A 57,671-nucleotide genomic window follows, 5' to 3' on the forward strand; every position below is an offset into this window, starting at 1 on the left:
TCCGTTTTGATGGGGTAACTATATAAAACCTCACTTTTAATCATCATTCTTTCTCTCACTCATTTTCTGTCAGATTCTTTTAAGGAGAGTCAGTTAAAATACACGAGAGTTCGGCAGGCCTACAAGGATAAAGAAAACAGTATGCTTACACTTCTTGAAAGTAAAACATTGGATAAGAATTCATTGAAAATTTATATTCGAGCTTTTAAAAAAGAAGGTCTCATTGAATTGTGGGGGAAGGATAAGCATCAATCAAAATACACTTTAATAAAGTCTTATGACGTATGTAGTTCTTCGGGAGAAATAGGCCCCAAACGTCAGCAAGGTGATTTACAAGTGCCTGAAGGATATTATCATATTGATCGTTTTAATCCCAACAGCAATTTTTATTTATCATTAGGCATTAATTATCCCAATAGATCAGATGAGATCCTAGGTGTAAAAAATAGACTTGGAGGTGATATTTTTATTCACGGAAATTGTGTGACAATCGGATGCTTACCCATAACGGATGATCAAATTAAAGAATTATATATCTTTTGTATTGAAGCTAAAAATAGTGGGCAATCAACCATTCCTGTTACAATCTTCCCAACAAAGCTTACTGATGAAAATTATAAACAATTGATGGATCAATATAAAGGGAGTAGTGATAAAGTTGGATTGTGGGAAGACCTCAAAAAAGGGTATGATATTTTTAATAAATCGAAATCTCTACCTTCGATTGCATTTTTAAGCTCTGGAAGGCATAAAGTATATGAATAAACTACCCTTGATATCGGTTTTCATTATTATCATCTTTTCATGCTCTAATAAGCAAAAAATTCTAAATCATTTCTTAGAGATAAAACAGTTGAATACTCTTTTACTTACCCATCAAGAGCAATTGTTAGACACGCTAAGTCTTGAACTTCTTTCGGAACGTGTAGAGAACAGCAGGAATCTTATTCAAAATTTGAGCTCAAATGTAAATCTTACTGATATTGAATATTACCAAAATATTCAGACTCAGAAAGAGATTCAAGGGAGAGGCTTAGTATATTATTTTGGAGATAAAAATTCTCAAAGAGAAAGCTACTCTATTTTGATTTTTGGTGAGGATAAAGAGACATTAAGTGTTCTCCAATGTTATGAACAATTTCGTAATTGCGGTAAAAAAGAACAGATAAATGATAATTGGCTATTTGTTTTAATAGAGCCTGATTGCATGGACTAAAATCGAATTGGATTTTCTAGAAATGATGTAAATTCTGTCTTTGAGAATAAGATTTTAATCTTTAATTTGCTTCTCGAAAAAGCATTCAGACTCTCTTTTACAAAAGCAAATAACAATTTGTAGTACTGATTGTGTAACTGGAGAAAAAGGCTGAAATTTTTTCAGGTAAGTGCTAAGTCAAAAAATGAATTAGCATTCAATAAATTTGTCATAGTACTCAAGTATTAAATATTAATACTCTTTTAAATCAAACAAGCTATTTTAAATAACGGGCATGACCAACTTCGCTCTATCTACAATCTTCGCTTTATTCATCTAAATCTATGTTATAAATCAAGTGTAAGTTATAATCTTAAAAGTGAGATTGTAAGATACTAAAACTTGAAAATTCATAATGGAGTAGTGTGCACTCTAAAATGTTTCAAGTTTAAAGGCGTAAAACAGCCCCCCTTAATCCTTAAAAATGAAAAGTTTACTTTTAACAATTACTCTTATTTTAACAGCATTGACGTTTAGTCATGCGCAACGCATTGAAGCCGAGAAAAAATTTGGCGGTTACAAATTCACTCAAAATGGCGAATACGTTACAATGAAGGCACTTGTGCAAACAATGGAGTCCAATAAAGAAGCCTACACACTCATGAAGCAAGCAAGGTCAAATAATATTCTAGCAGGAATCCTTGGTGGTGCTGGTGGATTTATGGTAGGTTGGACCTTAGGCGGTGCCGTAGGTGGAGGAGAACCTACTTGGGCATTAGCTGGAGTGGGTGCTGGTCTTATTGTGACCTCTATTCCTATAGCAACAAGTGCCGGTAAAAAAGCAAAAAAAGCTGTGGACTTGTACAACGCTGATTTTGACTCTGCTCCAAGGCTTGAAAAAACGTCTCAATACAAGTTCAAACCTGAGTTTGAAATTAAGTCAAAAGGAACTGGTATTGCATTGTCAATGGCATTCTAATTGATATTGAAAGGTCAAGGCTTAGTTTTAATCAGTACAAATTAAGCCTTGATGTTATAATATGTGTTGAGAAATTAGACAGAAGAACCTAAATTTTATAACTTTTCAAAAGTTTCTATTTAAAGCAAAACAAGCAAATTATTGTGTCATAAAGCTTCATTCCTTTCGGGAATTATGTAAGCTTTGACTGATTTTAAAAACTCATTAAAGTGAAATTAAATATTGTAACATATAGAAGAAGTAGATGGATCAATTTCTTATTCATCTCATTTATAGCATTATTTATTGTGGGTATTTTGATTGCATTATTTGTTTTCAAAATCGATTTAATGGACGAGTTCTTTTCAGAAGATAAAGTGTTTTTTTCCTTTACATTTATCTATTTCATTTTTTTAAATATTCTGAGAGTTCTAAATACAAAAAAGGTTTTCTTCTTGGGGAAAGTGATGATAACCAAAGACCATATTTCAATTCAATATCTAGATAAAGAGTATCACTTTAATTTATACGAACTGGAAAGTTTCAAAATAATAATCTTGGGTCATTTCGGACAGACAGAATTCGGTGGAGATAAGCCAGTAGCAGGTGAATTGGGAAGTTCTGCAAGCCATCAATTTAGAGGATGTGAAAACACCATACGAATTAAAACACTTGAGGGAGATAGATTGAAATATAATTTTTATTTATCGAATGCAAAAGAGTCTGAAGTATTAAAAGAACAGATGCAAGAGATGGAAAGAATTCCCCAATTTAAAAGTCGTGTGATTAGATAATCAGTTATAAATTACATCTATTTCTTATCCAATAAAATAAACTCCATATCGTAAGTTTTTCGGTCCCAACCTGTCACTTTGAATAATGCTAAAAAATCATGCTCTTTGGAAAGTTGGTGACGTTCGTAAAATGCTGTTACAGAATCGGAGTTTGTAAAATAATTCAGTGTACTGATAACTCCACAGTCTTGATCCGAAAGGAAAAATCGTAATTCATTACCCGCAGGCATTTCTATTTTTGCCACTACCGTATAGTCAATTATTTTACCCTCTTTGGTGACATAATCATTGTATAATACATCTTCATTTGTAATAAGATCCCTTCTGTTCAAGCGTTGACTTTTAAAAGAATATTGGGGGAAGTTTTCCTTCAGAATCTTTTTTAAGACACCCATTGATTTTGATTGTCCAAAATAGACAAGGTTCTTATTTTCAATCTGACTGATACTCCATTCTGAAACTTGAATAATATCAAAAGGGTATTCATATTGACTCCAAAATTGAGTGATTGTTTTGCTGCAATAGGGGGCACCCCAGTTAAAATAGTGATGACGACTAGCTTGAAAGTCAGTCATAGCATCTTTGTCAGGATTTTGCTCAATAAAAGTTTGAAGATCTTCTTCGGAATTAATTTCGTAATCCCGGACAATTCCCTTTCTTCCTGTTTGAATGGGTCCTTCAATCGTAAAATAATCCCCAAAAATGACGGTTGTGGGTAGCTCATTTTGCATTAATGTAATCCAGAAATCACTTGCTTTTTCTTGAAGACCAATTAAAAGAATAATACCGAATAGGAATATGCCTCCTGCACTAAGTAACACCTTATTTTTTGATGATTTTTCTGTTTTAGGTTTTTGATAGCTTTCAAATTTTACGCGGTACTGTCCTTTGGTGATATTAAAGATAATTTCATCAGGTGAAGCGGCACTGCTGTAATACTCTTCCAGCTTTTTACGCAAATGATAAATGTAAACCCTTACCTTATTATCAGATTTTATGGGATCATAGTTTACTCCAAAAAATTCAGTACCTATTGTCACCTCCTTGATGTCATCTCCATTCAAAGTTGACTCCACCAAAAACTTTAAAAGTCTTAAGTTAATTTTTGATCTAGAAAATGCTTTGTTTGCCTCCAGTTTATCAAGTTGGGTTAGTATCTCTTCCCTCGTAAATTCCTCTTTTTTCAATTTCATTTGCTTGTATTTGACCTCGAAAATAAAGAACTATTTCTAATTCACCAAATTAAGCTCTTGTACATTTTATTATACCTAAACATTGTTAAAATAATGATAGTCAATTATTTACGTTTAATTTTAAACGGTTAAAAAACGTAATTCTTGCTCTAAATATTGTTCGTGTATACCATCCTAACATAATTTTGGTCATAAGCTTTCATGATTGACGGGACAATTTTTTTGATGTAAAAAAGGTAATAAATATGGCAAAAATACTAAATACATTCATTGGTGTAATGTTACTAATGATGTTAAGTATCGATTCTACAGGGCAAACTACTTTCCAATTATTTGAAGGTGGAAAAGTGGCAGAGATTTATGTAGCAGAAAATGAAGCACCTCAAATACTTCGAGCAGTAAAAGACTTACAAAATGATGTCGAAATGGTAACGGGTCTCCAACCAAAAGTCATTCATTCCTTAAAGAATGCAGGAGATCAAGTGATTATTATAGGGACGTTACAGGATACAAACCTTCAACTATTACAAAAGAAAAAACAACTTCAAGAAGCTTCCAAAATGAAGCAAATGAGAGAGTCATTTCTCTTAAAAACTCTCATATTTCCAAAAGGTAAAAAGAATGCTTTCGTAGTGATGGGTAGTGATGCTTTGGGTACTGTATATGGTATTTATGAATTATCAGAACGTATTGGTGTTTCCCCACTTTATTGGTGGTGTGATGTGACTCCAAATAAGAAAGAGAAAGTCATTTTCAAAGATGTATTGGTATTACCTCGTGAGCCTTCTGTAAAGTTTAGAGGTATTTTTATAAATGATGAGGAAGCACTTACACAATGGAGTGAAAATACATCAAAAGATAAGCTTCATGGCAATCCAAGTCCGGAGGTATACCAAAGAGTTTTTGAACTTTTATTACGTTTAAAAGCCAATACGATATGGCCGGGAATGATGAAAAGGAGTAGTTACTTTTTTGAAGCCAAAGATAAAAATGGTCAACCTATCAATCCCATGAATGCGAAAGAATATGGTATTTACGTTGGAACATCCCATTGTGAAAACATGGCGAGGAACAATTATGATGAGTGGCAGGATTGGGCAGAAGCTCACGCAAATAAGTATGATGCCAAGGGAGTTCCTGTTTGGGATTATACTGTCAATCCAAAAACAATTGAGGCTTATTGGCAAGAGCGTTTAGAGGAATCTAAGGAGTACAATATGATTTACACTTTGGGTATTAGAGGTGTGCATGACTCTCCTTTTTTATATGAAAATCTTGAAAATCCCACTTTAGAAAATAAAGTAAAGTTATTGCAAACGGTCATCAACCGTCAACGTCAAATGATCAAGGAGACTTTCGGGGCAGAAGATGCAGTACCCCAAGTTTTTGTGCCTTATGAAGAAACTGGAGAATTATATAATGGAGAAAGTCGTGACGGGAAAGAGAAATGCGAAGGGGTGAAAATTCCAGAGGATGTGATGATGGTTTGGACAGAAGACAACTTTGGATATGCTCGACAATTGCCAAGACCGCATGAACAACAAAGAAAAGGCGGAAATGGTATCTATTATCATATCGCTTACCAAGGCTACCCAACGACCTATGATTGGTTGTACACTACTTCACTTCCATTGATGCAAGAAGAACTACGAAAAGTATACGATGCGAATGCAAGAGCATTCTGGATTGTAAATGTAGGTGACATCAAACCTGCTGAAATAGGAGCACAATTTTTTATGGAATTGGCCTATGATATTGAATCGTATCCTAAAAACACCACAAAATCATTTCTCCAAAAAACTGCGCAACAACAATTTGGGATGGACAAAAAGGAAGCAGGAGAAGTTGCAGATCTAATTACTGATTTTCATAATCTATGTCGATCAAAAAGACCAGAAGCAATGACACCTTTTTGGGATTGGACTTATAACAACAATTGGGTATATCAATATTACAGTGCTTTTGATTTTGGAGACGAGGCTCAGCGACAAATTCATTGGGCAGGGGAATTGGAAAAGAAAGCAAAATCAATTTATGATCGTTTAGATGAAAAAGATAAAGCTCCTTTTTGGCACTTGGCGTATTATCCTATACGATCGACCCATTTAATGCTACAAAAAATTGAATATTATCGAAAAAATATTGCTTATGCCAAGCAAGGACGATTTGGAAGTGTCAATGCTTACAAATTCCTTTCGGAACAGGCAGAAGCCAATATACAAGCAGATTTAAAGTATTATAATGAGCAACTGAAAGAAGGGAAATGGAATGGAATAATGGATCCTTATGCACTGTACAACTTTAAGGAAAGGGTTTTTGATGTGGCTAATATTCCAAATAATTTGGTTTATGATGAGCGATTTCTTGAGGAAGCCAAAACAGGAATCGGTGCAGTTTGTGAAGGCCAAGTGACGGGAACAGAAGATGTAGAATTAAGGTTTTCATCCTTCGAAAAAAATCAACGCTTTATTGATGTATTTAATAAAGGTTTTATACCGATGAATTGGGAAATCCAAAGTGATGTGGATTGGATTAAACTGACCAAGAGTTCAGGCACATTAGAGGTGGAAGAACGTATTTTTGTCAGTATCGATTGGAACAATTTAGCCTCAGGAGCTCATCATGCTCAGTTGAGAGTAATAGGAAAGGATGGAGAGGTTACTTCATTTCCTATCAAAGCCACTAAGTATGACTTTAAGTTAAGGGAAAATACCTATGTTGAAGGGAATGGTTTTATGGCTATTGAAGCTGAAAATTATACAACCTTAAAAAATGGAAATGGGACATGGGAGAAGTATCAAGACTTTGGTTTTTCAGGTTCTTCTATGTTTGTAAAAGGAGGTGAAAAAGTCACTGATGATATAAAGGATAAAGCCGCCCGATTGGAATATTCTGTCTACTTTTCGAGTACTGGAACTTTCTATGGACAATTATACCGTATTCCAACGCTTAATGAAGGAAAGGACAAGACATGTGAAATAGCCATCGGTTTGGACGATAACGAACCTCAGATCTTAAATGGAATAAGACACAAAGGGCAAAAGATTAGTATAACTATGTCAGATGGTACAAAAGAGACATTGACATGGCATAGAAATGTACTTTTGCAAATGGAGAAGATGCCTTTTAAAATAAAAGTGGATCAGCCTGGCTACCATACCATAAAAGTATATCAAGTAGATAATGGAATTGGGATTGACCGTATAGTAATTTGTACAGATCAACAAGCTGAAATGATTCAAAAAAGATCATTGATAGGTAGTTCTGAAAGCTATAACAGTAGTTTGGATTACAATACAAAGAATTTAGTTTCAACACCTAAAATAGCACCTCAATATGCACAGGTATTGCCTTATCCTAAACCAGATCCATTGACAGAGATTAGTGTGAATTTTGCAATGTATGCTATGATCGAAGCACATGGTTTCTTCCCTGTCAATCAAAGACATATCTATAATGAAAATACGAATCAGTTAGGGTGGGATGAAAAAGACGCTCAATATGTTGGATTTTCACATAATGAATCCTCTGAACGTATACCGTTTTGGCAAAGAGATGGCTTAAAAGGAAAGAAAGAAGCTAAATTTTATATCAAATTAAAGAAAGGCACTTATGATGTGACATTTTATATGGGAGATGCTCGAATTAAAGAAGAAATGATCTACAATAAGGGTGTTGACTATAAAATGTCCTTTAGTATAAATGACCAACTCTTCATGGATAATGAAGATGTTTATACCGGAAAACAAAAAATAAAGACAGTAGAAGTAGAAGTGAGTGATGAAGAACTACTTACACTAACCCTCTCAGGAAAATGGATGATTAATGCTTTAATTGTTAAACCTAAAAAGGCACATTAATGAGTATTTAATGTTTCGGTAATGTCAATGTTGGTGCTCTTTCTTCGGAAGGTAGCACCAACTTTTTTGTAGGAAACATTTATGCTTCTGGATTAAGAACTAAACCTAATAATTCCGTATAAGAATCGGGTAGGGCGTATTGGATGAAATTGAGCTATAACTTATAATGTGATTGATGAATTGTATTCAAAATAGACTTCTTGTGAAATCGAGTAGTCTATTATTTTTTGATACAAAATCAATATTACTTATTTTCGTCTTAAAAAATATAATGTCATACTTTATAAAGTACGAAAAGGGAAATTTGCTGCTGGTTTTTTACGAAAAAAGAAATTTTCTGTAGAAACTAGTTCAAAATGAAATTCCTAACGATTAATTTTAAGTGCTTCAAACTATTGTAAAACTTCAATAAGCCATAATGCTGAATTATCGAATTAAGAACAATAACAATTCGAGATAATTGGAACATTACTACTAAATTTTTTATTAAAATTAAAGATGAAACAAATACTCTTCCTTCAATTTTTATTGATCATTTTTACTGTTGATCTATTTTCTCAAAATCATCAAAACCAAGAACTATCTACTCAATCCAATGCAGTATATGATACCGTAGATGTTACAAAATGGCATTCTTATAGTATGTCTTTAAATAGGATCTTAAACCAAACTTCAGGAGTGCATATTCGTGAAGATGGTAGCATTGGAGGTGATTTTTCTTACATGCTCAACGGTGTATCAGATAATTCTATAGCATTTTGTATTGATGGTATTCCTACCAATAATATGGGTAGAAGTTTGGCAATAAGTACGCTTAATCCAGCTTTTGTAGAGAAAATTGAAATTTACAAAGGCATTAATCCTGTTGGTTTGGGGACAGATGCTTTAGGCGGAACCATCAATATTATTACAAAAAAGTCTAAGACCTCGTTCATCGATGCATCTTATTCTATGGGTTCTTTTAATACACATCAGGCACATATTCAAGGGCAATGGGTGAATCAAAAAAATGGTCTAACTGCTAAATTGGCTTCTTATTATACGGCCTCAGAAAATAACTATTATATATGGGGTATGGACGATATTGATAGGGATACAGGAAAAATAATAGAAATTACCAAAGGTAATGCTGCTCAGAGGTTTAACAATGATGTGAATATAGCACATGCAAAAGTTGAGGTTGGAGTAACCAATAAAAAGTGGGCAGATGCATTATTTGTAGGTTTAACTACTTCTATGTCTGATAAAGGACTACCAAATGATAATGATATGAGAATGCCATTTGGAAAAGTGAGGAGTGAGAACAAATTTGTAATGCCTTCTCTGGAGTATAAAAAGGAAAATCTCATTGTAGACGGTTTGTCTCTAGATATTTATGCGGCCTATTCGATGAATACGGACGCTTTAATTGATACATCTATGTACCGATACGATTGGTATGGAAATGCTTATGAAACAGACATGATAATACCTGGTGAGTTACCACTTGGATGGTATGAGTTTGAAAATAATACTTTAATTACCCGATTTAATACTCAATATGAGATAAGTGATCATCATTTACTTGAATTAAACTTTATAAGACAAGGAACAAAATCAACACCAAGGCTCATCAAAACAAATGAGACTATTTCAGGAGAACCTACTAATACTGCCGAAACAATTATAGGTTTATCATGGACTAGTAATTGGTTTGATCAACGCCTACAAACCACCACTTTTGGTAAATACTATGGATATACTGCAGATACAAAAACTAGTGCTCCTTATGGCGGAAACCCAGATGAACAAGAAGAAGTAGCTTATGATAATACTTCTTGGGGAGGAGGATTTACAGCTTCATTTAGAGCATTAAAATGGTTGCAAGTTCTTACCTCAATAGAAAAGACAGTGAGGTTGCCGTTAGCTAGTGAAGTATTAGGGAGTGACATTATTTTAATGAGAAACCCTGACTTGAAACCAGAAAATAGTACAAATTTTAATCTTGGTTTAAGCTTTGATAATTTAAGTATCAATGAAGATCATGAATTTGCATTACGTCTAAAGGGTTTTCACCGAAATATAAAAGATCTTATAGATTATAGATCTTATTTTAATGGTGTATTACCTTTTAATAATCGTGCTATGATTGGAAAAGGTTGGGAGCTTGATTTTAATTATAACTTCAAGAAAATGATATCTTTTAATATAAATACTTCTTCCCTAAGTTTGGTTCATAATGAGGAGGATCAGTCATCAAATAGACAAGTATTTGATGAACAACAAATACCAAATATGCCAACCATGATGACAAGTGCAACATTATCTTTTCATCAGGAAAATGTATTTTTAAAAGGAGCTAATTTACAATCCTATGTGCAGTACAAATATGTTAATAGTTATCCTATTACCTATTTTACAGCTATTGGTAGTGACGATGATTTTTGGGTACCAACAAATAATAACTTTAATGTGGGGGTCAGCTATACATTCCCATTTAAGGTAGGTATTGCATTTGATGTGACAAATTTATTAGATGCAGAACATTATGATTATCATAAAATGATGAAGCCTGGTAGAGCGTATTGGATGAAGTTGAGTTATAATTTGTAAACTCCAAAAATCTAGAATGAAATAACGGTTGAATTCCATCCCAATAGAAGAGTAGTAATATCTTGAATATTACTACTTTTTTTTATGGTAGAAAGGGGGAGAATCGTCCTCTTTTTAACGGTATATTTTGAACAACCCCCTGTATACTTTAAATATCTTCCTTTATCACGGTATTCTAAAACCTATTTTTAAACCAAAGTATACACAATAAAAACTGATAAATAAGCATCAGGATTATCAATGACCTGAATGATGAAATGAATGGCAATAGTAGCCGATTTAAATTACTTATAAAGAACTATGAATAAACAAATTTTTACACTCTTCTTGTGGATGTGTTTTAACACACTCTCATTCGCTACTGAAATACATGTGGCAAAAGATGGAAATGATAACAATGATGGAACCTCTTCCAATCCCTATTTAACCATACAGAAGGCAGCGAGCGTTGCGGTTGCTGGTGATGTAATTATCATTCATGAAGGTACGTATCGTGAAACAGTAGTCCCATCAAGAAGCGGAAATGCAGGAAACCCTATTACTTTTAAAGCGGCTGATGATGAGAAAGTAATCGTATCCGCAGTAGAAGAAATTAAAACCTGGACGTTGACAAAGGACAATATCTATAAAGCAAGTATTACAATGCCGTTAGGTATGGAGCACAATGCATTGTTCTATGATGGTAATATGATGGATATCGCTCGTTGGCCTAATAATGTAGATAATGACCCTTACACGCCTGATGCCAAATACATCAAAGGAGGTTCGGGGTCTCATATTGAATATGATGGAGTTCCAAATTTCGATTGGAGCCAAGGTTATATGTGGTATTTAGGGGGACACTCTGGCGCAAGTTGGACTAGAAAAATACAATCCTATTCTAATTCAAAAGTTGAATTTAATGCTGTAAATATTTCTAAGTGGCCTTTTGGAGTTCACAATCCAACCGTTGAGAGAAACGGACATAGAGGTATCTTTTATTTATTCAATAGTTTAGATGCCTTGGATTTTGAAAGAGAGTATTATTATGATGCCTCAAACCAAGAAGTATACTTTAAAGCTCCAAATGGTGAAAACCCTGCCAATGGTCAATGTGAATTTAGAGCACGAGAATACACTTTTCGTTTAACGAAAAATTATATTGTAGTGGATGGAATTGAGACATTTGGAGGAATCTTATTGACAAGTGGAAATAATAATGTAATTAGGAATTCGACGATTCGTCATGGTATTCCAATTTTAGATGAATTAGACAATACAGATGCTCAAATTGGTTCAGGTGCAATTACTGTAGAGGGACAAAATACTTTGATTGAACGAAATCTGATTGAATATGGCACTGCTAATGGTATTTCGATGTTGGCATCTTGGAAAGGTTCAAGAAATACGACAATTAGAAATAACATTGTAAGAAATTTTAATACGATTGGTATTCATTCAGAGCCTATTCGCTCCAATTGTCCTGGAACAATTATCGAAAATAATACAGTGTCAGGTAGTGGTAGAAGTGGAATTTATGTAAGTGGTGGAGATGCAGTTATTGCTTACAATAATGTTTTTGATGTGATGAAGATGAATGCCGATGGTGGCGTTTTTTATACTGTTGGAAATTCAGATTATAAGAACACTGAAATACACCATAACTGGTTTCATAACTCTACTGCAGCACCTCATGCAGGTTATAAAGTGGCTGGCATTTATTTAGACAATCACAGTAAAGGATATAAGGTTTACAACAATGTAGTATACAATGTATCATGGACGGGTATTCAAATCAACTGGGATAACTGGGGTTTGGATATCTACAATAATTCCATCTTAAAAGCTTCTGAAGGAATGGGACGTTGGGAAAATGGTTTCACGCTTGATGATGTTGTAATTATAAATAATTATGCTGACAAGGCTCCATGGTACGGAACAGATGTTCAGCCTGAAAATATTATTGATGCAAATGATCCTTTTGAGGATGCCGCAAATCTTAATTTTGTACCCAAAGAAGGTTCGCCCTTAATCGATGCAGGAAAAGAAATTTCAGGTTTTACTGATGGCTTTCTGGGAGATGCACCAGATATCGGAGCCTATGAGAGAGGTGGCGAAATGTGGGTGCCAGGAGCTGATTGGGTACCTGTTGCAGATATTCCTTCTGAAAATAATATCGAGATTCTAAACCCAAAATCAACACTAGATGTGGGTGCTGCAATTGAAATTAAAATCAACTACTCGTCAACTTCTGACCATGAGTTAGTGGCTAAAGTAGTTTCACCGTCAGGCACAAAAATTACTGAAGGAAGACAAAATGTGACAGCAGGGGAAGGAATAACAACGATTACTCTACTGCAGGTAACGGACTGGGAAGTGGGTGAAGATTATAAAGTAGAAGTGGATCTTAGAATTCCTGATGCAAGCGATGATAACTATTTAGCTTCTGATACTTATTCATTTGAAGTAATAGAAATTATTTCGTCAAATGAAGAGATACAAGCAAATCAAGTAGTGGTATATCCTAATCCTTCTAAAGGTGTTTTTAATATTAAATGGAATAAAGTACCCCTTCAACCAAGAGTGGTAGTTTACAATATGATGGGACAAATTATTTTGGATCAGGAATTTTCTTCTACTTCATTGATTTCTAGCATTGATTTAAGAAGTCAAAGCAATGGAGTATACCTATTAAAATTGATTGGTGAAGGTAAATCAATTACAAAGCAAGTGATTAAAAACTAAGACGTTGAACTTTTAATAGAGAAGAGCAGTATTTCAATTGGTGGCTTTTGAGATACTGCTCTTTTTTTAATTAATTATTGGCATTTTCAAATTGAAATCCAAATTGATTTTTTAATATCCCTTGAACTTTCTCAGTATCTAAAATTTTATTGACAAGTTCAGACACACATTCATAAGAATCTGCTTTTATCTTATCTAAAGGATTAATAGATGTCGTTAAAATTACAATTTTTGTTTCTTTAAATTTTTGAGCGAAACCATTTGCTACGTATTTATCTAAAAAATCCCAACCATTTGTTTTGGGCATATTAAGATCCAATAAAATTAAATCAGGAATCTTAAGCTCTTCTACAGGTTTTGATAGATAATCTAATGCAATATCTGCATCTTCATAGAACAAGGGGTTTTTGACGATATTCATTCCCTTAATTACAGTTTCATTAAAATAATTTGTAGCCTCATCATCGTCAATGCATATTATGCAATCTAACATCTTACTCATACCAACTTCTTACTAAGTGTAAAACAAAATTTACTTCCATGTGGGGTGTTTTTTTCTACCCAAATTTGACCATCGTGTAAGTCTATTACTTTCTTACAAATTGAAAGGCCGATTCCTGAACCTTCATATTCGTTTTGTTTATGTAGCCGTTGAAAAACGTGGAAGATTTTTTCAAAATATACTTCATCAATTCCGATCCCGTTATCAATGATTTCAATCTTTACTTTTTCTTTCTCGTTCGAAACTTTTATATCAATTTGTACACCTCTATCGGGGTGTTTGTATTTAATAGCGTTGCTAATTAAATTTTGAAATAAAATTTTAAGCTCAGATTCATAGATTTTGATGGATGGTAGAGTAGAAACATTAATTTCAGCATTTTCTTTCATGATAGTTCCCGCTATATCTTGCAAAACACTATCAACGAGTAGATTAAGATCAACCTCCTTTAGTTCTAACTCTTTTCCAATGATGTTATAGTTTAACATTCCTCTTAAGAGTGTTTTCATTCTGTTGGTTGCAGAAAAAATGAAATCAAGATATTTAAATGCTTTTGCTTCGTCACCTGTCTTGTTATTCATTTCTTCTTTCAATAGCATTGAGAAACTTTGAATGGTGTTCAATGGCTCACTTAAGTCATGTGAAGTGACGTAGCCCATTTGTTCAAGTTCGTAGTTTTTCTGAGCAATTTTTTCCATTGACTCTTCTAGTTTCTTGGCGTAATTCCTACTTTCAGTAATATCATGGACACTACCAATAAGCATTTTACATTTTTCATTTTTGTCAAAGACGGGAGCAATTCTAACCTCTCCAATTTTCGTTCCGGTGGGATAGGGTGTGATTTCTTCCCAGCTAACGCTAGATTTAGTTTTGATGGCTGTTCTATAATGACCTAAAACAACTGTTAAAGAAGGTTCAGGAATAACATCTTTGACATTTTTGCCTATGACTTGCTCACGCTTTAAGCCTGTAGCGTTTAGAAAAGTTTGGTTGACCGAACTAAAAATGTATTCTCCTGCCTTATTGACATTTAAGGCAAAAATTACATCCCCAACAGTATCGTAAATCAATGAAAGAATTTTATCTTTTTCTTCTAACATTTGGGTGTAGGATTCCTTTTTGAATCCTTCTGGATTAATAGTAGACATACGTTTATGAGTAAAATAGTAGTTTGTTCCATTAGGAACCTTTTGAGTTGATTGAAATAGCGGATAATTGAAATATATGTTGTAGACTTTTTGTACCATTTCTATTTAGTACATTTATAATTTAATAAAATGTGGTGAAAAATTGAAGAAAAGTAATAATTGATGTAATAGGATCACCAAATAATCCAAAATTAAAATAAGCGTATTATGAAATGGTTCCAAGATTTGGTGCATTGCAGACGAAATGATGGTTAATTAATATGATTACCCTTATGAAGGGTAAGTGGTAGTGTTTTGTGGCTCGTGAGGACGTTGCAATGCAACGCCCCTACAGCACTCACTGCATTTTAGAAGGTTATCTTTGTCTTTTGACATGTAATCAGACCATCATTAAGTAGTATCTAAATCGGCCTTGAAGGGAAAAGCGTAAAGAATTTCATGGAATGAGCCGTTAAAAATGATTTTGCTGTTTGAGCATCTCAAAGCGATGAAGTTTTGATCGAGTTATCCTTTCAATAGGCCCAAGGAATGGAATTTAGCTTTTGACTTCTAAGCCTTGAATTTTTTGCTTCTTTTTGTTTTAAGACAAAAACGAAGAGGAAAGAATCTTGAAAGTTGATCCTATAAATGCTTGTAGAAAGGTCGATTAAAAGTTAATGATAATTTAGTTTACAATTTATTTTGTGGATTTCAGCGAAAAACCTTCAGAAGCTGTAAGAGGTAATATTGAAGTGATTGGAGACCAACTTATCTAAAGAGTAAATGTTTAACTCTTTTGCGAAGAGTTGATAAATAAAAAATCCCAAGCTTTAATTTTTACCATTGAAGCTTGGGATTTTAATCCTTATTATTTTTTACTTAGCGACCTCTTCTTCAGGTGCATCATCAATAAGCATCACACAATCCTTACAGTTGAATTTCAGCTTATAGCGAACATCTTTGTATTTAAGGAAAAGAGGAAACTGAACGTTGTCAGGAGGAGTAACGAAGGTTTCGTGTTCATCACACATACCAATTTGATAACGAAGGCAGTGCTTGGTTGTCATCAATCGAAGTTTACTCTTGTCTTCACGTCCTTCAAAACCTTCACCAATTTCTTCTACACCATGACGAGTATAAAACGCTCTCGCTTTTTCGTTCAATACATTACCATGATGATCAAATTTCTTTTGGTAGAAAGGATAAGTGTCATCAATATCAGTATTGATTCTTGAAGGCTGCTTGTAGCTTTTGTTTCTCTTTTCTTCAAGTGCTTCAATAAGATCTCTTCTCCATTGGTTCACTTTTCCACCTGGAATAAAAGGAAGATCACCTTCGGGGAGTTGAACATCCAATACATCAAAAATAGTATTACCCGACTTTTTTAATGACTTGGTTAAATTCTGAGCTGCTTTTTCCTTATTAGAAGCTAATTCAAAAGGCTCTTTATAATGGTGGGTTATTTTATTACCATAAATATCTTCGATTGATAAGTCTACCTGATGATTTTGCCAATCTAAACGAATGTTAGTATCAATCTTACGAACCGTTTTTTCACTTTTAAGTTCTTTATTGTATTGCTGATCAAAGTTTCTGAAAATCTCAGCACCAACGCGAACTCCCATTACCAATGAAGTTTTGATCCAACCTTTATCGTCAACATGCTCTACTTTCATACCTTGAAGTTTCTCATGCTTGTCTAAGAAACACAAACCATCTCCTGGTATAAGTTTTTTGTCCGTTTCAATAAGGTATTGATTGCCCTTTATCTGTTTTACGACACCAATTCGATCACCAATCGCTTTTGGCGTATCAAAGTTGGCTATTGTATCTTTTCTCTTCTCGTAGAAATAAGTTGTAAATTCTCTATTATAAGTTTTCTCAGGGGCAGGTTCAAATCCTAAAGTGACCTTACCTTGAGCGTCAGAAACAAACTCATCACCATATTTATTTAAAACAAAATCGATGCGTTTTCTAAAGTTGCCGACCATGTTTTTAACGTAGGCTTCATCTTTGAGTCTTCCCTCAATCTTGAAAGACTTCACACCGGCTCTTGCCAATGGTAATACATAGTCACTTAGGTTAAGATCTTTTAGTGAAAGCAAGTGCTTTTGACTGGCCAATTTTTGTCCAGCATTGTCTACCAAATCGTAAGGAAGACGGCAAGGTTGACCACATGCACCTCTGTTAGCAGAACGATCACCCACGTTATTACTCATATAGCATTGTCCACTTAAACTTACGCAAAGTGCGCCAGCCACAAAAGCTTCTAACTCCACATTTGTTTTTTCACCAATCTCTTGGATTTGTTTAATAGAAAGCTCTCTTGCCAATACCACTCTATCAAAGCCCACTTTTTCCAAGAACATTACTTTTTCAAGGTCATAGTTGTGCGTTTGAGTACTGGCGTGAAGTGGAATAGGAGGAAGGTCCATCTCTAAAAGACCCATATCCTGAATAATCAAAGAATCCACACCTGCATGATATAAATCCCACGCTTGTTGATGTGCTTGATCTAATTCATGATCGAACAACAAAGTGTTCATCGTTGCAAAAATCTTTGCATTAAAACGGTGTGCATGTTTTGTTAACTTTTCTATTTCTTGAATAGTGTTGCCTACACCGTCTCTTGCTCCAAAAGCTTTTGGACCAATATAAACTGCATCAGCGCCGTGATTGATCGCTGAGAATCCAATTTCAATGTTTTTTGCGGGTGCTAATAATTCTAGAGATTTTTTCATGGTGCAAATTTAGGAGTGTTTTTGAAATGAAATGTGAATTGGAATGTTTTATTTGGAAAAAAAGCTGATCCAAGTCAATGAATCAGCTTTTTTTTAATATTTCGAGACTACTTTTTGAGTAGTAGTTTTTTTCTTTTCTATTCCGTTCCTTCAATTGAAGGTTTATTACCAACGGCTTTGTCGACTAGAATGGCCACCGTAGAATCGCCAGTAACATTCACAACAGTTCTGAACATATCTAGAATTCTATCTGGAGCAAGAATCAAAGCAATACCTTCTGTAGGCAAGCCAACTTGTTCTAATACGATGATCAGCATAATGATACCTGCACCCGGTACAGCTGCAGAACCGATAGAGGCTAAGGTAGCCGTAATTACAATTGAGATTTGATCCGCAAGTGTTAAGTCTTGACCAAATACCTGTGCAATAAATACAGCTGCAACTCCTTGATATAAACTTGTACCATCCATGTTCACTGTAGCTCCTAAAGGAAGTACAAAACTTGTTGTTTCTTCAGAAACGCCTAGTTCTTCTTCTACTTGCTTCATCGTAACAGGTAATGCAGCTGCACTACTACTCGTAGAAAAAGCCATCATTTGTGCTGGGAAAATACCTCTGATAAATCTAGAGAAATTAACTTTAGCGAATATTTTTAAGATAGATGGATAGATTACTGCAACCATGATTAATAAGCCAATGATCACTACAAGAGAGTAAAAACCAAGTGTCAACAACAATTCAGTTGCTTTTGATGGATCATCACCCGTAAAATCAGTGATAAGTGATGTGATCAATGCAAATACGCCATAAGGAGCAAATTTCATGATCAGATCCACCATCTTTAATATAATTTTATCGAGACTTTTGAAGAGTTCTTTTACTGCTTTTCCATGTTCTGCTGGTATTGCCACTAATGACACTCCAAATAGAATAGCAAAAAAGATCACTTGTAGCATATTACTATTACTGCTCATGGCATTGAAAATATTGCCAGGCACCATATCCAATAAAGGTTGTAAAGGACTTCTTTGTTGTACTTCAGAGGCTTGTGCGACTCTTGAAGAAGCACTATCAGCAAAACGTTCTAAGAAACTAGCTCTCATTTCTTCCGAAAAACCTGCTCCAGGTTGGAAGACATTTACTAAGAGAAGGCCAATAGTAACAGCTATAATAGTGGTAATTAAATAGATTCCGACAGCACGACCTCCCATTTTTGAAAGCTTTGAAAGATCGGTCATTGATGCCACACCATTGACCAAAGAAATAAGAACAAGAGGTACAGCAATTAATTTAAGTAATCGAATAAAGATAGTACCAAAGGGTTTGATCCAATCATTAGAGAATTGAGCGTTTCCTGTATAGCTTATCAATAATCCTAGGAGGAGTCCTAATACCATCCCGATGATTATTTTCCAATGCAATGCAATTTTTTTCATTATTGTTGTTTCGTAAAGATAGGATCTGCGAGTAAGATAAACCTACTCTTGTTAATGTTATAAGTAAAATTCTCTATTCCGTGTGCTTAAGGAATAGAAGGTAGTTGACCTCAATTGAATTGCCAAGTTGCTTTTACACATTTTTCGACAAAAAAATAAAATATTGCTTTTGAAAATAGCGAACTTTGTTTTCTGGTCATAAGAAAATAAAGAGCGTTTTGGAAGTTATCATTTCAAAAACGCCACAAGATAATGCAGTGAAGCCAAAAAAACTTTCTTTTTTGAAAATATTAAGGTTTCAAAATGGAAAACTCCCTCACCGTGAAATGAGGGAGTCAAATATTATTTTCCTAATGCATCATCAATGTACATTAATACTTTTCGCATTAAGTGTACTCTGTCTTTTCCTCTAACATTGTGAGGGTGTCCTGGATAAGTAAAGAAATCTACTTGAACACCATTCTTCACACAGTTTTCTAAGAATAAGAAAGAGTGTTGAGGTACAACAACATCATCAATTAAACCATGAATAATCAATAGTTTATCTTTTAATAAAGTTGTTTTGTTTAATAATTTAGCCTCTTCGTAGCCTTCTGCATTCAGTTGTGGAGTAGACATATATCTTTCAGTGTACATTACTTCATACAACTCCCAATCCATTACTGGTCCACCTGCTACACCAACTTTAAATGTATCAGCAGCTTTTGTCATTAATGAAGTGGTCATAAATCCACCAAAACTCCATCCGTGAATAGCCATTCTGTCTGCATCAATGTAAGGCAATGATTTGAGGTATTCTACTCCTAATAGTTGATCCTTTACTTCTTCAGTACCTAATTTCAAGTGAGTAGCTTGTTCAAAGTCTTTACCTCTGTTTTCAGTACCTCTACTGTCTACAGTATAGATAATATAACCATCTTGTGCTGCCTTCTGCATCCAAAGTGCTGCACCGGCTTGCCATCTGTTGGTGATCAATTGAACTCCTGGGCCACCATATACATAGACAATGACCGGGTATTTTTTATTTGGATCAAAATCAACAGGCTTGATCATTCTTGTATTCAAAACTGAAGTACCATCTGCAGCTTTGATTGTAGAAAGCTCAATAGGCGAAACAGTATAATCTTTTAATGGATCTTCTGCATCAAGAATGGTACTGATCATTTTACCATTTCCATCAAAAATAACTTCTTTGTTAGGTGTTGTTAAGTTCGTAAAAGCAGACAAGAAAAGATTACTTGATGCATCATATTGAACTTGGCTATACACTCCCGATTCTGTTGTGATTTTACTGACTTTCTTCGACTTTAAGTTGGCTTTATAAACTTGTCTATCTAAACCATTATTATCAGTTCCTAAAACGAAAAGGTTTTGTTTCTTTTTGTCAAAACCAATTACATCCATGACAACCCATTCGCCAGACGTTAGCTGTGCTAACTCTTTTCCTTCAGTGTTGTATAAGTAAACATGCTCAAAGCCATCTTTTTCTGTTCTCCAGATAAATTGATCATTGCTGTTTGGAAGGAATTCCATTGGGTGAGTAATAGATAAGTATTTATCATCTTTCTCTTCGAAAAGTGTTTTGATAAACGCACCGTTTGCCGCATTGTATTGATTAAGTGCCAAATGATTTTGATCTCTATTTAAAATACCGATGTAGATAAATTGCTCATCTGGGCTCCAAACAATATTCGTTAAGTATTGCTCTTTTGGTCCTTCTGTTTTTACCTGAACACTCTTTTGTGTTTTGATATTGTAAATGTGTAAGGTAACTTCTTCACTCTTCATTCCTGCCATTGGGTATTTTGTAGGGTTGGAAGAAGCTGGTGTTGTCGCTAGGTTGACTAGAGGGTAGTCAGTGACCATAGTTTGATCATTTCTATAGTAAGCGATGGCATTACCATTTGGTGACCAGTAAGTACCCTTGTGCACACCAAACTCATTTCTATGAACAACTTGACCAAATACAATTTCTTTATTGTCTTCTTTAGAAATTTGAGTTTCTTTTCCATCAACTGTAATGAAAAGATTGTTTTCGATGGTATAGGCTGCTTTGGAGTAATCAGAAGTGAAATCAGCATTTGCACCTTCTTCATTCCAAGAACCTAATTGGATAGATTCCTTTGATGCGATGTTCGTTTTGAAAAACTGATTATGGTAATTGAAAATAAATTCATTTTGAGATACCCATTTGTAGCGAGGGAACCTTTTTAAATCCTCTAAGTTTTCATTAGACTTTTTGACTTCTTCTAATGAAATCAACGTTTTCTTACTGCCTTTTTTAGCGTAAGTTGCAATTAATGCATTATCTTCAATAATGGTGTAATAACCTTTAGCATTAGGTTGCCATTGAACGCTTATTCTTTCAGGGTAAAAAGTCGACCATCTTTCAACGATGGATTGTTCTAATGTTAAGGTCTTATTCTGTGCTTGACTACTTAAAGCACTAAGGATTAAAAGACAAAGGGTTGCTAAACTATAAAGTCGTTTCATTTTGAATATTATGATTTATATGCGATTTCTATTATCAGCATTTTTTGTATTGCTACTTTCTCAAAGCCTACAAGCACAAGAGAAAATTCACTGGATGAGTTTTGAGGAAGCAGTAACAAAAAGTAAAAAAGAACCTCGAAAAATATTTATTGATGTTTATACGGATTGGTGTGGTTGGTGTAAGAAAATGGATCGTTCCACTTTTTCAGATCCTTCCATTGTAAAATATGTCAATGAAAACTATTATGCAGTGAAACTTAATGCGGAGTCACGTAAGGCTATTCAATTTCAAGGAACCACCTATGATTTTATCAGTCAAGGAGGAAAAGGGTATCATGAGTTGGCTGCTACTTTATTAAATGGAAAAATGAGTTTTCCTACCACTGTTTTTATAATGGTCAATAAAAAAGAGCAGCTTTTAGCTGAGCCTGTTCCTGTACCAGGTTTTCAAGATAAAAAGAGTATGCATTTGATTCTTTCCTTCATAGAGGAAGGAGCTTTTGAAAATGTGTCATTCAATGACTATAAAGAAAAGTATACTTCACCTTATCCAAAATCAAAATAAACATTTACACAAAATGGTGAATTAGAAATCAATTACTTGTTTCTAATTCACCATTTTTATGGTAAGCAAAAGGTTATTTCTTTGCTACTCTTTCTAAAGTGATTTTGATAAAGTCCCAGAATCTACGCACTGTATTGATCTCACACATCTCATCTGGTGAGTGAGGGTTTTTAATTGTAGGACCAAATGAAATCATATCTAAATGAGGGTAGTGGCTACCAATAATACCACATTCTAATCCTGCGTGAACAGCATTAACGATTGCAGGTTTATTGAATAACTCTTGATGAATCTCTTTCATCTCTTCCAAGATTTCAGAATTAGCATTTGGTGTCCATCCCGGATAAGCTCCACCGTGTTCTACATCTCCTTTGGTGATTGCAAATGCACCTTCAATTTGATGGGTAACATCATACTTGGCAGAATCTACTGAACTTCTTGTAAGGAATTGAACCGTTACTTTTCCATCTTTTACTAGTACTCTTGAAAGTGAAGTAGAAGTCTCTACCAATCCTTCCAAATCATCTGACATTCTGATAACACCACATGGAGAGGCATACACTGCACTTAAAAGAGCTTCTTGTACTTTTACCTCCATTACTTTTGAGGGCAATTCAACAGCATCAAGAAGAACTACTAAATTAGGCTCAGTAGCGTGTAACTCTTGCTTGATAGTAGCTTCGAATTCGGCAATATAAGCCTTAAATTCTTCTACTTTATCCTCAGCAATTACGACTGTTGCAAATGATTCACGAGGGATAGCATTTCTTAAACTTCCGCCATCAATTTCAGCAACTTCTAAACCGAATTTTTGGTTTGTTCTCCAAAGTAAACGGTTCATTAGTTTATTAGCGTTACCACGTCCTAAGTGAATTTCACACCCTGAGTGACCACCTTTCAAACCTTTCAATTCAATTTTGAAAGCAGCACCTTCAGCTGTTACTTCCTCGTAGTTGTAATTGACGTTGGTGTCAATACCACCTGCACATCCGATACACAATTCGTGTTCGTCTTCGGTGTCTAGGTTTAATAAAATATCTCCATCAAGCATGCCGCCTTCCAAACCGAAAGCACCAGTCATGCCTGTTTCTTCATCAATTGTAAATAATGCTTCAATTGGGCCATGGACTAATTCTTTAGAAGCCAAAATACCCATCATAGTAGCAGCTCCAATACCGTTGTCGGCACCTAGTGTTGTTCCTTTTGCTTTTACCCAATCACCATCAATGTAAGACTGAATTCCATCTTCATCGAAATCGAAATCAGTATCCGCATTTTTCTGGTGTACCATATCAATATGTGATTGAATGATAATTCCTTTTCGGTCTTCCATACCCGGTGTTGCAGGTTTTTTGATGATCACATTGCCTGTTTTATCAACAAAAGTGGGTAATCCTAAATCTTCTCCGAACTTTTTAGTGAATGCAATAATTCTTTCTTCTTTCTTAGATCCTCTTGGAACCTCGTTCATTTTCTCAAAGTTTTCCCAAATATCAACGGGATTCAATTGAGCTACTTCTTTGTTCATGTTTTGTATATGTTAGTATGTTGAAAATTAACATCTTTGTTAACTTTCTATTCAAATTCAATTCAAAAATAATATAAACTTACAGATTTGTATAAAAATCAGTTCTAAAGATTTCATTCCAATTTTGTCTGTCGAACTCTCTTTGCTGATTTCTATCGGTATACAAAAGGAATGCATCCCGTGGGATTTCTTCAGCCCCTAAGCTTTCAAGGTGTGGAGTATGCATCTGACAGTCAATAATTTCATAACCTTGTTCAATCAGATTTTTACAAAGCATAATAAAGCCATATTTAGAGGCATTACTACGTTTTGAAAACATTGATTCCCCAAAAAAAGCTTTTTGCATCGCACCGCCATATAAGCCACCGACAAGCTCATCATTTTCCCAAACTTCTACAGAATGCATAAAACCGATTTTGTGAAGTTGATTATAGGCTTCTTCCATCTCATCAGTAATCCAAGTCCCACCTTGATCAGGCCTGTAGATCTCTTTGCATGCGGCAATTACACCTTCAAAATTTTGATCAAATGTCACCTTAAAAGTATCACGCCTTAAGAGTTGACGCATACTTTTGGAAACATAAATATTTTCAGGAAATAAAACACAACGGGGATCGGGAGACCACCAAAGCAAAGGGTCTTCTGGATTAAACCATGGGAAAACACCATTTGCATAAGCTTCAATAATTCTTTTAGGAGTTAAATCTCCTCCGACTGCAAGAATACCACTCTCATCCGTCAAGCGGGCAGGAGGGAACATCACGTTGTCATCTTCTAGCTGAAATATTGGCATGTTTTCTTTTAAGTGAACTTTTGGAGTAAACGAGATTTAGTTTTACTCCGTCGATATCTACAAATTATTTTGATAAAAATAAGAAAAATTACTTTTCTTCAGCTATTAATATTAGGTAATATTCGTTCATTGATGTGTAGGCCGTTATTGGTGTGGCATACATCTGAATTTTCTTTCTCTCTTTGGTGTTGGGGTTGTAACTATCGATGTATTTGACTATCTGAGGTTTATTTTCAAGTTTAACCTTAATGATTGGGTGTTGATCATTAGGCATTTCAGTATTGGTGTCAGAAATAAATATTTTTCGAATATCGATTAAATCTTCCTCATTTTCGGGCATTGTGCCTTTACCTAATAATTCTTTTCCTTTATTATTTAAGAAAATAGGAATACTATCAGCATCCGTCACCATTACACCGATAGTTGCTTTTTGAAAAGTATCAAAGAAACTTTGGATTTTGGAATCCACGCCGGAAGTCTGTTGTTCTGAAGATTTTTTCTGATATTCTGCGAGTTGTTCTTTGGCCCATCTGAGTTCTTGCAATTGGGCATGATGCCTTTGTGTGGCTTCCTTTTCAGACTCTTTCGACAGACCTTTATTATTCAATTGACTTTCGGAAGAAATGTCATATTCTAAGAAAAGCTCCTGCCATTCGTTTGGAACATCTCGTTCTAGTTCACTACTAATTCCTTGGCTTTCATATTCGAGATGTTTAAAGAATTTTGAAAGGGGACGTTTTAACCAGGTATTTGTACTCGAAATTTGAGCTATAAAAATAATACTCAGAAGCAAAATGCATAAAGCAATTAATGGTAGTGATTGAATGCTGACTTTAAGCCATAAATCAAACTCATTAATTACAATTGCAATGGACTGATTTGTTGTCTGATTCACTTTCTTTTTGATTACATACCATTCTCCGACGGATTGATTTGTAAGGTTGTTATCAGCTCTAAAAAAAGCTTTTAATGAAGCAGGGATTTCACTTGCTTGACTACGGTTCAAGATACTTCTTTCTTTACCCTGATTAAGCCAAAACAGAGCCGCTCCATTATCGTTAAGATAGTAGACATCTGTTAAAGTAATCTTATACAAATCAAAGGCATCCATTTTAATATCTTGAATTGTTTTTTCAATTTCTGTCGATGCTTGTTTGTAATTGACTAATGCTTTAGAATTAGATAAAACTTTTTGTAAAAAAAGTTTTTCAAGGTTTACATCATAATAAATCTTTACACTTGTTGCAGCTAAAATTAATACCAGTGATAAAATATAAAGTAATACAGACCTCATCTGTAATTTTGAAAAAATGGTATTGAGCTGATTATTCATTATTTCGAGTTTTGTTCAATTCTTTGTTGTTTGGAAAGTCTATTGAGTCTTACCTCATAAGGTAATGCCTTTCCATTTTCTATACTTTCTAGCAGTAATTCTGAAAAATAAGGTCCAAGCGAAACGCCTTTAGCACCTAATCCATTAAATATATGAATATTTTTATATGCTTCATGTGTTCCTATAAATGGACGACGATCAAATGTAGCAGGACGAATACCCGACCAATGCTCTAAAATTTCAAATTCATCATTGACAAGTGGTTCCACTTTTTCAAGCAGTTGTCTTTTGCCTTTAGGAGTTGGAGAATCCATTTCTTCTACTCTTTCATAGGTTGCTCCTAATTTGCAAGTTCCTTGATCATCAATTGGTAAGATAAAACCATTTCTGTTGATGATATGCTGAAACCTTGCATTTTTAAACTTTATAAGCAGTAATTCACCTTTGACCGGTCTAAAGTCTAACGCTGTAAAGAAAGGATTATTTTCTACTTTATTCCCTTCTGCAAAAATGATATGTTTTGCCTTGATATTTTTATATTCAATAAAACCGTCCTTTTGTTGGATTTTATCGTATTCAAACTCTTCCTCAAGAATGTGTTCTTTGTTTTTTTCTTTGAATGCATCCAAGAAAACAGGTATATCTAAGTAGCCACTTCTTTGCACTTCCATTCCTCCAAATGACCCGTCAATATATTCATTGTAAAGACCTTCTTTTACAAACCCTTTTACATAGGAGGAATACTTTTCATCTGCACTTGCAGCAATCCAGTCCGTCTGTTTTTCTTGAGAATCAAACGGGAAATAAAGTGGAATAGGAATAAAACTTTTGATATTATATTTCTGATCAAAAGTAGGATAGAAGTCTTCAATCTTATCAAAAATGGTATCACAAAGCCATGTCTTTACCATCTTTCTACCAGTGATGGGGTTGTACAATCCACCAGCTACTCTTGATGAGTTCTTCAAACTTCCATTATCAATAAGTTTAAAGGTTTTATTTCGATTGATAACTGTTTCTGTTAATATACTACCCGCAATTCCTTGCCCTACAATTAGATAATCTATAATCTCTGTCATACCAAATGCTCAAAAAATAAATAATGCCTACAAATATCATATTCTATGCAGTAGGACAAAAGAAAACAATCGTTTTTATATCAAAATGGTCAATAACGTGATCATGAATACTAATGTTGAGAATTTCTTATTGTAGCTGAACGGTAGGTAGTTAACATTTGTGAGTTTGAAATTTGCAATATATTTACGGATTATTTGCAACTGATTGATAGAATTGTTCGTTTCTTTTAAAATATTGCAATTGAAGTGTTCTGTTTTTTAGTATTGGCACTTTAATTGAATTGTAATTTATATTACATTTTTTTATTTCAATCTATAATAATGTTTAGAAAAACTTTAATACTAGGTCTATTTTTATTGTTGTCTCAGTTTCTTTATGCCCAAGATGCGATTATTGATAGCGAAAAATTAAATAAAGCCATTGATTATTATCAACAAGCTAAAGCTGATTATGACATTAAGACTTATGATAAAGCCTTAAGTAATTTTTTATTAGCCTATGAACTGAATCCTAATTTCTCTGATTACTCTTATGGTGTAGCAAGCTCATATTATGAGTTAAAAGACTATGAAAATGCGAAGAAGTACATAGAATTGACGATCAAGTTACAAACAGGTCAAGCGGATTATCATTTGAAGGCTGGAAATATTTACTTCAAGTTAAAAGACTTCCGTAAAGCAGTTCGTAATTATGAAATTACATTAGCCAATCTTAACCCAGAACATCCAATCAATACTCAAAGCTGTTATTATAACAAAGCGGTGAGTCATTATTACTTAAAAGACTATACCAATGCAATTCACGACCTTTCAGTTTTAATTGAGGAGGATCAAGAAAATTATAATGCCATTCATTTAAGAGCAGTTTCTTATTTACGCTTAGGAAAAAAGGAAGATGCATGTATTGATTTTCATGCGGCAAAAGAATTGGGGAACTTAAAATCGCAGGAATACATTGATAAGCATTGTCAATCGAATTAGTTTTTGGTGGCTCTAAAATCATTTAAAAGGTAGCATATCTAGGTTAAAATTTGTACGTTCGAAGAAATTTTAATTCAAAAGGATACTATTCACTAAGGTTGAGTTACAAATAATTGACCCTTAGAAGAGTAGTGATAAAGCATAAAAAATAAGATGATTAACGTACATACATTAACTTTTAGCCCTTTTCAAGAAAATACATATGTGGTTTGGGACGATACAAAAGAAGCAATTATTGTCGATCCGGGCTGTTATGATGCTTCAGAAGAACAGGCATTGAAAGGATTTATTGATAGCAATGAGTTGAAAGTGGTGAAAATTGTCAATACACATTGTCACCTAGACCATGTTTTCGGTAACAAATTCTGTCAAGATACTTTTGGTGTGAAATTATATATTCCCAAAGGAGAGATTGAGACTTTAGCAAGTGGAGCCAACTCAGCAGCCAAATACGGTATTCCGGGTTTCGTCACTTCTACGCATGATGAATTACTAGAAAATGAAGGTGAAGTAACTTTTGGAAATACATCACTTCAAATATTATATGCTCCAGGGCATTCACCGGGACATCTTGTTTTCTTTGATCAAGAACAAAAAATTGCTTTAGGTGGAGATGTGTTATTTAAAGGTTCAATTGGTAGAACAGATTTGCCAGGTGGTGATCACCAAACTTTATTAGATAACATCAAAAATGTAATGTATGCCTTGCCTGATGAGACGATTGTTTACCCAGGGCACGGACCATTTACAACAATCGGTGATGAGAAAAGAAGTAATCCATTTGTAAGAGGTTAATTATGGGAATTAAAAAACACATTCCAAACGCCATTACTTGTGGTAACTTGATCAGTGGTTGTATTGGTATATCATTCTGTTTCGAAGGCGATTTGTTTTTAGGAGCAGCTATGATTTTAGTAGGAGCCACTTTTGACTTTTTCGATGGTTTTGCTGCCAGAATGTTGAAAGTTTCCTCTCCAATGGGAAAGGAATTGGACTCTTTAGCTGATATGGTCACTTTTGGTGTTTTACCTGCAGTGATCCTTTATCAGTTGTTATTACAGGTAGAATTATTAGCAGATACGCATACTACCTATTTACCGTATATTGCCTATCTGATAGCCGCATTTTCTGCCATTCGTTTAGCCAATTTTAATATCGACGAAAGACAATCAGATGGTTTTATTGGAGTACCAACACCCGCTAATGCTCTTTTGATCGGATCTTTGCCTTTAATTTTAAGATACTATCCAGAGTTCTCACCTTATATTCTAAACAAGTACCTTCTTATTGGTATCGCAGTCGTAATGTCTTATTTACTAAATGCAGAAATACCATTGGTATCTTTAAAGTTTAAAAACTTTGGGTGGAAAGGAAATGAACCAAGGTATACATTAATTGGAGTAAGTGTATTGCTTCTGATCTTTTTACAGGTGGCTGCATTGCCTTTGATTGTTGTTACTCAGGTTTTGGTTTCGATTATTTTTAATAGGAAATAGAAAGCTGATAATATCTATATTTAAAGCCTTTATTGATCGGAATGATCAATAAAGGCTTTATTTTTAAATCATATTTTAATGATTATAAGATATCCTCTTGACTGATTTCTGCACCGCCCCATTCAATAACCGTAAAACCATCTCTCTTTTTATTATAGCTTTTAATCTGAGGTTCTATGGCAATTTTATCTTTGCTACACCCCTTGAAAAACATATAAAGTCGAATTTCACGATCTGGTTGTGGTTGAATATTTAACTTCGCTATATCATCACAACTTTCGTTGATCATAAATTGAATAAAATTATATTCATTCTTATTTAATTCAGGGATCCAATAACTTATAAAATCATTTATTTCATAAGTATTTAAACCGAATTGAGGTAAAGTTTTTTCAAGAAATGATATGGTTGAGTCCTTGGCAATCACATATCCTTTATTTTGATTTTCATAAGAAAACTTAGACCTCAAATCACCTTCCCAATAAATATATTTGTGCTTTCTTTGATCTTTCTGATCTATTATATCTCCCGAAGGAAGCACTTTTAAGTTCCACCCTTCAGAATTGTATTTTGGATAAGAAGCAGTAATTGCTCCATCCAATTCCACTTTCACATTTACATCAATTTCCTTCTCCGTGTTAAAGTAGATCACGGGCTTTTTGATCATTACTTTCGGTTTTAAGTTTTCTTTGGTTTTGGGTACAATATTGATAATTGTAAGTTTTGTCTTCTTATTGATATAGGAAAAACTTTTCCCATTTAACACTTCCAACTTAAGTATGTAATCTTCATCAATATAGAAGTCCTCTATATTGCCCTGTATATAATAATCATTGTATTTAAATACTGAATAGCGGGCGTCGATGTCAAGGTGATTTTTAATCAGGTCTTGAATGGATATAAAATTGAGGTGTTTTTTTGTAGTCATATGAATTGAAGGACCATTTAAGGTATCTTTAGTATTCATATATAAAGAATCAATATCCTCTGTTTTCATGATAGGTTGAGCATCAAACTCTTGTCCATTTACAAAATATTTGATTCCTCTATCACCACTGTTTGATGGGATATTAATATACTCCACCTCTATATTTTTTTGTCCATAACTATAATGGAAATTCAGAAATATACAGATGAGAAGGGAGATGTATGTTGATTTAGTCATGATAATCTCTTTAGTTTAATTTATTGCTTGTTAAGATTAGAAAACAAATATGAATTGAAGTCTACGATAAGAAGTTTCTAGTTAATTGCTAAAAAACGAATACTAAGCAGCTGAGAATAGAAGTTTATTCCTTTTTCAGCTTAGGAACTTTATCTCTAAAGATTTGATACCTTTTGTAGCCATACCAAAACTCCTCTGACCCAACTTTAAGAATAGTAAGTGTGGGGATTGCGAAAATCATCCCGACAACACCACCTAACGCTGACCCTACAAATACAGCCAAAAAGATGGCTAATGGATGCATTTTTACACTTCGTGAGAAAATAATAGGTTGTACCACTACATTATCCACTAATTGTACTACACCGAAGACAGAAAGTACTTTTATCACTAAGAAAATATAATCTGACATGTCAACCAAAGTAGGATCTGTAAGTACTCCGACCAAAACACCAAAAGAGCCTCCAATAAATGGTCCTAGATAAGGAATGAGGTTGGCTACGGCGGCAAAAACGGCAATAGTAATAGCATATTCAACATTAGCAATCTTCAATCCGATAGTTGCAATGGAGAAAATACTAAGCATTTGTAAGAAAAGTCCCAAGAGGTAACTAGAGAGTAGTTTTTCAGTTTTGATTAAAGCAGAGATAGATACTTCAAAATATCGATTAGGAATTAATATAATTAATTGACGTCTTAATAAACTTGGATCATAGAGGAAGAAAAAAGTGATAAATAGTACAGCCATTGTTCCTACGAAAAAATTACCTGTCAATGCAATTAAACCATTGACAAAAGTTCTGATACTATCACTTTGAATTAAAGATGTAATCCTTTCCGTTAATTGTTCCAATAGAAACCCTTTTTCTGCGTCTTGTAAGATATATTCTCTAATAAGGTTTTCAAGACTGTAAATCGGTCCTTCCACCACCATAATCAACTCTTGCGTATTTTTGTCTGTCAAGACTTCAATTTGACTCTTGATGAGGGGATAAAATAGGAAAACAAATAATCCTATAATTCCAAAGAGGATTATAAATGAACAAAATACGGCTAAGGTTCGGGGAAATTTATACCCGAAGGCATGGAAATTAGCAATGTAATTGGTGGGCGTTTGTAAGATGGAAGAGATGATCAGTGAAATAACGATATAAGCAAGGATGTCTTTCAACTGCACTGAAAGCCAACCTAATACAAATATGATAGCGATAAACAAAAATAAGTTCGTAAATGAACGAAAGTATTTTGCTACAGACGCAATTGATTTAATAGAATTATAGAGTTTATCAGGTACCATATCAACTATTTAGTACATCAAAAAAATATGATTTATGGAATGGGTCTTTTGAATAATTAAAGATAAAAAAGACTCCTACTTAAAGAAAATAAGTAAGAGTCTTTTTTCATTTTGGAATGATCAAAGGCCTAGTAAGATAAATCATTATCTAATGGCTCACTTTTGAAATCATTATTGTAGCTTTCTTTGTAATCGTAGTCCTCACCAGGTAAAAGATCATTCTTGACCTTATCTACGCATTCACCCAAAGCATCAACAAATTTTTCAAAATCTTCCTTGTATAAGAAAATTTTGTGCTTTTCAAATACAGGCTGATCATCTTTGAAACGCTTTTTACTTTCCGTTATGGTCAAGTAATAGTCGTTCGAACGAGTTGCTTTAACATCAAAGAAGTAAGTACGTTTTCCTGCACGAACTTTCCTTGAAAAGATTTCTTCTCTTCTCTCTTCCACAGTCCTAATCTTTTAGTTTATTTACGATCCTAATTTTTATATAACATTTCTATTATCCAAATCAAATCGAAAAAAAATGCATATTATTTCTACTTTCGAGCAAAAATTAAAGAAAAGGGGAAAAAAATTGTAAGTTTGCCTTCGTTTTTAATGAAGATTCGATGAAACACTAACCTTTAATGAAGAGAAAACTTTTATTATCCTTTGTATTTTTTTTAGTACTTCAACATTTTTCATTCTCTCAGATTATTGATAAGATCGGTTACAAAGAGATGGGGGAAGCCTCTTACTACCCAGACGACAGGGATGGAATTATTACCAGAGGAGGGGTAAAGTTTAGTAAAGATTCAATGTATGTAGCACATAAATACTTTCCATTCGGAAGTATAATTAAAGTGAGGAATATTGATAATGGTAAAACGGTTTTCTTAAAAGTGGTCGATCGTCCTTATACTTCATCCAGAATCATTGATATGACTTATGAGGCTGCACAACGCTTAGACATTATAGGACAATCCGAGAGCACGGTAGAAGTGATCCTGAAGGATACTCCTGCAACATTAAAAGAAAAGAAAAAACTTCAACAAACACTCAAAGCAAATGCTGTAAATGAAAATAATAGCATAGATATTGATAAAGATTTATTTAAGGAAGTAGGAACATATAGTTTATACGGAGAAAAAAGTTTGACAGAAGGTGTTGGTATTCAGTTTGCGACTTCTCCCGATCTTGAGCATATCATTTCGGAAGGAAAAAAAATTGAATCAGATTATCTTATTTCTTCTGTTTTTGTACAAACAGGATGGTCTAACGGACAAAAAGTTTATCGTTTGCTGATCGGTAGTTTTTCTTCTACTGAAGCAGCACAACCATTATTACAGTTATTAAAAAAAGGGGGCTATACTGACTGTTTTATCAAGAAGCACCATAACAATTAAAATTATGAACCTAAAGAAGGTAATTCTATTACTATCCTGCTTAGTGACTATAACTACACTTTACGGACAAACTAAGGTAGGTGATAAAAAAAGAGGACAATCGTCTTATTATGCGAATAAATTTCATGGAAGGAAAACTGCAAATGGTGAGCGTTTTAATATGTACGCTTATACATGTGCACATAGAGAACTTCCTTTTGATACATATCTAAAAGTAACCAACCTAAAGAATGGTCGATGGGTTGTCGTAAGAGTAAATGATAGAGGTCCTTTTAAGTCCAATCGTATTCTGGATTTATCAAAAGCAGCTGCTTCAAAAATTAATATGATTGAAGATGGTATTGCTAAAGTTGAAATTGAAATCTTGGCTACAAAAGGGCAGGGAACAAAAGTAAAAGAGGGCACCTCTGGTGGTTCTGGTCAAGCAATTTCCTCTAAGGATATTAAAAAGGAGAAGAAAAGAAAAGAGACTACGGTAAATAATAAACCTAAGCATTCTACAAAATCTTATGGAGCACCTGGTACTTATAGTATTTGGGGTACATCCAAGTCGATTAAGAAAGGGTATGGAGTGCAATTAGCTTCTTATTCGAATTTAGCAAAAGCCAAAGAAGCAGGAAAGATTGCAAACAAGAAAGGGCTTACTGAAGTATATATTCAATCTGGCTATTATAAAAGTAAAGTGATCTATCGTTTATTGTATGGAGATTTTTCTCAAAAAGAAGCAAAAAATAATATCAAAAAAGTAAAATCTAAAGGATATAAAGGTGCCTTTGTCAAAAAGCATTTGTAACTTAATAGGATGGAAGCTGAAATATTCGGTTAAAAATGACGCTGCCAATTGATATCTGAAGGAAGAACAAAGAAATTAAATCTATTTTAATATTCAATTATTCTTTTTGATACATAAAGTGTTTTTCAGCGAACATAACACACTTCATTCAGTTAAAGTAAGACTATAGATGTTACAAGAAATTTCTTTTGATACCATACGACAATACGGTAATATAGAACTCTTAGCCAAGCAAATGGTAGAAGGGTTTATTACTGGATTGCATAAATCTCCTTATCATGGTTTTTCGGTAGAATTTGCCGAGCATAACCTTTATAATCCAGGGGAAAGTACAAGACATATTGATTGGAAAGTGTACGCCAGAACTGATAAACTTTTTACCAAACGGTATGAAGAAGAAACCAATCTAAGAGCCATGATTGTGTTGGATCGTTCTCCTTCCATGTACTATCCAGACAAGACCTTTGATAAAATGGCATTTAGTACAATGGCTGCAGCGTCATTGGGCTATATGCTCCAAAAGCAAAGGGATGCTGTGGGGTTGTGTACTTTCTCAGATGATTTGGAGGAAATGACACAAGTGAAATCCACTAGAACTCATTTGCATCAGATCTTTGTGAAATTACAGCAAATGTTAGAGAAGCCACCTCCACAAAAGGGAACACACATCGCTAAGGTTTTACATCAAGTTGCTGAAACTATACATAAACGCTCTTTGGTCATTATCTTTTCCGATATGATGGGGCAGATGGGAAACAGAGATGAAATGTTTGCTGCACTACAACATTTAAAACATAATAATCACGAGGTATTATTATTTCACGTTGCTGATCATAGTACAGAGTTGCAATTGGAATTTCCTGAGCGACCGATGGTTTTTGTAGATGTAGAATCTGGACAGAAAGAAAAGCTTCGACCATCGCAGGTGAGAGAACAATATCAGCAAACTATTCAACAACTTTATCATGATTTAAATGTAAAGTGTGGTCAATACAAGATTGATTATGTTGAAGTGGACAGCAAAAAAGATATCGATCAAATCATTATTCCATATATGTTGAAGAGACAAAGAATGAGGTAATTAAATTACTTCTATTAAGAAAGCCGTTCCAACCAAAGTTGAAACGGCTTTTTGAGTATAAAAAAATCACTCGAAAAAATATAGGAAATGGATTACCATTTCGTGTTTCTCATGTCACCAGAAGTCATAAACTCCGAGTGCATGTTAAATACTCTATCCAATGCTTGAGGAGTTTGTGGATGACCTGAAGTTACTTCTAAGTACTCTCTTAAAGTCTCTTTGTAATCAGGGTGAACACAATTTTCAATAATAGCCTCAGCACGTTGACGAGGAGATTTACCTCTTAAGTCTGCAACACCTTGCTCAGTGATGATTACTTTTACAGAGTGCTCAGAGTGATCTTCGTGAGATACCATTGGTACAATAGCACTGATACTACCACCCTTAGCCACTGAAGGACAAGTGAAGATCGATAAGAAGGAGTTACGAGTGAAATCACCAGAACCACCGATACCGTTCATCATCTTCGTACCCAATACGTGCGTAGAGTTGATGTTACCGAAGATATCTGCTTCAATGGCAGTGTTAATTGTGATCAAACCTAATTGACGAACAATCTCAGGGTTATTTGAGATTTCTTGAGGACGTAAAACTAATTTGTCTTTGAAGAAATCGAAATCACCATAAATACCTTTTAATACTTCTGGAGATACAGTCAGCGAACAACCTGAAGCGAAAGTAATATCACCATTTTTCATTAAGTCAATTACTGCATCTTGGATTACCTCAGTATACATTCTAAAAGGAGGGATGCCTGGGTTTTTGCCCAATGATCCTAATACCGCATTCGCAATATTACCTACACCAGATTGGATCGGTAAGAATTCCTTAGGAATAGTACCTTTTGCTAATTCACCAGCTAAGAAGTTAGCTACATTATCACCAATTTTTTGAGTTACTTCATCTACAGGAGCGAAACCACCTACTTCATCAGGAGCATTTGTTTCTACAATACCCATGATTTTTGAAGGATCAATTCTCAACACAGGCTCACCGATACGAGCATCAGGAGAGTAAACTGGGATAGACTTTCTGTAAGGAGGATCTAATGGTTGATAGATATCATGAAGACCTTTGATAAATTTAGGGTGGTTACTGTTTAACTCAATAATCACCTTTTTTGCTAGTTTAGTTGCAGTTGGAGAGATACCTACACCAGAAGTAAGTACTACTTCACCATTTGGAGTAATGTCCGCTGCTTCAATAATTGCCAAATCAATCTCACCAAAGAAACCATAACGCATCTCTTGTGCTAAAGCAGACAAGTGCATATCAAAATACTCCACATGACCGTTGTTAATTGCTCCTCTCATATCTTTATTAGATTGATATGGAGTACGGAATTTTACAGCGTTTGCTCTTGCTAATTCTCCATCTAAAGAATCACCTGTAGAAGCACCTGTAATCATTCCAATCTTGAATTCTCTACCTGCTTCATGCTCTCTTTTTGCTTTTTCAGCAATAGCCTTAGAAACTACTTTTGGAGATCCTGCAGGAGTGAAACCACTAAATGCGACTGTTGTATTATGATGTACATATTCCGCCGCTTCTTCCGGAGTTAAAATTTTAAATGGCATATTATATTTTGTCTTTGCTTTTAAACTGATATTGTTTATTTCTATTAAGTGTAATAATTCAATTCTAATAGGCTTAAAAAAGTCACACAATACTGATGTGTTATTTAATATTAACCTTGAAATTACACTGTAAAGATAGAAGGCCGTCAAATGAAAAATGATGACCGTTTAACAACCCCAAAAGGTGATTAAAGTAATGTATTCTGTAATATTTTTTAATGAAAAGGTTAGGGTCGTCATTGTTGTTCTTTAATTAGTTCATTTTTTAGAGAGAAGGTTATACTTGTGTCTTTTCTGCTGTTAGTAGGGGGAGTTTAATGTAAAAAGGTTCAAGACCAATGTGTATGGAGTTGGAATTCACATTAGTGGTATCATAAGAACAGGTAAATATGACTATACAACTTTTTGAAGAAGTATTGGAAGATGTTTTAAGTGAGATATTAGTCAATTAATTATTAAATTCGAAAATGATTAATTTAGAAAATACAGCCTTATTTAAGGACAAAGCGTATATAGATGGAATTTGGAAAAGTGCCCAAAATGATAAAACTTTTGTGGTTACCAATCCTTATGATCAACAGGAATTAGCACAGGTTTCAGATTTTGGACCTGAAGATATTCCTTCTGTTATTGAAGCGGCAGAAAGTGCTTTTCATATTTGGAAGAAAAAGACTGCGGCAGAAAGGGCTACAATTTTAAGGAAGTGGTATGAGCTTCAAATCGAATATGCTGAGGATTTAGCCCGAATTTTAACATCTGAGCAAGGGAAACCTTTTCCAGAAGCATTAGGTGAGATAAAATATGGAGCGTCTTTCGTAGAATGGTTTGCAGAAGAAGCAAAGAGGGTTTATGGGGATGTGATTCCAGGACATGGTGAGGATAAACGTATTGTAGTGATCAAGCAACCTATTGGCGTTGTAGTGGCCATCACTCCATGGAATTTTCCCAATGCAATGATTACTAGAAAAGTTGCTCCTGCATTGGCAGCTGGTTGTTCAGTGATTATTAAGCCTTCAGAAGAGACGCCTTTATCAGCATTGGCATTAGCTGTTTTAGCTGAAAAAGCAGGTATACCAAAAGGGGTTTTCAATATCGTAACCACAACAGATTCAGTCAATGTTGGAAAGGTACTGACGGACAGCCCTGTTGTGAAAAAGTTATCTTTTACGGGTTCAACTCCGGTAGGTAAACAATTGATGCGTCAATCAGCAGATACAGTAAAAAAGATATCTTTAGAACTAGGCGGGAATGCTCCATTTATTGTTTTTGATGACGCAGTGCTTGAAGATGCAGTACAAGGTGCGATTGCATCAAAGTATAGAAATGCAGGTCAGACTTGTGTTTGTGCCAATCGTATTTATGTTCAAGAAGGAATTTATGATGCTTTTGTTACCAAATTTGCAGAAGAGGTACGCAAGCTTAAAGTAGGAAATGGTTTTGAAGAAGGTGTAGAAATTGGCCCACTTATCAATACCAAAGCAGTTCAAAAGGTAAACTCCCTAATTGATGATGCTTTAGAAAAAGGAGGGAAGATTAGACTTGGTGCAAGAAGTGAATCAGATGAAAATACATTGTACCAACCTACAATTGTGATTGATGTAACATCAGAGATGAGATTTGCAAAAGAAGAGATATTTGGTCCTGTAGCTCCAATATTCAAATTTAAAACCGATGAGGAGGTCATTGAAGCAGCAAATAATACAGAATATGGTTTAGCTTCTTATTTCTATGGCAATAATATGAATAGAGTATGGAAAGTCGCCGAAGGTTTAGAATATGGAATGGTAGGAATTAATACCGGAATGATTTCCACTGCAGTTGCACCTTTTGGAGGTATAAAAGAAAGTGGAAATGGTCGTGAAGGTTCTAAATACGGTATGGATGATTTCCTTGAAATTAAGTATTTATGTTTTGGAGGGGTGCAATAAATTGATACTCTAATTATACTATAAGGAGGCAGTACTGAGATAAATTCGGTGCTGCTTTTTTTGTGTTGAGATAGTAATAGGTAAAAGATTGTTTGGGGTTTATATCGAATGATAATAGATAACTTCAATCTATCTTCCCTCTAAATAAATGTCATCATTGTAATTCTATTTTCATTTTCCTTCAAAAATGATGTAATTGCGCATTCTTAAAAGAAAAGAAATACTATATAATTATATAAATGGCAAAGCAGAAACCTAGCGTACCTAAGGGTACTAGAGATTTTGGGCCCGAGCAAATGGCCAAGAGAACTTATATTTTGGAAACAATTAAAGACGTTTACAAGAAATATGGTTTTCAAAACCTGGAGACACCAACTATGGAAAACCTATCAGTATTGACTGGTAAGTATGGTGACGAAGGGGATCAGCTTTTATTTAAGATTGTCAACTCTGGTGATTACTTGAAAAAAGTGAATGCAGATGATCTTGAAAAAGGAGCGAAGCATATGCTTCCAAAAATCTCTGACAAAGGTTTAAGATATGACCTTACAGTACCTTTCGCAAGATACGTTGTGATGAACCAAGGTACATTAAGCTTTCCATTTAAAAGATATCAAGTTCAACCTGTTTGGAGAGCAGACAGACCTCAAAGAGGACGTTATAGAGAATTCTATCAGTGTGATGCCGATGTGGTAGGAACAGATTCATTATTGTGTGAAGCTGAAATCCTAGCAATGATGGGTGAGGCGTTGACAAATCTTCAAATTACAGATCACACGATCAAATTGAATAACAGAAAAGTCTTGACTGGTATCGCTGAAGCCATCGGTGAAAACGGTAAAGAGTCAGAACTTTGTGTCGCAATTGATAAATTGGATAAGATCGGCGTGGAGAAAGTAAAATCAGAGCTAATTAATGAAAGAGGATTTTCAACTTCATCAGTTGCTCGATTGGATTTTCTTTTTGACTTAAATGGTTCAACACGAACCAAATTAGGTAAAATGAAAGAGTTCTTTCAGGGTAATGATAATTTCTTAAACTGTTCCCTTGTTGGGTCTGAGATTGGATTGAAAGGAATCAAGGAACTGGAAGAAGTGTTAGATTTTGCTGAGAAGTTAGGTGTTTCTTTCAAGAATATTGAATTTGACGTAACACTTGCTCGTGGTCTTTCATACTATACAGGTGCTATCTTCGAAGTGAAGGTAAACAATGCCAATATGGGTTCTATCAGTGGCGGAGGTCGTTATGACAACCTTACTGGCGTATTCGGTTTAGACGGAATGTCTGGCGTTGGTTTCTCTTTTGGTGTAGATAGAATCTATGACGTATTAGAAGAATTAGATTTATATCCGTCATCAGCTGTTGAGACAACAAAAGTAATGTTGACGAACTTTGATGACCAAGGAAGAGACTATTCATTACCATTATTACAAAAATTGCGTAATGCTGGAATCTCTGCTGAATTATATCCTGATAATGCCAAAATGAAAAAGCAAATGAACTTTGCCAATAAAAAAGGTATTCAGTATGTCGTTTTAGCGTGGGAAGATGAAATGGCTCAAAATAAATATTCATTGAAGAATATGACTACAGGTGAGCAAAACATGCTTTCAGCAGATGAGATTGTAGACCTTTTGAAGGGGTGATCAATCTTTGAAAAAAATATAGAGTCGCTTTTGGAGTAAAATTCAGAAGCGACTTTTTTTATTTTAATAGATTTTATGGTGGTTTTACTTGTGGTTCAGTGGACGTTTTACTAAAACGTCCTTGCGAATCACAAGAAACCCACAATAGAACCCACATCTGAATATAAAAAAAGCAGCTACCATTTACATGATAACTGCCACCTATATTTTTAGTTAGATAAGACTAAACATCTTTCTTCCCTGCTAGTAAATACAACGCCGCCATACGAGTAGCGACTCCGTTCTCCACTTGATCAAGAATGATCGCATTTTCAGCATCTGCCACATCAGAAGTGATTTCCACGCCTCTGTTGATTGGGCCTGGGTGCATCACTACGATTTCTTTATCCAGTGATTCTAGAATCTCTTTTGTCAAACCAAAGTTCTGCGAATACTCTCTTACCGATGGGAAGTTCTTTACCAATTGTCTCTCCATCTGAATACGAAGCATATTAGCCACATCACACCATTTCAAGGCTTTCATCAAATCATGCTCTACGATTACGCCAAGATCTTTGATGTATTTAGGAATCAAAGTATGAGGTCCGCAAACCATTACTTCAGCACCTAGCTTCTGTAAAGCGAAGATATTGGATAAAGCTACACGAGAGTGAAGGATATCACCGACAATCACTACTTTCTTGCCTTCTACTGTTCCTAATTTCTCACGAATAGAATAGCTGTCCAAAATCGCTTGCGTAGGGTGTTCATGAGTACCATCACCAGCGTTTAAGATTGTAGCATCAATATGCTTAGCCAGGAAGTGAGGAGCACCAGGGCTTGAGTGACGCATCACAATCATATCTACTTTCATAGATAAAATGTTGTTGACCGTATCAAGAAGTGTTTCCCCTTTTTTTACTGAACTACCACTCGAAGAGAAGTTGATCACATCTGCTGATAGTCTTTTTTCAGCCAGCTCAAATGATAATTTAGTACGTGTTGAGTTTTCAAAGAAAACATTGGCGATAGTAATATCTCTCAGAGAAGGGACTTTTTTGATAGGGCGATTAATCACCTCTTTAAATTGATCAGCGGTTTGAAAGATCAGTTCTAAGTCTTCTCTAGTGAGATCTTTTATTCCAAGTAGATGTTTCTGACTTAACATTATATGAATATCTGCAAGAAATTGATGTATATAAAAAAACGGTCATCCTAACGAATGCCGTTGTAAAATTATTGATTAATAAGCCAAAGGTTATCTTCCTGATGACCTTCTTCTTTCCATTCTGCTTGAATGTATTGTGATTGAATTGAATTGACCACCTTACCAACGTAAGTAGGTTCAATCGGTAAATCACGGCTATATTTTCTATCCACTAAACAAAGTAGCTCCACTTTTCTAGGACGACCAAATGCCATCATGGCGTCTAACGCCGAACGGATAGACCTTCCTGTAAAGACCACGTCATCGATAAGAATTACATTCATATCTTCTACAAGGAAAGGAATATCGGTTTTACTAGGAGTGAGGATACTTTGACCTCTTCTGAAGTCGTCGCGGTGAAAAGTAATGTCCAATTGACCTAAAGGAACTTCCACCTTTGCCAATTCAAAAATACGTTTCTTAATTCTTTCAGAAAGAATAATACCGCCTTGCTGAAGACCAATTATCACAGTATTAGAGAAGTCTCCATGGTTCTCAATCAACTGTTGACTCAGTCTACTTATTGTAATGTCAAGTAATTGACTTTGTAATATGCTTACTTTTGCCATTTTCTATTTCTAGAATTCATTACGGGGAAATTACCCCTTCGATTCTAACCTGTAAATCTATGAATTTTCTTTCAAATTCGTATAAAATCCTCGCATTTTGATGAGTTCTTCTAAAGAATTACAATGACGGAATAAATGATGCTTTTCATCTACATGTTTTTCCTTCAGTTCTTCAAAAGAAGTAAAGACCATATTATCAATTGTTTGTTTGTCTTTATCCATTTCAGGGTCAACTCCCGTGACTAGTTGTCCACTTACCTTTTTTACTTTGAAAAATAGTTCGATCCCATGAAGAGGAAGGTCAAAAAACTCATGCGTAAACATAAATTCCTCAATTTCTACATCAAGTCCTGTCTCTTCTAGAAACTCTCGCTTTAAAGCATCTTCGACTGATTCGCCATATTCTAATCCACCTCCAGGAGGAGCCCAGAAAATTCCTCTCTTACCGATTCCATGGTGAACTGCCATTAATATTTTATCATTTTCTACCAATACACCGCAGACTCTAACTCTTAATCGGTGTCCGAATGTTTTTTCTATATCTTCTTTGGATGCTTTGTTACTCATTATGTTTTATATTAATTAAACTGTTGGAGTCGAAAAAAATCAAATATAATAATTGATATACTTAATACATTGTAAACTCAACTTTCAGCTAACTTTCTTTGCGCTGAATTGAATCCGATGGGGAATGAATTTTATAATTCTGATTGAGTTAGGAGAAAATAAAACTAAAATTTTGATGAATTTATAGAATTTAAAGGATGAAAATGTTTTGTCTTAGCAGGACAAAAAGAAATCTAATAGCATGTTTTAATTTACTTAGTTCATTTTTAGGTAGTTGTTGTGAGGAATGCTCAATAAACTTGTTTTTTATACGTAAAGTGCTAATTATTACATGTTTGATTAAGTATTGTACGTAGATTTGTTCTTTTATTATAAGTAATGTTACTTAAATCATTACGTAATTTTTTCTGCTGAAAAACAGTTTTTTACCTCTCAAAAAACTAGACCAATAGTGAAATATGACATAGTTTCCGTTTTGAACACCCTCTACATTTGTATCATAAGCAAGCACAAACGCTATAGGAAACTCTCATAACTTACAAATTAACATGACAAATGATTTAAAGCTATTCTCTATATCTCATAGTAAAGCTACTGTTAAGGTAAGGGAAAAATTTTCTTTAAATGATTTAGAAGTAAAGCACTTTTTGCAAAAGCTCAAGGAGGTGCTAGGAATAGATGAAGCGATTGTTTTGTCAACTTGTAATAGAGTTGAGGTCTATTATGTTTCTAAATCAATATTGACGCAACAGATACTGAAGTTACTCTGCGTACTTAAATGTCAGATTCCATCTGATCAGTACATCAAATATATTGAAGACAAGGAAGGTGATAATGCTGTAGAGCATTTATTTTCTACTGGGATAGGTGTAAATTCTCTATTACTCGGCGATTTGCAAATATACGGACAACTGAAAAATGCCTATCAAAATGCAACAGATGAAAATATGTGTCAGGCTTTTCTTCATCGCTTGATGCACACCTTCTTTCATTTTCATAAAAGAATTACAAATGAGACTTCTTTTAAGAAAGGGGTGAGTTCTAATGGTTATGCAGCCGTGAAAGTAACAAACGAATTTTGTAAGTATAATAATGATGCAAAAATATTGATCATCGGATTAGGAGAGATGGGTAAAGATGTCTGTCAATACTTACAAAAGAAAAGTATTAATAATGTCTCAATAACGAATAGATCATTAGAAAAAGCACTTCAGTTTAATAAAACCTTTGGTTATGAGGTAATAGCCTATGAGGCACATGAAGAAATGTTATCTCAATTTGATGTAGTTATCACTTCTGCTCATCACGAAAAAATCGTTTACAAACCATCAATATCAAATTCAAAATCTCCTCAGTTAATTATTGATTTATGTTCTCCAAGGACAGTATCACCCACATTTAATAGAGTAGGAACGAAAGTTCTGAATATTGATGATCTAGGAATGCAATTAGATGAGACTATTAAACTGAGACAGGCAGAACTAACCAACGTAAGTCTAATTTTTAATGAAGAGTTATTGAAGTTTAATTCCTGGCTCAAAGAAACTTATTTCACACCTACTGTATTACTTTTAAAAAATGCATTAGAAGAGTTAAGAAAAGATTCGTTAGCTACTTTTAAAAAAGAGTTTAATTCATCCGAGTTGGAAGCCATAGAAAGGGTTTCGAACAGGATGATCCAAAAAATTGTACAACTCCCAACACTACAACTCAAAGAAGCTTGTAAGCAAGGTAATGTTGCTACTTTAAATGAGGCACTAAAAGCACTCTTTATGCTTGAAGAGCCTAGTATTCACACTTCAAAAATTTAATTGACTATGGGTTTTTTAAAATCACTTTTCGGTAAAAAGACAAAAAAAGAAGAAGGACCGGTTTCCGCAAAACAAATTGAGTTAGTGCAAAGTACATTTGCAATGGTGGCACCGATCGCTGACAAAGCTGCAGAGATCTTCTATGCAAAATTGTTTGAACTAGATCCTTCTTTAAAATCAATGTTTACGTCGGATATGGCGGAACAAGGTAGAAAGCTGATGGCTATGTTAGCTGCGGCTGTAAACGGTTTGAATGACTTAGGTGCATTAGTTCCTGTTGTTCAAGACCTAGGAAAAAGACACGTTGGTTATAATGTAGAAGATTCTCATTATGATACAGTTGCAGCTGCATTGTTGTATACATTAGAGACAGGTTTAGGTGAAAATTGGAATGACGAGGTGAAGGATGCTTGGACTACTGTATACGTTGTATTAGCTACAACAATGAAGGAGGCTGCTGCTACTGTAGAACCTGTAGAATAATAGCCTCTACGATTAAAATTGAAAATCTCTTTTCTTGAGTAATATAGTTCCAAAGCAGAGGGGTTCATTCGCCATGGCTCCTTTGCTATTATTACTCCCTACAACAACTCCCAAAAAACATTAAACATTTTAACACCAAACAATAGATTCATGAAAACTTTCTGCAAATTTAATCAACTTCGAAGTTATATTCTGCTATCATTGACCACAATCGGGTTTTACAACTGTCAACCACTACCAGAAGATTCAACTGCACAAGTATCGAATAAAAAATATTCTATAGAAGAAGCCTTCACCATTGTTTCAAAAGAAAACGATGTAGCTAGAACTCTTTACACTAAAGCCATTGTAGGTGCAGGTAAAAAGAAAGGTTTGAAATTTGACGAGGATTGGGAAAAAGATCACATTGAGGCAGGGCCACTACCTGCATTATTCTTAAGAGGAATTGCCGGTGATATTCGTAAAAAAGGAGAGGTGCCATTAGGATTATTCCTAGGTTCTGATTTCCCAATTAGAAAATCCAATAAATTCAAAGGTAAGCAAGCTGAACTTTTTGCTGAAATGAGAAAAGATGAGCAACCTAAGTTCTTCTACGATGCTGAAAACAAGTTGTATACAGCAATGTTCCCTGATTTTGCATCTGCAGGTGCTTGTGTAAGCTGCCACAATAAACACCCTGAAACGACAAAAGCCGATTGGGTATTGGGTGATATTCAAGGAGCTACAACATGGACTTACCCTGAAGATTCTGTAAGTTTTGAAGAATTAGAAGGTATGATCATGGCCTACAGAAATGGTGCTGCTAATACTTTCCAAAAATACATTGACAAAACAAAAACATTCAAAGAAAGTGATATACCAGTCGTTGGTGAAGAATGGCCTTCAGGAGGTTACCAATTACCAAGTCCAAATATTTTCTTGGATAGTGTAGGCCTATTAACTTCTGAAGAAACTTTAAGTGGTATTCTGAAATTATAATATAAAGTCTTAGTACTAAAATTACCTGTTGTTGTGCGACTCCCCTCTAGGTTTCATATTTTTTTGACAAAATACGTATATCTATTTTAAAATCTACTTTTCATCTTTTGAGGGGAGTCTACATTTAATTAATTCAGTTATGCATAAATTAAAGTTTATATACATTGGCTCTTTTCTATTTGCTCTATTTGTAATTCAAGATGTTTTTGAGTTAAGATGGGAAGCATTATATGAACTACAAGAAGAGCAAATGTATAGGAGATGGTCAGGATTGGGTGTGCTATTAGTGATCCTATTCCAATGGACCTTGAGTTTAGTAAGAAGTGTACCAAGATGGGAAGATAAATCTATTGTATTTCATAAAATACATAATTGGTTAGGAGCATTTACTCCGTTGATATTTTATGTTCATTCTATGGAATTAGGTTTTGCCTATTTATTAGTATTGAGTATTACATTCTTCAGTAATTTTATCATGGGGATGTTCAACTTTGATGTTATCAGAAGTAAGTCTCAATTGTTCTTTCAAGGTTGGATGATTGTTCATGTTTCGCTATCAGTATTTATCACATCTCTTACGTTCTATCACATTTGGGTCGTTTTCTTTTACGAATAAACCTTAAAATCAACTCCCATGGAAAAAATTAAAACGCTAAAAGTTACGGATGTCATCAAGGAAACGAATGATGCGATCAGTATACATTTCAAACAGCCTTTTTTCAAAAAAATAAAATATACTCCAGGACAATTTCTGACACTATTGGTCAATGTTGATGATAAAGTGCTTAGACGTTGTTATTCTCTAAACAGTGCTCCCAAAGTAGATCAAACTATTAGTGTTACTGTAAAGAGAATTAAAGATGGTAAAGTATCTAATTTCCTTTTCGACACTGTAAAGAAAGGAGATAAAATAAAAGTGCTTTACCCAATGGGTGAATTCACAATGCAACCTGACCCTAATAAAAAGAGACACATTGTTCTTTTTGGAGCCGGTAGTGGTATTACACCTTTATTTTCTATTCTAAAATCAACTTTATACAAAGAACCCAAGAGTATCGTTTCTCTATTTTATGGAAATAGAGATATTGAATCAATTATATTTAATGAACTCTTAGCTAAAATAAAAAGCGAATTTCCAGAGCGCTTAAACTTAATTCATATCCTTGAGAAACCTGGTGATTTTAGCGATTGCTATAAGGGAAGGGTTGAGAGAAGTCAAGTTCCAGTTTATTTAGAAAAAGTCCCTAAGTGGCCCGTTGAAGAAACAGAATATTTTATCTGCGGTCCATCTGGAATGATGAATGAAGCGGAAGAAGGGTTGAAATTAAGTTTAGTACCTGAAAAATATATTCATATTGAACGTTTTTCTGCTCCGCCACCTTCTGCTCAAGAAATCCAACAGCAAGGTGCATTTTTGGAAAACAGAGAAATTAAAATCAAACACAAAGAGAAATCTTACCAATTTACTGTCCCTGCCAAGAATAACATCTTAGAGGCAGCATTGGATGAGAAAATTAAGTTGCCTTATGTTTGTATGGATGGGATTTGTGGAAGTTGTAAGGCCAAAGTCACATCTGGTGAAGTATTTATGCGAAAAGGCCATGTGCTCACTCCAAAAGAAGTAGAGGAAGGGTACATACTGCCTTGTATCTGTAATCCGGTCACTAACAATGTAGTGATTGAGTATGCATAATCTTTTCGATTATCACTTTACAGACAACAAAAGAAAGATCTTTGAATCAATGCTACATGAATGGTTTTCACAATGCGTTATGGGAGTTAGCAAAAGTCAACCTTGTAGCATTTGATTCTCTCCCAAAAAAAACTTTAAAGCATCAACAAATGTTTAAAATAAGCAGAAAAAGAAAGAGACAATTTATAGGGATGTGTACAGGTATATTTATCTCTGCTATTACCTATGTAACACTTTCTCTTCCACAAAATGATGATTTCCTTTCTAAAGGACCTCTTAATACAGGACATGAAAATCTTCAGTGTGAAACTTGTCATACACCCGCTAAAGGTAATGTATTCCAGCAAGCACAGGCGAATTTTATGCATACTGTAGGTCTTAGAAGAACTGAAGCAGATTTTGGAGCTCAAAATGTTGATAACCAAAAATGTTTGGATTGTCATGATAGAGCAAACGATAGGCATCCATTGCATCGTTTTGAAGAACCACGATTTGCTCAGGCTAGAAAAGACATTGGAGTGACTGAATGTGAATCGTGTCATCAAGAACATAATGGAGTTCGTATTACTCAAACTAATATTGGTTACTGTCAATCTTGCCATGAAGATACAGAGATGAAAAATGACCCTCTAGAAGTATCTCACAAAGAATTGATAGGTCAAAAAAGATGGAATACATGTCTACAATGTCATGATTTTCATGGAAACCATATTTTCCATGCTGCTGAATCTCTGAAGGATACCATTCCTGTACAAGAGATTAAGGCTTATTTTGCTGGAGGTAATTCACCTTATGCAAAAGAAAAGAAATACTATGCGACAACCGAAGAAGAACTAAAAAACAACAAGAATTAATCTTCATTTTATGGCTTAGAGTGGTATTTTTCGTTCAATTATGTAAATTGATGTGGATAAAAACAATACTTCAATTTTTACATTTTTGAGCTAAACTATAATGAGTACTACAAAATCGAAATATGATGTTTTATTTGAGGAAATTTCATCAATTGCAGATAGAGCATCTTCTCGTAGTCAAGAAAATAAATTAAAATCGTTCAGAATTTATCTAGGAATTGCGATAGCATCAGCATTGATTACCATCTTGGTCGCAGTATCTAATGATGTACCACTAGCTTATCAATTACATGCAAAAATAGTAACCTTATTATTAAGTGGGGTGACTACGGTATTGGCAGCTTGGGATGGCTTTTTCAACCATAAACAACTTTGGATTAACTATGGTGAATCAAGAAATCAGTTACGTGCTATTCAACTAAAAATGAAAATGATGGATGAAAAGCAAAGATCTGATGAAGAGGTCTTAGAACAGATTTTTAATGAATTTCAGGAGGTAATGCATAATGGTAATTCAAACTGGAAAACATTAAGAATGGAAAAGGTAGAAGTAACAAATTCAAAGGAATAAAAGATACTACCCGAAAATTAAACTGAATCTAATGTAATATATGAATTTTAGGCTCTTCATTGATTTGGAGGGCCTTTTACGTTTACAATTTCCTCATTGCTTGTTATTATATTGTAAACTAAGTTTTCGAATATTTATGATTTTTAGAAATCAGGAGATTTCTGTTGATCTGTAGGACACGAATGCCGCTAACGCTTAACATTCGCGCCAGTGGCATTCTACCCAATTCGTTTGGCAGTACTTTCCTCGGCCTTGAAGGGAGGTACAACTAAATGATTGCCTAATTACAAAACAAAAGACAAAGGTCTTATAATTATCCTTTAAAAAACAGTTCTGTAGGGTCGTTGCATTGCAACGTCCTCACGAACCATAGATTGGTTGATTTATTTCTTGTTCTATTTTCCTTAGAGATTTATGAAGAAACTGAAGATATAATTGAGTGGGCGAGGGAAATGAAAATAAAACCGGAAGACTTTGTTGATTATTACAGGCGTTTGTAGCACATAGTGAATCAGATAAAGTTGAGAATAGGTAAAATTGACGCAGGTATTTTTTCTTTTGTTACCAATTTAGGACAGGAGTCATGAAAAATTATTAAAACTTTAGTAGAATTATACACTAGAGCATGTCAAAGCATGCTCTAGTTTAAATCAATCCCCTCGCTTTTAGCTCTAGGTATTTATTAATAGTATCTACATTCAATTTTTCTGGGGTAGTTAATATTGTATGAATACCATTTTGCTGTAATTCTTTTGCTATAAACCTTCTTTCTAAAATATTTTCCTCTTGTAAGGCTTTTTTATAAATGTCATCCACACTGTGTGTCTGTTTTTTTAAAGCTTCTTTTATCTCAGTATCTTCAAAAAGTACAACTACAAGTAGGTGTTTTTGTGTTAACCTTTTAAGGTAAGGGAGCTTTCTTTTTAGGCTTTCTTTATGAGTAATGTTCGTAAAGAAAAGTAGAAGACTTCTTTGTTTAATTTGTCGGCGTAATAACGTAGTGACTTTCGCAAAATCAGTTTCTTTAAAACTAGGATTAAGGTTATAAAGTTGTTCTAGGACATTTTTCATTTGCCCTGAATTCCTACTTGCCTTCAAGAAATTGCTGGTATTATAATCAAAAGCTGAAACACCAATCAAGTCCTGTTTCACCTGAGCAATATGTAGTAAGATCAAACTTGCATTGATGGAATAGTCCAATAAAGTCATGCCATCAAAAGGTAGTTTCATGTTCCTACTCATATCCAAAACGGCATAAACCTGTTGTGCTTTTTCATCTTGATAATGATTTACCATCAATTGTTGAGAACGAGCAGTGGCCATCCAATTGATTGTTCTGAAATCATCTCCCGCAACATATTCTTTGATTTGGTCGAATTCTTTTTGTTGCCCAACTCTTCGTACTTTTTTTATACCGCCTTCCATATGTCCGGTATTGAAAGCCATTAATTCGTACTGTTTCAATTTATTGAAAGAGGGGTACACTTTTACAGATTGAATGCTACAATTTTGTTTTAGCTTTCTTCTGACCAAACCAAGCTTAGATTTGACAAATATAATTAGGTCTCCAAAGTGGTATTCACCTCTTTCTTTTGGAGTGATTTCATACGTTATATTTTTTTCTTCGGAAGGTTTTAATCGAAACTGAAACTTCAAATCCCTTAACTGAAATGCTATTGGCGCCTCATCAATTAACTCAAGGTCTAAAGTTTGAATACCTTTATTGACAGTATACAGTGAAATTTTATTTTGTTCTCCATTGGAAAGTCTTTCAGGTGTTACTCGATCAGCATACAACTCTTTTTTGATGGAAAAAAGAAGTACAATATCTAATAGTAATAACACCCCAAATAATAGAGAGAGAATCCCTATGAATCCAAATAGAACTGGAAAAAAGTAGGAGATGATAAATAAGAAAACAATTCCACTACCGATTTGATAAAAACGGTCAGCAAAGAAGATTTGTTTATAAAAACGCATAAGCAATTATCTAGGAACTTCTACTGTATGGACAATTTTATCAATGATACGGTCCATACTTTCACCTTCCATTTCTTTTTCTGCTGTCATGATCAAACGGTGTCTTAATACTGGTTTGATCACATAGGCAATATCGTCTGGAGTTACAAAATCTCTACCTTGTAAACAAGCCCATGCTTTTGAGGCATTCAATAAGGCAACACCTGCACGAGGAGAGGCTCCCAAATAGAGTTCTCCACTCATTCTTGTCTTTCGGATCAGTTTTAAGATATAAGCTAATAAATCATCTTTTACAATTACCTTTTTAGCTAAGTTCCTAAATTCTTTTAGCTTTTCTGGAGAAAGTTTAAACTCTTCGTCAATAAGTTCAGAAGGGCTCTGATGCTGATGGTGCATCAATAATACTTCCAATTCATCTTGTTCTTCTGGATAATCTAAGTCTATTTTGAAAAGAAAACGATCCAATTGAGCTTCAGGTAAGGGGTAAGTGCCTTCTTGTTCAACAGGGTTTTGTGTACCAATCACTAAGAAGGGTTCTTTCATTGGATATTGGTTGCCATCGTATGTAATTTGACGTTCTTCCATTACTTCAAAAAGGGAAGCTTGTGTCTTAGCAGGGGCTCTATTGATTTCATCTGTTAAGATGATATTTCCAAAAACGGGTCCTTTTCTAAATTCGAAAGCATTGGTCGAAGCATTATATATATTAGTTCCAATAACATCTGAAGGCATTAAATCTGGTGTAAATTGAATTCTAGAATATTGTCCATCGATCATAACAGCCAACGTTTTAGCCGTTAATGTTTTGGCCACACCTGGTACACCTTCTAATAATACATGTCCATCAGCTAAAATAGCAGTTAATAAAAGATCAATCGTTTTATGTTGTCCTTTAATAACCTTATTGATTCCCTCTCTCAGTTTATTTAAATCTTCAATTAAAGCAGATGTATCAATTCTATTTTCGAAGTTATCTATAATATTATCTTCCATATTTATATTTCTTTAGAATAAAAGTCGTCTATTAATTCATTTACTTTGATGAAACCACCATCCGTCATTGAGTGTTTGATTTCTCGGTCTAGAGAGATGAATAGTTTCTTTATATCTTCTTCCTTAATACCTGACCGGAAAGAAAGGAGTTCTAACTCTTCATTGATTTCCTCCTTATTGAGGTTGATATTATATTTGTTTTTAATGTGATTCAATAAATACCTTTTCCTCTTGATCAAAATATTTTTATTGTCTTTCTGTCCTAAATAAAGTTGTCCAAGTGTATTTACAAACTTCAAACTGTCATTAGACGGGGGAGTGAGTTCAGGAATAGCTCTTTGTTCTCTTTTGATTTCAAAAATAAGATAGATGAAAATGATAATGAGAAATAATTGAACAGCTTCTCGTAATCCATTTCTCGCTAAAATTACTCTAAGCGTTGAAGCATGTCCTTTTCTTCCTAGTGCGTAATATTCCGATCTTATGTAGTTTCCTTTCGGAAGTTCCTTGATGATCTCATTGATTAATTTATTATTATCACCATTTAAAAGTGCGACATTGGTGAGGATTTTTGGTGTACTCAGTAAATATATAGCTCCTAAACCAACCTTTTGTTTCATAAAAATAGCATTCCCATCTTCATTGTGAGCTAAAACTTCAATACTTGTAGAATCATAAACCTCAAAAGAACTATTTAGTTCAAATGCCGAAAATTGCCCTTCTTCATCTTTGAGGAATACACTTAATGTATCGAATTCAAACTCATTTTCTTTAAGGTTGGGTATATCTTTAATCTGTATACTTGCATAACCATAACTCATTTCAAAGTCCAAAGTGTCTTTTAGGTTACGACTAAAGTTTTCGGCACCCAAAAGAACAGTACCTCCCATCAAAGCACCCGTGTAGATCGATTTGACACTTTCTTTATCCAATTCCAAACGGTCATTAATGATCATTAGATTATTTGAAGTGATATCAACGTTAAGTGAGTCGTATATTTCATAGGCTGTCATCCTAGAATGTTTGATATTGACCTTCATTACGGAGTCTTTCAACAATTCAGTCAAAGCCTTTGTACCGTAAGGGTCTTTGGAATCTGATCGATAATGAGGTTTCCAATTTGTTTTCTCATCTGAAGTAAACGCTAAAAAAAAGTAGAGGATAACAGCAAATACCAAGATGATATATTGTTTATTTTGTTTTTTCATGCTGATCTACTGCTTTTTCAAAATCGTAATACATTGTTTCTAATTGATGTGTTATCGTCTCATTAGCCTCAAATTCTCCGTACCAACAGTATTGAAAATAGACTCCGATGGAGTGGAAAGGTTTTTTTATGAGCTCTTCCTTTAATTGGAAAAGAATATCATTGTGGTGTTCAACACCTCTAAGATTGATAAATCCTTTCTGGTCTAGTTTATCGATAGCAAGTAGATAATATAACCTTACGGTTTCATGGTAATTGTTCGCTTTAATAGCTTCTTCTAATTGATTCGAAAGAGGAATAATACTGTCGTTGGGAGTGTAAATAGAACTAGATCTTTTATGTTTAATTCTTTGATCTTTTGAGAAGATAATGATACGGCTTGTTTTTAGTATTAAATAAACAGCCCAAATGACTGAGCCAATAATTATAATCCATACTAAGAGTCTTACCGATGAACCGCCAATTTCAAAGTCTTTACCAAATATTTTATGAAAAAAATCAGACAGCCAATTACCAATCATATCCCATATTGATATATCATATTGGGGGAGTATGTAGGTATATTCGGGTTCTTCTTTTAAACGTTTTAGCGTTTCTTCGGAAAATTCTCGCTCTTGAGCAAAGGATGAAAATGATAAAAAAAGGAATGAAATGAGGACAATAAGTTTTCGCATCGCAAAAAATCTTCGTACAAAAAATCGAAGTGAAAAATATGCTCTCTTGCTTTTTGAAGAACAAGAGAGCAATATCAATTAAGCCATTGATTCAGCTTCTTTTAATAAACTCGTTGCTTCTTTTTGCTCTTTTAAAGAGAAGTATAAAACTACGGTACCAATTTGCATTAGAATAGTGAAAATTGGGCTAACTAAACTTGAGAAACCTGAAACAATGATCATTAATGTTGTATAAGAATCGGCTACTTCACTTCCCGAAGCAGCAATTGAAGCAGCTTCAACACCCGTTACCATACCGCCAACAAACCCGAATACATAGTTTACTAGACTAGAAATAAATCCAAAAATAAGTATGAAACCTAAAGTGGACCACCAATTTCCTTTTACAAGTTTTCTACTTTTATCAAGTGCACCATCCATTGAAGTTTCCTCAAAAATTAATACAGGAATAACAACTGCATAAGCAATAGCAAGGTAAATACCTGGGATAAGAAGCATTAAAGTGGCTAATGAAACAAAGAAGCCTACTATAAAGGTTGTACCAATTACTTTTGGAGTAATGCTTAGTGTTTTTGAACGGATATTTGATACTGTAAACTCTAGCTCTTTATCCAAGTATACTTTCACTATACTTGTAGCCATAGCACTAAGTAATACATAGCCAAACATTGAGAAAATGAATCCAATGTAAAAATAAGGATCAGAATATACTGCTAATGCAGCAGTAGGGCCAGCATTGCCTGCTTTCAAAATACTTGTTGTGGCATAAGCTGAAAAACCTCCTCCAATCAAGAAAAATGGAGTAGCTAGTGTTAGAACTGAAATCAGGATTGTTTTAAAGTTTTTGGCCCAGAAAGAAAAAGTAAACTCGATTTTCTCTCCAAGACTTCTTACTTGGTTAAATTGAAACGTTTGCATATGCACGATAAGATTTAGTAATGATATGTAAAAAAATATATAAATAGTTTCTTATGGAATACATGATAAAAATGTCACCTTCCAATGTGATCAAATTGAAAGGGTAACCTATTTTTTAGCAGTCTTCAATAGTTTTGCTTTATAAACTCTGTTTGCGTAGTAAAAATAATAAAAAAGTATAAAGCTGAAAGAACTTAAGATAAAAAATAAACGAACCGCCAATGGCCAATCGACTTGTCGAGTTACAAAACCTTCTAGAAAACCCGCCAGGAAAAAGATCGGTACTAAGCCAATAATAATTTTTAACCCACTCTTTGTTCCATCTTTCAAACTATCAATTCTCTTTTTGTGTTTTGGAAAGAAAAAGGAATTACCCAAAATGAAACCTGCTCCACCTGCGAATACAATAGCTGTGATTTCCAATGTTCCGTGTGTCCAGATACTTAAAAGAGATTCCCCTAAAACTCCTTTTTCATAAAAGAAATATTGAAAAGAGCCGAGCATTATTCCATTTCGAAACAAAAGGACACCCGTACCAAAACTAGAGAATATGCCTAAGGCAAAAGCAAAAAATGATACTTTTACATTATTGATAGTAATCATGTAAAACATTTTTAAATGGCTTCCCGAAGCATACACATCCATGGGCTTCCCTTTTGCAATATTCTCTAAGGTCATATTTACATAGCCATCGCCAAGAATAAGCCTTACGAATTCCCCATCATGATACGCTGAAAAAACGCCAATAAGGGTACTCACTGCAAATACTAGAAAAGCATAGAAAAGTTGCTTTCTGTTATTGGCCATTTCAAAGGGTACTTCATACAACCAAAAATCTTTAATCCTTGATGTTTTCTCTTTCTTCGTAGAATAGATTTTTTTGTGATACTTTACTGAAAGTGAATTCAGGTAAAATGTCACATCGCTTTCAGGATAAAAAGTTTGGGCATAAGATAAATCATCACTTAATGATTTATAATAAGAGGCGAGTTGGTCAGGAGAAACAGTTGTTTTGGTGATTTCTCTCTCAATAGTTTGCCATTTTTCCTGATTTTTCAGAATAAATATAGGTTCTTTCATAAAAAATTGCTTTGTTAACACAATATATCACAATTTTTTATCTGAGAAAAATGTCATCAATTTCTTTCCAAAACAGCCAAAACGTAAACCTTCAATTCCAAAAGGCACTTATAACTACACGGATAGCTGCATTCTTAATTGATATCCTGTTGTTATCCAGTATTTTATTATTCCCATTTTTTATTTTTACAATGTTTGATTTATTCATTGTCATTACAATCTGGGTTTCCATCATGTCCTTCGTCATTTTAGTTTACAACTTACTTTGTGAAATATTTTTCGAGGGTCAATCTCTAGGTAAAAGAGCAATGAAAATCCGAGTTGTATCTATGGATGGAGAATCCGTAAAACTATCACAATTTTTTATTCGTTGGATTTTCCGTTTTGTAGATATCCTTTTGATGCAAGGTGCTGTTGCTGTTTTTACAATACTCATAAGAGGTAAAGGACAACGTCTAGGAGATATATTGGCAGGGACAATGGTTATTTCAGAGAGAAGAAAAGTAGAAGCTTTTAATTTCTCAATACCTGAATTTGCTGAAGATTATGCACCTATGTTCCTTCATGCAGATGCTATCAATGATCAACAACTGAATGTAATCAAGAAAACATTGAAATTTAAAGGATCTGAAGAACATGAAGAGGTAGTTCATACCATTGCTAATAAACTGAAAGAGCAATTATCGGTAGAGAGTTCATTGGAAGATATTGATTTTATAGAACAGCTTTTAAATGACTATTACTTTCTGACTTTACAATCACAAAAAAATCTAAATTTTTAAATTGATAGAAGTATGAACTTTGAGCACCTTTTGTATGATCGAATCAGAAATAAACCTTTAAAGGGTAAGCTCAATGTTCATACTTTTTTAGAGCATTTTTCAATTATTTCTTATAAGGTAGAATTACATAAAATTGCTCCTTTCATTCCAGAACCATTTGAGTTGTGGACTTATGAAAACAACGGGAAAACTTATGCATTAATAAGTGCAGTAACGTTCAAAGACAAAGATTTTCAATTTCATAATTTAATACCCCAACCTAAATTTTCATTTTATCAAACGAACTTTAGAACCTATATTATCAATAAGGAAACCAATGAGCATTGTGCATGGTTTTTTGGAACAAACTTGGGCTCCATCACTCATTTGATACCTAAACATCTTTGGGGAATGCCGTGGGATCAAGCAAAATATACCTGTGATTTTAATTTTGAGAATGAGGTTTATAAAAACTATTCTGTTTCCTTTCATTCTGCAACTGGCAGAGGTCTTGTAGATATTGTTGGGAGTAAAGATAACATGCTACTCTTAGAGGGGTTTGAAACTTTAAAACAACAATTATTCATTCTTACACACCCCGTAAAAGGGTATTATGATAAAGTAGGAAATCAAATTGGTACTTATGAAATTTGGCATCCTGAAATGTTTCTAAAACAAGGAAGTTCTCAAAATACATATTTTGAATTTTTCGAAAAGCTTGGTTTTCTTTCCAAAGAAGAAATGCAACAACCGCATTCAGTATTAATTACCCCTTCAATTGAATTTGAAGTACTATTGCCTCCTAAAAACTATAAATGATGATATACATCTTGTTGACGTAGTGATAAGTGTCATGATAAGTGTTGTCTATATTTTGTTATTTTGAATTGGTCTAAATAATATTCTAATTTTCTCTATGTGCTGCTTAATTCAATCAAGTAACATCAACCATAGTTGAATTTAGATGTGAAAACTTATCATTAATTTTATCAGAAACTATGAAAACATCTTCTCTATTCGACAATTTAGAGTTCAATGAATCTAAACCTTTAATTACTGTCCTTTTTGAAACTAATTTC

49 protein-coding genes (1 of these 49 running past the window's edge) are annotated in these 57,671 nt (G+C 34.2%); 26 read left to right on the forward strand and 23 right to left on the reverse strand.

Annotated features, from left to right (window positions below):
• The first annotated feature begins 141 nt into the window (after positions 1–141).
• From PL77_RS08370 to PL77_RS08385, 4 genes are all read left to right on the forward strand, one after another.
• Positions 142–765, forward strand: a complete 624-nt coding sequence (locus tag PL77_RS08370; RefSeq protein ID WP_156152294.1) for a murein L,D-transpeptidase family protein — start codon at positions 142–144, stop codon at positions 763–765.
• Complete coding sequence (locus PL77_RS08375) at positions 758–1,216, forward strand: hypothetical protein (RefSeq protein WP_044203751.1); 459 nt, start codon at positions 758–760, stop codon at positions 1,214–1,216. Before PL77_RS08370 ends, PL77_RS08375 begins: the two co-directional genes overlap by 8 nt.
• Before the next feature lie 463 nt (positions 1,217–1,679).
• On the forward strand, positions 1,680–2,174 hold the full coding sequence (locus tag PL77_RS08380) for a hypothetical protein (RefSeq protein WP_044203753.1): 495 nt from the start codon (positions 1,680–1,682) through the stop codon (positions 2,172–2,174).
• 209 nt (positions 2,175–2,383) lie between these two features.
• Complete coding sequence (locus PL77_RS08385; protein ID WP_044203756.1) at positions 2,384–2,947, forward strand: hypothetical protein; 564 nt, start codon at positions 2,384–2,386, stop codon at positions 2,945–2,947.
• A gap of 17 nt (positions 2,948–2,964) precedes the next feature.
• Here the strand turns inward: PL77_RS08385 and PL77_RS08390 are convergent, their stop codons facing one another.
• Positions 2,965–4,140, reverse strand: coding sequence for a helix-turn-helix domain-containing protein (locus PL77_RS08390; RefSeq protein WP_044203758.1), 1,176 nt, complete (start codon positions 4,138–4,140; stop codon positions 2,965–2,967).
• 245 nt (positions 4,141–4,385) lie between these two features.
• Between PL77_RS08390 and PL77_RS08395 the strand changes: the two genes are divergently transcribed.
• From PL77_RS08395 to PL77_RS08405, 3 genes are all read left to right on the forward strand, one after another.
• Complete coding sequence (locus tag PL77_RS08395; protein WP_044203761.1) at positions 4,386–8,000, forward strand: glycosyl hydrolase 115 family protein; 3,615 nt, start codon at positions 4,386–4,388, stop codon at positions 7,998–8,000.
• Positions 8,001–8,498: 498 nt separating this feature from the next.
• The gene (locus tag PL77_RS08400) at positions 8,499–10,592 is read left to right on the forward strand and encodes a TonB-dependent receptor (protein WP_044203763.1); all 2,094 of its coding nucleotides are present in this window, start codon (positions 8,499–8,501) and stop codon (positions 10,590–10,592) included.
• Positions 10,593–10,892: 300 nt separating this feature from the next.
• Positions 10,893–13,316, forward strand: a complete 2,424-nt coding sequence (locus PL77_RS08405; protein ID WP_082026453.1) for a right-handed parallel beta-helix repeat-containing protein — start codon at positions 10,893–10,895, stop codon at positions 13,314–13,316.
• A gap of 70 nt (positions 13,317–13,386) precedes the next feature.
• On the opposite strand, the gene PL77_RS08410 is transcribed toward PL77_RS08405, so the two are convergent.
• The 5 genes from PL77_RS08410 to PL77_RS08430 form a co-directional block, all read right to left on the reverse strand.
• Positions 13,387–13,818: a response regulator gene (locus tag PL77_RS08410; RefSeq protein ID WP_044203768.1), complete on the reverse strand. Its 432-nt coding sequence runs from the start codon at positions 13,816–13,818 to the stop codon at positions 13,387–13,389.
• A complete protein-coding gene (locus PL77_RS08415; RefSeq protein WP_052444266.1) occupies positions 13,815–14,966 on the reverse strand; it encodes an ATP-binding protein in 1,152 nt (383 codons plus the stop codon). Before PL77_RS08415 ends, PL77_RS08410 begins: the two co-directional genes overlap by 4 nt.
• A gap of 854 nt (positions 14,967–15,820) precedes the next feature.
• On the reverse strand, positions 15,821–17,686 hold the full coding sequence (locus tag PL77_RS08420) for a U32 family peptidase (RefSeq protein ID WP_044203771.1): 1,866 nt from the start codon (positions 17,684–17,686) through the stop codon (positions 15,821–15,823).
• A gap of 137 nt (positions 17,687–17,823) precedes the next feature.
• On the reverse strand, positions 17,824–19,122 hold the full coding sequence (locus PL77_RS08425; RefSeq protein WP_044203773.1) for a dicarboxylate/amino acid:cation symporter: 1,299 nt from the start codon (positions 19,120–19,122) through the stop codon (positions 17,824–17,826).
• A 342-nt stretch (positions 19,123–19,464) separates the two neighbouring features.
• Positions 19,465–21,615 (reverse strand): DPP IV N-terminal domain-containing protein, encoded by a 2,151-nt coding sequence (locus PL77_RS08430; RefSeq protein WP_044203775.1) that lies wholly within the window; start codon positions 21,613–21,615, stop codon positions 19,465–19,467.
• A 19-nt stretch (positions 21,616–21,634) separates the two neighbouring features.
• On the opposite strand from PL77_RS08430, the gene PL77_RS08435 reads away from it, so the two are divergent.
• A complete protein-coding gene (locus tag PL77_RS08435) occupies positions 21,635–22,180 on the forward strand; it encodes a DUF255 domain-containing protein (protein ID WP_044203777.1) in 546 nt (181 codons plus the stop codon).
• Between the two features lie 73 nt (positions 22,181–22,253).
• Here PL77_RS08435 and PL77_RS08440 read toward each other — a convergent pair whose 3' ends face one another.
• The 4 genes from PL77_RS08440 to PL77_RS08455 form a co-directional block, all read right to left on the reverse strand.
• Entirely contained in the window at positions 22,254–23,708 is a 1,455-nt protein-coding gene (locus tag PL77_RS08440) for an aminoacyl-histidine dipeptidase (protein WP_044203780.1), read from the reverse strand.
• Between the two features lie 79 nt (positions 23,709–23,787).
• Positions 23,788–24,501 (reverse strand): leucyl/phenylalanyl-tRNA--protein transferase, encoded by a 714-nt coding sequence (aat, locus tag PL77_RS08445; protein ID WP_044203782.1) that lies wholly within the window; start codon positions 24,499–24,501, stop codon positions 23,788–23,790.
• A gap of 88 nt (positions 24,502–24,589) precedes the next feature.
• Positions 24,590–25,834, reverse strand: coding sequence for a hypothetical protein (locus tag PL77_RS08450; RefSeq protein ID WP_044203784.1), 1,245 nt, complete (start codon positions 25,832–25,834; stop codon positions 24,590–24,592).
• Positions 25,834–26,913, reverse strand: coding sequence for an FAD-binding oxidoreductase (locus PL77_RS08455; protein ID WP_052444267.1), 1,080 nt, complete (start codon positions 26,911–26,913; stop codon positions 25,834–25,836). The genes PL77_RS08450 and PL77_RS08455 overlap by 1 nt, the downstream gene beginning before the upstream one ends.
• A 321-nt stretch (positions 26,914–27,234) precedes the next feature.
• Between PL77_RS08455 and PL77_RS08460 the strand changes: the two genes are divergently transcribed.
• The 3 genes from PL77_RS08460 to pssA all read left to right on the forward strand — a co-directional run bounded on the left by PL77_RS08460 (position 27,235) and on the right by pssA (position 29,390).
• On the forward strand, positions 27,235–27,894 hold the full coding sequence (locus PL77_RS08460; RefSeq protein WP_044203786.1) for a tetratricopeptide repeat protein: 660 nt from the start codon (positions 27,235–27,237) through the stop codon (positions 27,892–27,894).
• Between the two features lie 153 nt (positions 27,895–28,047).
• A complete protein-coding gene (locus PL77_RS08465; protein ID WP_044203788.1) occupies positions 28,048–28,689 on the forward strand; it encodes an MBL fold metallo-hydrolase in 642 nt (213 codons plus the stop codon).
• Positions 28,690–28,691: 2 nt separating this feature from the next.
• On the forward strand, positions 28,692–29,390 hold the full coding sequence (pssA, locus tag PL77_RS08470; RefSeq protein ID WP_044203790.1) for a CDP-diacylglycerol--serine O-phosphatidyltransferase: 699 nt from the start codon (positions 28,692–28,694) through the stop codon (positions 29,388–29,390).
• Positions 29,391–29,472: 82 nt separating this feature from the next.
• Here the strand turns inward: pssA and PL77_RS08475 are convergent, their stop codons facing one another.
• The 3 genes from PL77_RS08475 to PL77_RS08485 form a co-directional block, all read right to left on the reverse strand.
• Complete coding sequence (locus tag PL77_RS08475; protein ID WP_156152295.1) at positions 29,473–30,555, reverse strand: hypothetical protein; 1,083 nt, start codon at positions 30,553–30,555, stop codon at positions 29,473–29,475.
• 124 nt (positions 30,556–30,679) lie between these two features.
• Positions 30,680–31,852 carry an AI-2E family transporter gene (locus PL77_RS08480; protein ID WP_052444268.1) on the reverse strand — a complete coding sequence of 391 codons (1,173 nt, stop codon included), beginning with the start codon at positions 31,850–31,852 and terminating at the stop codon, positions 30,680–30,682.
• 128 nt (positions 31,853–31,980) lie between these two features.
• Complete coding sequence (locus PL77_RS08485; protein ID WP_044203796.1) at positions 31,981–32,304, reverse strand: DUF3276 family protein; 324 nt, start codon at positions 32,302–32,304, stop codon at positions 31,981–31,983.
• Between the two features lie 179 nt (positions 32,305–32,483).
• Between PL77_RS08485 and PL77_RS08490 the strand changes: the two genes are divergently transcribed.
• The 3 genes from PL77_RS08490 to PL77_RS08500 all read left to right on the forward strand — a co-directional run bounded on the left by PL77_RS08490 (position 32,484) and on the right by PL77_RS08500 (position 35,116).
• Entirely contained in the window at positions 32,484–33,242 is a 759-nt protein-coding gene (locus PL77_RS08490) for an SPOR domain-containing protein (protein ID WP_044203799.1), read from the forward strand.
• A gap of 4 nt (positions 33,243–33,246) precedes the next feature.
• On the forward strand, positions 33,247–34,035 hold the full coding sequence (locus PL77_RS30360) for a septal ring lytic transglycosylase RlpA family protein (RefSeq protein ID WP_082026456.1): 789 nt from the start codon (positions 33,247–33,249) through the stop codon (positions 34,033–34,035).
• 169 nt (positions 34,036–34,204) lie between these two features.
• Positions 34,205–35,116: a DUF58 domain-containing protein gene (locus PL77_RS08500; RefSeq protein WP_044203801.1), complete on the forward strand. Its 912-nt coding sequence runs from the start codon at positions 34,205–34,207 to the stop codon at positions 35,114–35,116.
• A gap of 92 nt (positions 35,117–35,208) precedes the next feature.
• Here PL77_RS08500 and PL77_RS08505 read toward each other — a convergent pair whose 3' ends face one another.
• The gene (locus PL77_RS08505; protein ID WP_044203803.1) at positions 35,209–36,693 is read right to left on the reverse strand and encodes an acetyl-CoA hydrolase/transferase family protein; all 1,485 of its coding nucleotides are present in this window, start codon (positions 36,691–36,693) and stop codon (positions 35,209–35,211) included.
• A 467-nt stretch (positions 36,694–37,160) separates the two neighbouring features.
• On the opposite strand from PL77_RS08505, the gene PL77_RS08510 reads away from it, so the two are divergent.
• Together PL77_RS08510 and hisS are read left to right on the forward strand one after the other, a co-directional pair.
• Positions 37,161–38,621: an NAD-dependent succinate-semialdehyde dehydrogenase gene (locus PL77_RS08510; RefSeq protein WP_172665823.1), complete on the forward strand. Its 1,461-nt coding sequence runs from the start codon at positions 37,161–37,163 to the stop codon at positions 38,619–38,621.
• 239 nt (positions 38,622–38,860) lie between these two features.
• Positions 38,861–40,267, forward strand: a complete 1,407-nt coding sequence (gene hisS / locus PL77_RS08515; RefSeq protein ID WP_044203805.1) for a histidine--tRNA ligase — start codon at positions 38,861–38,863, stop codon at positions 40,265–40,267.
• Positions 40,268–40,490: 223 nt separating this feature from the next.
• On the opposite strand, the gene PL77_RS08520 is transcribed toward hisS, so the two are convergent.
• The 3 genes from PL77_RS08520 to PL77_RS08530 all read right to left on the reverse strand — a co-directional run bounded on the left by PL77_RS08520 (position 40,491) and on the right by PL77_RS08530 (position 42,589).
• Positions 40,491–41,414, reverse strand: coding sequence for an aspartate carbamoyltransferase catalytic subunit (locus tag PL77_RS08520; protein ID WP_044203806.1), 924 nt, complete (start codon positions 41,412–41,414; stop codon positions 40,491–40,493).
• A 68-nt stretch (positions 41,415–41,482) separates the two neighbouring features.
• Positions 41,483–42,022: a bifunctional pyr operon transcriptional regulator/uracil phosphoribosyltransferase PyrR gene (pyrR, locus tag PL77_RS08525; protein ID WP_044203807.1), complete on the reverse strand. Its 540-nt coding sequence runs from the start codon at positions 42,020–42,022 to the stop codon at positions 41,483–41,485.
• Positions 42,023–42,079: 57 nt separating this feature from the next.
• The gene (locus tag PL77_RS08530) at positions 42,080–42,589 is read right to left on the reverse strand and encodes an NUDIX domain-containing protein (RefSeq protein ID WP_044203808.1); all 510 of its coding nucleotides are present in this window, start codon (positions 42,587–42,589) and stop codon (positions 42,080–42,082) included.
• Between the two features lie 548 nt (positions 42,590–43,137).
• Here PL77_RS08530 and hemA point away from each other — a divergent pair.
• From hemA to PL77_RS08565, 7 genes are all read left to right on the forward strand, one after another.
• The gene (gene hemA, locus PL77_RS08535) at positions 43,138–44,400 is read left to right on the forward strand and encodes a glutamyl-tRNA reductase (protein WP_044203810.1); all 1,263 of its coding nucleotides are present in this window, start codon (positions 43,138–43,140) and stop codon (positions 44,398–44,400) included.
• A gap of 6 nt (positions 44,401–44,406) precedes the next feature.
• Complete coding sequence (locus PL77_RS08540) at positions 44,407–44,883, forward strand: globin family protein (protein ID WP_044203813.1); 477 nt, start codon at positions 44,407–44,409, stop codon at positions 44,881–44,883.
• A gap of 150 nt (positions 44,884–45,033) precedes the next feature.
• A complete protein-coding gene (locus PL77_RS08545; protein WP_044203816.1) occupies positions 45,034–45,861 on the forward strand; it encodes a DUF3365 domain-containing protein in 828 nt (275 codons plus the stop codon).
• A 139-nt stretch (positions 45,862–46,000) separates the two neighbouring features.
• Positions 46,001–46,477: a hypothetical protein gene (locus PL77_RS08550; protein ID WP_044203818.1), complete on the forward strand. Its 477-nt coding sequence runs from the start codon at positions 46,001–46,003 to the stop codon at positions 46,475–46,477.
• An 18-nt stretch (positions 46,478–46,495) separates the two neighbouring features.
• The gene (locus PL77_RS08555; protein ID WP_044203820.1) at positions 46,496–47,554 is read left to right on the forward strand and encodes a ferredoxin--NADP reductase; all 1,059 of its coding nucleotides are present in this window, start codon (positions 46,496–46,498) and stop codon (positions 47,552–47,554) included.
• A 149-nt stretch (positions 47,555–47,703) separates the two neighbouring features.
• Complete coding sequence (locus tag PL77_RS08560) at positions 47,704–48,408, forward strand: cytochrome c3 family protein (RefSeq protein ID WP_044204027.1); 705 nt, start codon at positions 47,704–47,706, stop codon at positions 48,406–48,408.
• A gap of 100 nt (positions 48,409–48,508) precedes the next feature.
• Positions 48,509–48,979 (forward strand): DUF4231 domain-containing protein, encoded by a 471-nt coding sequence (locus tag PL77_RS08565; RefSeq protein WP_044203822.1) that lies wholly within the window; start codon positions 48,509–48,511, stop codon positions 48,977–48,979.
• 645 nt (positions 48,980–49,624) lie between these two features.
• Here the strand turns inward: PL77_RS08565 and PL77_RS08570 are convergent.
• The 6 genes from PL77_RS08570 to PL77_RS08595 form a co-directional block, all read right to left on the reverse strand.
• Positions 49,625–50,959, reverse strand: coding sequence for a DUF58 domain-containing protein (locus tag PL77_RS08570; protein WP_044203824.1), 1,335 nt, complete (start codon positions 50,957–50,959; stop codon positions 49,625–49,627).
• 6 nt (positions 50,960–50,965) lie between these two features.
• Positions 50,966–51,952 (reverse strand): MoxR family ATPase, encoded by a 987-nt coding sequence (locus tag PL77_RS08575; RefSeq protein ID WP_044203826.1) that lies wholly within the window; start codon positions 51,950–51,952, stop codon positions 50,966–50,968.
• A gap of 2 nt (positions 51,953–51,954) precedes the next feature.
• Positions 51,955–53,160: a DUF4350 domain-containing protein gene (locus tag PL77_RS08580; protein WP_044203827.1), complete on the reverse strand. Its 1,206-nt coding sequence runs from the start codon at positions 53,158–53,160 to the stop codon at positions 51,955–51,957.
• Complete coding sequence (locus tag PL77_RS08585; protein ID WP_044203829.1) at positions 53,144–53,833, reverse strand: hypothetical protein; 690 nt, start codon at positions 53,831–53,833, stop codon at positions 53,144–53,146. The genes PL77_RS08580 and PL77_RS08585 overlap by 17 nt, the downstream gene beginning before the upstream one ends.
• A gap of 78 nt (positions 53,834–53,911) precedes the next feature.
• On the reverse strand, positions 53,912–54,751 hold the full coding sequence (locus PL77_RS08590) for a glycerophosphoryl diester phosphodiesterase membrane domain-containing protein (RefSeq protein WP_044203831.1): 840 nt from the start codon (positions 54,749–54,751) through the stop codon (positions 53,912–53,914).
• Positions 54,752–54,859: 108 nt separating this feature from the next.
• Positions 54,860–55,831 carry a stage II sporulation protein M gene (locus PL77_RS08595; protein ID WP_044203833.1) on the reverse strand — a complete coding sequence of 324 codons (972 nt, stop codon included), beginning with the start codon at positions 55,829–55,831 and terminating at the stop codon, positions 54,860–54,862.
• Positions 55,832–55,881: 50 nt separating this feature from the next.
• Here PL77_RS08595 and PL77_RS08600 point away from each other — a divergent pair, with 50 nt between their 5' ends.
• The 3 genes from PL77_RS08600 to PL77_RS08610 form a co-directional block, all read left to right on the forward strand.
• Positions 55,882–56,613 carry an RDD family protein gene (locus PL77_RS08600; protein WP_082026457.1) on the forward strand — a complete coding sequence of 244 codons (732 nt, stop codon included), beginning with the start codon at positions 55,882–55,884 and terminating at the stop codon, positions 56,611–56,613.
• Between the two features lie 12 nt (positions 56,614–56,625).
• Positions 56,626–57,411: a DUF2071 domain-containing protein gene (locus tag PL77_RS08605; protein WP_044203835.1), complete on the forward strand. Its 786-nt coding sequence runs from the start codon at positions 56,626–56,628 to the stop codon at positions 57,409–57,411.
• Between the two features lie 179 nt (positions 57,412–57,590).
• A protein-coding gene (locus PL77_RS08610) for an AraC family ligand binding domain-containing protein (protein ID WP_044203836.1) crosses the window boundary here: on the forward strand, positions 57,591–57,671 show its 5' portion. 261 nt of this gene lie beyond the right edge of the window; the window shows 81 of its 342 coding nt (coding positions 1–81); its start codon is at positions 57,591–57,593; its stop codon lies beyond the right edge, outside the window.

Source organism: Flammeovirga sp. OC4 (assembly GCF_000812565.1).
GTDB lineage: Bacteria > Bacteroidota > Bacteroidia > Cytophagales > Flammeovirgaceae > Flammeovirga.

Coding starts and splice junctions, on each gene's coding strand:
- PL77_RS08545 (WP_044203816.1), top strand. CDS start 45,034: ATGAAAACTTTCTGCAAATTTAATCAACTTCGAAGTTATATTCTGCTA.
- PL77_RS08565 (WP_044203822.1), top strand. CDS start 48,509: ATGAGTACTACAAAATCGAAATATGATGTTTTATTTGAGGAAATTTCA.
- PL77_RS08560 (WP_044204027.1), top strand. CDS start 47,704: ATGTTTAAAATAAGCAGAAAAAGAAAGAGACAATTTATAGGGATGTGT.
- PL77_RS08580 (WP_044203827.1), bottom strand. CDS start 53,160: ATGAAAAAACAAAATAAACAATATATCATCTTGGTATTTGCTGTTATC.
- PL77_RS08435 (WP_044203777.1), top strand. CDS start 21,635: ATGCGATTTCTATTATCAGCATTTTTTGTATTGCTACTTTCTCAAAGC.
- PL77_RS08380 (WP_044203753.1), top strand. CDS start 1,680: ATGAAAAGTTTACTTTTAACAATTACTCTTATTTTAACAGCATTGACG.
- PL77_RS08480 (WP_052444268.1), bottom strand. CDS start 31,852: ATGGTACCTGATAAACTCTATAATTCTATTAAATCAATTGCGTCTGTA.
- pssA (WP_044203790.1), top strand. CDS start 28,692: ATGGGAATTAAAAAACACATTCCAAACGCCATTACTTGTGGTAACTTG.
- PL77_RS08505 (WP_044203803.1), bottom strand. CDS start 36,693: ATGCCATTTAAAATTTTAACTCCGGAAGAAGCGGCGGAATATGTACAT.
- PL77_RS08490 (WP_044203799.1), top strand. CDS start 32,484: ATGAAGAGAAAACTTTTATTATCCTTTGTATTTTTTTTAGTACTTCAA.
- PL77_RS08540 (WP_044203813.1), top strand. CDS start 44,407: ATGGGTTTTTTAAAATCACTTTTCGGTAAAAAGACAAAAAAAGAAGAA.
- PL77_RS08430 (WP_044203775.1), bottom strand. CDS start 21,615: ATGAAACGACTTTATAGTTTAGCAACCCTTTGTCTTTTAATCCTTAGT.
- PL77_RS08605 (WP_044203835.1), top strand. CDS start 56,626: ATGAACTTTGAGCACCTTTTGTATGATCGAATCAGAAATAAACCTTTA.
- PL77_RS08465 (WP_044203788.1), top strand. CDS start 28,048: ATGATTAACGTACATACATTAACTTTTAGCCCTTTTCAAGAAAATACA.
- aat (WP_044203782.1), bottom strand. CDS start 24,501: ATGCCAATATTTCAGCTAGAAGATGACAACGTGATGTTCCCTCCTGCC.
- PL77_RS08460 (WP_044203786.1), top strand. CDS start 27,235: ATGTTTAGAAAAACTTTAATACTAGGTCTATTTTTATTGTTGTCTCAG.
- PL77_RS08405 (WP_082026453.1), top strand. CDS start 10,893: ATGAATAAACAAATTTTTACACTCTTCTTGTGGATGTGTTTTAACACA.
- PL77_RS08520 (WP_044203806.1), bottom strand. CDS start 41,414: ATGTTAAGTCAGAAACATCTACTTGGAATAAAAGATCTCACTAGAGAA.
- PL77_RS08575 (WP_044203826.1), bottom strand. CDS start 51,952: ATGGAAGATAATATTATAGATAACTTCGAAAATAGAATTGATACATCT.
- PL77_RS08420 (WP_044203771.1), bottom strand. CDS start 17,686: ATGAAAAAATCTCTAGAATTATTAGCACCCGCAAAAAACATTGAAATT.
- PL77_RS08510 (WP_172665823.1), top strand. CDS start 37,161: ATGATTAATTTAGAAAATACAGCCTTATTTAAGGACAAAGCGTATATA.
- PL77_RS08585 (WP_044203829.1), bottom strand. CDS start 53,833: ATGCGAAAACTTATTGTCCTCATTTCATTCCTTTTTTTATCATTTTCA.
- PL77_RS08530 (WP_044203808.1), bottom strand. CDS start 42,589: ATGAGTAACAAAGCATCCAAAGAAGATATAGAAAAAACATTCGGACAC.
- PL77_RS08370 (WP_156152294.1), top strand. CDS start 142: ATGCTTACACTTCTTGAAAGTAAAACATTGGATAAGAATTCATTGAAA.
- PL77_RS08395 (WP_044203761.1), top strand. CDS start 4,386: ATGGCAAAAATACTAAATACATTCATTGGTGTAATGTTACTAATGATG.
- PL77_RS08375 (WP_044203751.1), top strand. CDS start 758: ATGAATAAACTACCCTTGATATCGGTTTTCATTATTATCATCTTTTCA.
- PL77_RS30360 (WP_082026456.1), top strand. CDS start 33,247: ATGAACCTAAAGAAGGTAATTCTATTACTATCCTGCTTAGTGACTATA.
- PL77_RS08440 (WP_044203780.1), bottom strand. CDS start 23,708: ATGAACAAAGAAGTAGCTCAATTGAATCCCGTTGATATTTGGGAAAAC.
- PL77_RS08455 (WP_052444267.1), bottom strand. CDS start 26,913: ATGACAGAGATTATAGATTATCTAATTGTAGGGCAAGGAATTGCGGGT.
- PL77_RS08410 (WP_044203768.1), bottom strand. CDS start 13,818: ATGAGTAAGATGTTAGATTGCATAATATGCATTGACGATGATGAGGCT.
- PL77_RS08595 (WP_044203833.1), bottom strand. CDS start 55,831: ATGAAAGAACCTATATTTATTCTGAAAAATCAGGAAAAATGGCAAACT.
- PL77_RS08415 (WP_052444266.1), bottom strand. CDS start 14,966: ATGTCTACTATTAATCCAGAAGGATTCAAAAAGGAATCCTACACCCAA.
- PL77_RS08450 (WP_044203784.1), bottom strand. CDS start 25,834: ATGAATAATCAGCTCAATACCATTTTTTCAAAATTACAGATGAGGTCT.
- PL77_RS08390 (WP_044203758.1), bottom strand. CDS start 4,140: ATGAAATTGAAAAAAGAGGAATTTACGAGGGAAGAGATACTAACCCAA.
- PL77_RS08555 (WP_044203820.1), top strand. CDS start 46,496: ATGGAAAAAATTAAAACGCTAAAAGTTACGGATGTCATCAAGGAAACG.
- PL77_RS08475 (WP_156152295.1), bottom strand. CDS start 30,555: ATGACTAAATCAACATACATCTCCCTTCTCATCTGTATATTTCTGAAT.
- hisS (WP_044203805.1), top strand. CDS start 38,861: ATGGCAAAGCAGAAACCTAGCGTACCTAAGGGTACTAGAGATTTTGGG.
- PL77_RS08600 (WP_082026457.1), top strand. CDS start 55,882: ATGTCATCAATTTCTTTCCAAAACAGCCAAAACGTAAACCTTCAATTC.
- hemA (WP_044203810.1), top strand. CDS start 43,138: ATGACAAATGATTTAAAGCTATTCTCTATATCTCATAGTAAAGCTACT.
- PL77_RS08590 (WP_044203831.1), bottom strand. CDS start 54,751: ATGCAAACGTTTCAATTTAACCAAGTAAGAAGTCTTGGAGAGAAAATC.
- PL77_RS08550 (WP_044203818.1), top strand. CDS start 46,001: ATGCATAAATTAAAGTTTATATACATTGGCTCTTTTCTATTTGCTCTA.
- PL77_RS08425 (WP_044203773.1), bottom strand. CDS start 19,122: ATGAAAAAAATTGCATTGCATTGGAAAATAATCATCGGGATGGTATTA.
- pyrR (WP_044203807.1), bottom strand. CDS start 42,022: ATGGCAAAAGTAAGCATATTACAAAGTCAATTACTTGACATTACAATA.
- PL77_RS08500 (WP_044203801.1), top strand. CDS start 34,205: ATGTTACAAGAAATTTCTTTTGATACCATACGACAATACGGTAATATA.
- PL77_RS08570 (WP_044203824.1), bottom strand. CDS start 50,959: ATGCGTTTTTATAAACAAATCTTCTTTGCTGACCGTTTTTATCAAATC.
- PL77_RS08400 (WP_044203763.1), top strand. CDS start 8,499: ATGAAACAAATACTCTTCCTTCAATTTTTATTGATCATTTTTACTGTT.